General features: G+C 34.6%; 42 protein-coding genes, 2 rRNA genes and 1 riboswitch (2 of these 45 only partly in view). Of the genes, 33 read left to right on the forward strand and 11 right to left on the reverse strand.

Going from position 1 to position 57671, the window contains the following annotated elements:
* The 3 genes from QWY92_RS14500 to QWY92_RS14510 all read left to right on the forward strand — a co-directional run.
* Positions 1-707: ribosomal RNA gene (locus tag QWY92_RS14500) — 23S ribosomal RNA — on the forward strand; it begins 2118 nt to the left of the window's first position.
* A 143-nt stretch (positions 708-850) separates the two neighbouring features.
* Positions 851-958, forward strand: a 5S ribosomal RNA gene (rrf, locus tag QWY92_RS14505).
* An 867-nt stretch (positions 959-1825) separates the two neighbouring features.
* On the forward strand, positions 1826-2272 hold the full coding sequence (locus QWY92_RS14510; RefSeq protein ID WP_290272521.1) for a protein-disulfide reductase DsbD domain-containing protein: 447 nt from the start codon (positions 1826-1828) through the stop codon (positions 2270-2272).
* Positions 2273-2336: 64 nt separating this feature from the next.
* On the opposite strand, the gene metK is transcribed toward QWY92_RS14510, so the two are convergent.
* Positions 2337-3590, reverse strand: a complete 1254-nt coding sequence (gene metK / locus QWY92_RS14515) for a methionine adenosyltransferase (RefSeq protein ID WP_290272523.1) — start codon at positions 3588-3590, stop codon at positions 2337-2339.
* A gap of 684 nt (positions 3591-4274) precedes the next feature.
* Here metK and ilvD point away from each other — a divergent pair.
* The 9 genes from ilvD to QWY92_RS14560 all read left to right on the forward strand — a co-directional run bounded on the left by ilvD (position 4275) and on the right by QWY92_RS14560 (position 17564).
* Positions 4275-5957, forward strand: coding sequence for a dihydroxy-acid dehydratase (gene ilvD, locus QWY92_RS14520; protein WP_290272525.1), 1683 nt, complete (start codon positions 4275-4277; stop codon positions 5955-5957).
* A gap of 94 nt (positions 5958-6051) precedes the next feature.
* Positions 6052-7785 carry a biosynthetic-type acetolactate synthase large subunit gene (ilvB, locus tag QWY92_RS14525; protein WP_290272527.1) on the forward strand — a complete coding sequence of 578 codons (1734 nt, stop codon included), beginning with the start codon at positions 6052-6054 and terminating at the stop codon, positions 7783-7785.
* 21 nt (positions 7786-7806) lie between these two features.
* Complete coding sequence (gene ilvN / locus QWY92_RS14530; RefSeq protein WP_290272528.1) at positions 7807-8343, forward strand: acetolactate synthase small subunit; 537 nt, start codon at positions 7807-7809, stop codon at positions 8341-8343.
* A 12-nt stretch (positions 8344-8355) separates the two neighbouring features.
* Positions 8356-9831, forward strand: coding sequence for a ketol-acid reductoisomerase (gene ilvC, locus QWY92_RS14535; protein WP_290272530.1), 1476 nt, complete (start codon positions 8356-8358; stop codon positions 9829-9831).
* A gap of 109 nt (positions 9832-9940) precedes the next feature.
* The gene (gene ilvA, locus QWY92_RS14540; protein ID WP_290272532.1) at positions 9941-11206 is read left to right on the forward strand and encodes a threonine ammonia-lyase IlvA; all 1266 of its coding nucleotides are present in this window, start codon (positions 9941-9943) and stop codon (positions 11204-11206) included.
* A gap of 194 nt (positions 11207-11400) precedes the next feature.
* The gene (locus QWY92_RS14545; RefSeq protein ID WP_290272534.1) at positions 11401-12993 is read left to right on the forward strand and encodes an NADP-dependent glyceraldehyde-3-phosphate dehydrogenase; all 1593 of its coding nucleotides are present in this window, start codon (positions 11401-11403) and stop codon (positions 12991-12993) included.
* 194 nt (positions 12994-13187) lie between these two features.
* The gene (gene azu, locus QWY92_RS14550; protein WP_290272536.1) at positions 13188-13697 is read left to right on the forward strand and encodes an azurin; all 510 of its coding nucleotides are present in this window, start codon (positions 13188-13190) and stop codon (positions 13695-13697) included.
* A 276-nt stretch (positions 13698-13973) separates the two neighbouring features.
* Complete coding sequence (locus QWY92_RS14555) at positions 13974-16208, forward strand: DUF7133 domain-containing protein (RefSeq protein WP_290272538.1); 2235 nt, start codon at positions 13974-13976, stop codon at positions 16206-16208.
* Between the two features lie 450 nt (positions 16209-16658).
* Positions 16659-17564 carry a hypothetical protein gene (locus QWY92_RS14560; protein WP_290272540.1) on the forward strand — a complete coding sequence of 302 codons (906 nt, stop codon included), beginning with the start codon at positions 16659-16661 and terminating at the stop codon, positions 17562-17564.
* Between the two features lie 348 nt (positions 17565-17912).
* Here QWY92_RS14560 and QWY92_RS14565 read toward each other — a convergent pair whose 3' ends face one another.
* On the reverse strand, positions 17913-20738 hold the full coding sequence (locus tag QWY92_RS14565; RefSeq protein WP_290272542.1) for a TonB-dependent receptor: 2826 nt from the start codon (positions 20736-20738) through the stop codon (positions 17913-17915).
* A gap of 211 nt (positions 20739-20949) precedes the next feature.
* Here QWY92_RS14565 and QWY92_RS14570 point away from each other — a divergent pair, with 211 nt between their 5' ends.
* The 18 genes from QWY92_RS14570 (at position 20950) to QWY92_RS14655 (ending at position 40220) form a co-directional block, all read left to right on the forward strand.
* Positions 20950-21981: a helix-turn-helix transcriptional regulator gene (locus QWY92_RS14570; RefSeq protein WP_290272544.1), complete on the forward strand. Its 1032-nt coding sequence runs from the start codon at positions 20950-20952 to the stop codon at positions 21979-21981.
* A 172-nt stretch (positions 21982-22153) separates the two neighbouring features.
* Positions 22154-23326: an MFS transporter gene (locus QWY92_RS14575; protein ID WP_290272546.1), complete on the forward strand. Its 1173-nt coding sequence runs from the start codon at positions 22154-22156 to the stop codon at positions 23324-23326.
* Between the two features lie 65 nt (positions 23327-23391).
* Positions 23392-24525, forward strand: coding sequence for a Gfo/Idh/MocA family protein (locus QWY92_RS14580; RefSeq protein ID WP_290272548.1), 1134 nt, complete (start codon positions 23392-23394; stop codon positions 24523-24525).
* 14 nt (positions 24526-24539) lie between these two features.
* On the forward strand, positions 24540-25592 hold the full coding sequence (locus tag QWY92_RS14585) for a sugar phosphate isomerase/epimerase family protein (RefSeq protein WP_290272550.1): 1053 nt from the start codon (positions 24540-24542) through the stop codon (positions 25590-25592).
* Positions 25592-26383, forward strand: a complete 792-nt coding sequence (locus tag QWY92_RS14590) for a 3-keto-disaccharide hydrolase (RefSeq protein WP_290272551.1) — start codon at positions 25592-25594, stop codon at positions 26381-26383. The genes QWY92_RS14585 and QWY92_RS14590 overlap by 1 nt, the downstream gene beginning before the upstream one ends.
* Before the next feature lie 14 nt (positions 26384-26397).
* The gene (locus QWY92_RS14595; RefSeq protein ID WP_290272553.1) at positions 26398-27375 is read left to right on the forward strand and encodes a ThuA domain-containing protein; all 978 of its coding nucleotides are present in this window, start codon (positions 26398-26400) and stop codon (positions 27373-27375) included.
* A gap of 474 nt (positions 27376-27849) precedes the next feature.
* Complete coding sequence (locus QWY92_RS14600) at positions 27850-28422, forward strand: GNAT family N-acetyltransferase (RefSeq protein WP_290272555.1); 573 nt, start codon at positions 27850-27852, stop codon at positions 28420-28422.
* Positions 28423-28451: 29 nt separating this feature from the next.
* Complete coding sequence (locus QWY92_RS14605) at positions 28452-29633, forward strand: argininosuccinate synthase (RefSeq protein ID WP_290272557.1); 1182 nt, start codon at positions 28452-28454, stop codon at positions 29631-29633.
* A gap of 54 nt (positions 29634-29687) precedes the next feature.
* Positions 29688-30671 carry an N-acetyl-gamma-glutamyl-phosphate reductase gene (gene argC, locus QWY92_RS14610; protein ID WP_290272559.1) on the forward strand — a complete coding sequence of 328 codons (984 nt, stop codon included), beginning with the start codon at positions 29688-29690 and terminating at the stop codon, positions 30669-30671.
* Between the two features lie 260 nt (positions 30672-30931).
* Positions 30932-31726: a pyrroline-5-carboxylate reductase gene (proC, locus tag QWY92_RS14615; RefSeq protein ID WP_290272560.1), complete on the forward strand. Its 795-nt coding sequence runs from the start codon at positions 30932-30934 to the stop codon at positions 31724-31726.
* A gap of 2 nt (positions 31727-31728) precedes the next feature.
* The gene (locus tag QWY92_RS14620) at positions 31729-32883 is read left to right on the forward strand and encodes an aspartate aminotransferase family protein (protein WP_290272561.1); all 1155 of its coding nucleotides are present in this window, start codon (positions 31729-31731) and stop codon (positions 32881-32883) included.
* A gap of 138 nt (positions 32884-33021) precedes the next feature.
* Complete coding sequence (locus tag QWY92_RS14625) at positions 33022-34215, forward strand: glutamate-5-semialdehyde dehydrogenase (RefSeq protein WP_290274111.1); 1194 nt, start codon at positions 33022-33024, stop codon at positions 34213-34215.
* A gap of 1 nt (position 34216) precedes the next feature.
* Positions 34217-34981, forward strand: a complete 765-nt coding sequence (proB, locus tag QWY92_RS14630; protein WP_290272562.1) for a glutamate 5-kinase — start codon at positions 34217-34219, stop codon at positions 34979-34981.
* A 57-nt stretch (positions 34982-35038) separates the two neighbouring features.
* The gene (locus QWY92_RS14635) at positions 35039-35977 is read left to right on the forward strand and encodes a Rossmann-fold NAD(P)-binding domain-containing protein (RefSeq protein WP_290272564.1); all 939 of its coding nucleotides are present in this window, start codon (positions 35039-35041) and stop codon (positions 35975-35977) included.
* On the forward strand, positions 35978-36757 hold the full coding sequence (gene argB / locus QWY92_RS14640; RefSeq protein ID WP_290272566.1) for an acetylglutamate kinase: 780 nt from the start codon (positions 35978-35980) through the stop codon (positions 36755-36757). It begins immediately after the preceding gene.
* A gap of 1 nt (position 36758) precedes the next feature.
* Complete coding sequence (locus QWY92_RS14645; RefSeq protein WP_290272567.1) at positions 36759-37832, forward strand: M20 family metallo-hydrolase; 1074 nt, start codon at positions 36759-36761, stop codon at positions 37830-37832.
* A 113-nt stretch (positions 37833-37945) separates the two neighbouring features.
* On the forward strand, positions 37946-39220 hold the full coding sequence (gene argH, locus QWY92_RS14650; protein WP_290272568.1) for an argininosuccinate lyase: 1275 nt from the start codon (positions 37946-37948) through the stop codon (positions 39218-39220).
* A 31-nt stretch (positions 39221-39251) separates the two neighbouring features.
* A complete protein-coding gene (locus QWY92_RS14655; protein ID WP_290272570.1) occupies positions 39252-40220 on the forward strand; it encodes a bile acid:sodium symporter family protein in 969 nt (322 codons plus the stop codon).
* A 331-nt stretch (positions 40221-40551) separates the two neighbouring features.
* On the opposite strand, the gene leuB is transcribed toward QWY92_RS14655, so the two are convergent.
* Together leuB and QWY92_RS14665 are read right to left on the reverse strand one after the other, a co-directional pair.
* Positions 40552-41670 carry a 3-isopropylmalate dehydrogenase gene (gene leuB / locus QWY92_RS14660; RefSeq protein WP_290272571.1) on the reverse strand — a complete coding sequence of 373 codons (1119 nt, stop codon included), beginning with the start codon at positions 41668-41670 and terminating at the stop codon, positions 40552-40554.
* A gap of 75 nt (positions 41671-41745) precedes the next feature.
* Complete coding sequence (locus QWY92_RS14665; protein WP_290272573.1) at positions 41746-42921, reverse strand: 2-isopropylmalate synthase; 1176 nt, start codon at positions 42919-42921, stop codon at positions 41746-41748.
* Positions 42922-43069: 148 nt separating this feature from the next.
* Between QWY92_RS14665 and QWY92_RS14670 the strand changes: the two genes are divergently transcribed.
* Positions 43070-44617: a hypothetical protein gene (locus QWY92_RS14670; RefSeq protein WP_290272574.1), complete on the forward strand. Its 1548-nt coding sequence runs from the start codon at positions 43070-43072 to the stop codon at positions 44615-44617.
* A gap of 86 nt (positions 44618-44703) precedes the next feature.
* Here QWY92_RS14670 and QWY92_RS14675 read toward each other — a convergent pair whose 3' ends face one another.
* The 7 genes from QWY92_RS14675 to QWY92_RS14705 all read right to left on the reverse strand — a co-directional run bounded on the left by QWY92_RS14675 (position 44704) and on the right by QWY92_RS14705 (position 55120).
* Positions 44704-45240 carry a hypothetical protein gene (locus tag QWY92_RS14675; RefSeq protein WP_290272575.1) on the reverse strand — a complete coding sequence of 179 codons (537 nt, stop codon included), beginning with the start codon at positions 45238-45240 and terminating at the stop codon, positions 44704-44706.
* 678 nt (positions 45241-45918) lie between these two features.
* Complete coding sequence (locus QWY92_RS14680; protein ID WP_290272576.1) at positions 45919-47397, reverse strand: SusD/RagB family nutrient-binding outer membrane lipoprotein; 1479 nt, start codon at positions 47395-47397, stop codon at positions 45919-45921.
* A 16-nt stretch (positions 47398-47413) separates the two neighbouring features.
* On the reverse strand, positions 47414-50836 hold the full coding sequence (locus QWY92_RS14685) for a SusC/RagA family TonB-linked outer membrane protein (RefSeq protein WP_290272577.1): 3423 nt from the start codon (positions 50834-50836) through the stop codon (positions 47414-47416).
* A gap of 238 nt (positions 50837-51074) precedes the next feature.
* Entirely contained in the window at positions 51075-52196 is a 1122-nt protein-coding gene (locus QWY92_RS14690; RefSeq protein WP_290272579.1) for a FecR family protein, read from the reverse strand.
* A 118-nt stretch (positions 52197-52314) separates the two neighbouring features.
* A complete protein-coding gene (locus tag QWY92_RS14695) occupies positions 52315-52893 on the reverse strand; it encodes an RNA polymerase sigma factor (RefSeq protein ID WP_290272581.1) in 579 nt (192 codons plus the stop codon).
* 139 nt (positions 52894-53032) lie between these two features.
* Positions 53033-53776, reverse strand: coding sequence for a glycerophosphodiester phosphodiesterase (locus QWY92_RS14700; protein WP_290272582.1), 744 nt, complete (start codon positions 53774-53776; stop codon positions 53033-53035).
* Positions 53777-54808: 1032 nt separating this feature from the next.
* Positions 54809-55120: a hypothetical protein gene (locus tag QWY92_RS14705; RefSeq protein ID WP_290272583.1), complete on the reverse strand. Its 312-nt coding sequence runs from the start codon at positions 55118-55120 to the stop codon at positions 54809-54811.
* Between the two features lie 230 nt (positions 55121-55350).
* A riboswitch (SAM riboswitch) is annotated at positions 55351-55475 on the forward strand.
* 128 nt (positions 55476-55603) lie between these two features.
* Here QWY92_RS14705 and QWY92_RS14710 point away from each other — a divergent pair.
* Together QWY92_RS14710 and thrA are read left to right on the forward strand one after the other, a co-directional pair.
* Positions 55604-56878 carry an O-acetylhomoserine aminocarboxypropyltransferase/cysteine synthase family protein gene (locus QWY92_RS14710; protein WP_290272584.1) on the forward strand — a complete coding sequence of 425 codons (1275 nt, stop codon included), beginning with the start codon at positions 55604-55606 and terminating at the stop codon, positions 56876-56878.
* Between the two features lie 124 nt (positions 56879-57002).
* Positions 57003-57671: the start of a bifunctional aspartate kinase/homoserine dehydrogenase I gene (gene thrA / locus QWY92_RS14715; RefSeq protein ID WP_290272585.1), read on the forward strand. It continues 2730 nt past the right edge of the window; the window shows 669 of its 3399 coding nt (coding positions 1-669); its start codon is at positions 57003-57005; its stop codon lies beyond the right edge, outside the window.

Below are 57671 nucleotides of genomic sequence, written 5' to 3' on the forward strand. Positions count from 1 at the left end.
AAATACCACCCTTTGCTTATCTAGAGTCTAACCTTCTTTTGAAGGGACAGTGCTTGGTGGGTAGTTTGACTGGGGTGGTCGCCTCCAAAAGAGTAACGGAGGCTTCTAAAGGTTCCCTCAATACGGTTGGTAATCGTGTGTAGAGTGCAATGGCATAAGGGAGCTTGACTGAGAGACCTACAAGTCGATCAGGTACGAAAGTAGAGCATAGTGATCCGGTGGTTCCGTATGGAAGGGCCATCGCTCAAAGGATAAAAGGTACGCCGGGGATAACAGGCTGATCTCCCCCAAGAGCTCATATCGACGGGGGGGTTTGGCACCTCGATGTCGGCTCGTCACATCCTGGGGCTGGAGAAGGTCCCAAGGGTTGGGCTGTTCGCCCATTAAAGTGGCACGCGAGCTGGGTTCAGAACGTCGTGAGACAGTTCGGTCTCTATCTACAGTGGGCGTTAGAAATTTGAGTGGATCTGACTCTAGTACGAGAGGACCGAGTTGGACTAACCTCTGGTGTATCAGTTGTTCCGCCAGGAGCATTGCTGAGTAGCTACGTTGGGAAGGGATAAGCGCTGAAAGCATATAAGCGCGAAACCCACCACAAGATGAGATTTCTTTAAAGGGTCGTGGAAGATTACCACGTTGATAGGCTATAGGTGTAAAGGCAGTAATGTCATAGCCAAGTAGTACTAATAACCCATAGGCTTATTGTACGCCTGTTTTTTTAAAAGTTATACAATGCATTATATAAATTAAGTTCATGATTTTTGTTTCAATATGTTAAGATATTTGTTTATCCAAAGTGATAAACGCTGTATGCTAAAGGATTAATATCCAATAGCGAGCAGCTATAACTTAAGGTGGTTATAGCGATGGGGCTCACCTCTTACCATTCCGAACAGAGAAGTTAAGCCCATTAGCGCCGATGGTACTGCATTTGTGGGAGAGTAGGTCGTTGCCTTTTTTAATCCTCAACATTTATTTGTTGAGGATTTTTTTTGCCCTAAACTCAAATCTAAGAAGACGAAGGGGGATGTAAAACTATTCTTGCTGTTCGTCTCATCTTGTCTCTCTTTTTTTATGTGTCGAAAGTTATGAGTAGATACTTCTTCTGGATACTTAAGATATAGCTATATATTTAATTATGGACTAAGTCTGCAAGAGGGATAGCAGCGGCATCCTTTTTATGGTGTTGAAAGACTTTAATTTGGTATGGTGCTTTAGATACTATAGATCTACCCGTTCAAAGCTATTAAACAATCAACTAAATAAAAAGATATAGCGGATAGCCCGGTTTTTATGAGAATAAAAACTTGCCATAAGGATGTTTATTATTGACTATTGCTTAGTGAAGTGTCATTATTCGAAAATAAAGTACTCTTTACAAAGCATAATAGCTGTGCTTTTCTACAAAAAATAAAATAGAAATATCTAAAATAGAGTGATTTACGAATGGTTTTAGTTAATTTAATTCAAAAATAAGTAGAACTACGCATTTCTTATTAGTAAGATAAACCCTATATTTGTCTTGCTATTAATTAGTTCTTAGGGAGAATTAAAGAAAACTCTAAATTGTAATGATTTAGAGTTTTCGCTTTTTATAAACTTTCCTTTTGCGTTAAGTATTGTTCTACTTAGGTTAAGCATCTTCTATTAAGTAGATTTACCAGGTTTTTACGGGGGGATTAATGTAAGAATAAGCTTAAAATTTATTTTCTGTAATTAATTTGTGTTTCAAATTTAAGTATTGGCTTAATAATTGCTTATTATATCAAGCAAAATAATTAGTTTTGTTTTAAATTTTAGTTAACCAAATACAGTATTACACCTTATGAAAAAACTTATTTTAATAGTTGCCATTTTTGCCTTAAATATAGTTCAAGCCCAAATACTAGAACCTGTAACATGGAGCACATCGGTAACAAAGATTTCGGATTCGGAATTTGATTTAATCGCCACTGCAACTATTGATTCAGGTTGGCATTTATATTCGCAAACGGTGCCAGAAGATGGACCAATAGCTACAAGTTTTACTTATGAGGGTAATGGGAAGTTCTTAAAAAAAGGAAATACACAAGAAGAAGAGGGACACACTGTAGATGATCCAGTTTTTCAAATGGAAATTACTTACTTTGAAGAGATGGCTACATTTAAACAACGTATTAAATTGAAAACAACGGATGCTTTTACCGTAAATGGAACCGTAGAATTTATGGTTTGCGACGATAGTCGATGCTTACCGCCAACAGAAGTTGAATTGACTTTTGAAGTGAAGTAATAAAATAAAAAAGCGACTAACCAATTTGGGAAGTCGCTTTTTTTATGATTAATACTTATGGATATTACAATCCAAAAGCACTTTTTACTTTATCAACGTAATCTAATTTTTCCCATGTGAACAATTCCACATCAAGTGTAATAGTTTCTCCATTAGGCTGAGTGAAAGTTTTAGTTACTGTTTCAGGAGTACGACCCATGTGTCCGTAAGCTGCAGTTTCACTATATATCGGTGCTCTAAGTTTTAGGCGATCTTCAATAGCAAAAGGACGCATATCAAAAAGTTGCGATACTATTTTAGCAATTTCACCATCGGTCATGTTAAAAGCACAAGTACCGTAAGTATCAATAAAAATTCCCATAGGTTCAACAACGCCAATAGCATAACTTACTTGTACTAAAACTTCATCAGCAACACCGGCAGCAACTAAGTTTTTAGCTATATGTCTAGTTGCGTAAGCTGCACTTCTGTCTACTTTACTTGGGTCTTTTCCTGAGAATGCACCACCACCATGAGCACCTTTTCCGCCGTAAGTATCAACAATAATTTTTCGTCCTGTTAAACCGGTATCTCCGTGTGGACCACCAATAACAAATTTACCTGTTGGGTTAATATGATATTTTATATCGTCGTTAAATAAAGCCTGAATTGCTTCTGGTAAATCGGCTACAACACGAGGAATTAAAATATCAACAATATCTTTTCTAATTTTAGAAAGCATTGCATCATCTTCATCAAAATCATCATGCTGTGTAGATACTACAATTGCATCGATTCGTTGCGGTACATTGGCATCGCTATATTCAATAGTGACCTGACTTTTAGAATCTGGTCTTAAATAGGTAATATCTTTATTTTCGCGACGTAATTCAGCTAAAACTTTTAAAATACGGTGCGATAAATCTAAAGCCAAAGGCATAAAGTTTTCGGTTTCGTTACTTGCATAACCAAACATCATTCCTTGATCTCCAGCACCTTGTTGTTCTTTGCTACCACGGTCTACACCTTGGCTAATATCTTCCGATTGTTCATGAATAGCAGAAAGCACGCCACACGAATTACCATCAAACATATATTCGCCTTTGGTATATCCAATTTTATTAATGGTATCACGGGCAATTTTCTGAACGTCTAAATAGGTTGTCGATTTTACTTCACCAGCAAGAATTACTTGCCCTGTGGTTACTAAGGTTTCGCATGCCACTTTAGATTCTGTATCAAATGCTAAAAAATTATCAATTAATGCATCACTAATTTGGTCTGCGACCTTATCTGGGTGTCCTTCAGAAACACTTTCCGAAGTGAATAAATAAGCCATAATATATTATTTTATTGCAAGATTTGACGAAGCCGTCGAAGGAAGTTTACACTGCCTTTAGCATTTTTATTTATAAAGCCCCATTTTTATCCGTATTCAAGATATAGTTCCTTATAAAGAGGTTGCAATCAGTCAAATCTTTCCTCTGTTATTTTGGCTACAAAAGTATAAAAATAATAAGGAATTGCGAATGCATTTGGTGTTTTTTAACCAAAAATTAGGCTAATAAATTTAATTTATAAATATTTGAAGAAGCAAAGCAAGGGATCGCTAAAAATCGATAGTTTTAAAGCGCCTTGTTTGAAGTATGTTTTATATGAAAAATAGATTTTTTATTTCCATTTTTATTAGTGCCATAGTCATTATTAGGCAGGGCTGATTGGTGGTTTTTTTTAATCTAAATATATGAAAAAGCCTTCCCGTAAATGAAGGCTCTTTTTATATCATATTTTTAATTTTTTGGACATTGTAAAAATATTGATTTAACTATCTGGTTTTTAGGTTTTTAATGGTTTATTTTTGCCGGTGGATTTAACCTATTAATTGATAAAAAAGTACATATAAAACCATAATAAATTAATTTCGAGCATTATTTTAAGTGATGAAGAGTTTTTAACATAATTCATAAATTACTAAATAATCAAAACTGAAACTAGGTAAAAGATAAAATTATCCGCAACAAAAATGAAGGAACTTAATAAATATAGTAGAAGATTAACCCAAGACGAATCTCAACCCGCATCTCAAGCCATGCTATACGCTGTTGGTTTGACTGATGAAGATATGAAAAAGGCTCAGGTAGGTATTGCAAGCACCGGATACGATGGTAATCCTTGTAATATGCATTTGAATAATTTAGCTGCGGAAGTTAAAATTGAGTGTAAAATTGCCGATATGGTAGGTTTAGGGTTTAATACTATTGGTGTTTCTGATGGGATTTCTATGGGAACTTCTGGTATGAATTACTCTTTAGCATCTCGTGATATTATTGCAGATTCTATTGAAACGGTAATGAATGCACAAAGTTACGATGCTTTAGTTTCTGTTGTAGGTTGTGATAAAAATATGCCAGGTGCAGTTATTGCAATGTTACGTTTAAACCGTCCATCAATCATGATGTATGGAGGAACAATAGCTTCAGGAAAATATAAAGGACGAAAATTAAATATTGTTTCTGCTTTTGAAGCCTTAGGTCAAAAAGTGGCTGGTGAAATTGGAGAGGAAGAATATAGAGATATTATAAAAAGTGCTATTCCTGGTGCTGGTGCTTGTGGTGGTATGTACACAGCAAACACCATGGCTTCGGCAATAGAATGTATGGGGTTTGCATTACCTTATAATTCTTCGATTCCTGCGGAAAACCCGAACAAATTATCGGAAAGTGAGCGCACGGCAATCGCTATTAAAAACCTTTTAGAATTAGATTTAAAACCTTTAGATATAATTACTAAAAAATCTATTGAGAATGCTATAGCTCTTGTAAATGCTTTAGGTGGTTCTACCAATGCGGTATTACACTTTTTAGCTATTGCACATGCTGCCGATATCGAATTTACTTTAGAAGATTTTCAACGTGTTAGTGATAATACACCGTTAATTGCCGATTTAAAACCTAGTGGAAAATACTTAATGGAAGATGTTCATGGTGTTGGTGGAACGCCAGCCGTGATGAAATATTTATTAGACAATGGTTATTTACATGGCGATTGTTTAACCGTAACAGGAAAAACTTTAGCTGAAAATTTAGCCGATGTTGAGCCACTTTCTTTTGAAGATGATCAGGATGTGATTTTTCCGAAGGATAAAGCTTTAAAATCTTCAGGAAACTTACAAATTCTTTACGGAAATTTAGCAACAGAAGGTGCAGTAGCAAAAATATCAGGAAACGAAGGTTTATTATTTGAAGGTAAAGCGGTGGTTTACGATGGTGAGCAAGCTGCAAATACTGGAATTTCAAACGGAGAAGTAGAAAGAGGAGATGTAGTCGTCATTAGATATGTGGGGCCAAAAGGAGGTCCGGGTATGCCTGAGATGTTAAAACCAACCTCTTTAATTATGGGTGCTGGTTTAGGGAAATCTGTAGCATTAATTACCGACGGTCGTTTTTCTGGAGGAACACACGGTTTTGTTGTGGGACACATTACACCAGAAGCTCAAGAAGGCGGAACTATTGGAATATTAAAAACGGGTGATAAGATTAGAATTAGCGCCGAAGATAATAGTATTAATGTATTACTTTCTGATGAAGAATTAGCAGAAAGAAAAACACAATGGGTTCAACCTGCATTAAAACACTCAAAAGGAATTTTATATAAATATGCAAAATCAGTAGCATCAGCATCAAAAGGCTGTGTAACCGATTTGTAACAAATAACGACAATTGGAGAAGATTAGAGAAAAAATAAAAATAAGAATGATCTTTATTTTGACCTCTATATTTTTTCATCTAAAAAAATAATATATGGACACACAAACCATAAAAAAGCAAGAAAATAATACGCAAACAACGATGCGTATTACTGGTAGCGAAGCCATTATTCATTGTTTATTAGCCGAAGGGGTAGATATCCTTTATGGTTATCCAGGAGGAGCAATCATGCCTGTTTATGATGAGTTATATAAATTTAAAGACCAAATTCATCACGTATTAACGCGTCATGAACAAGGTGCTGCACATGCCGCTCAAGGGTATGCGCGTATTTCAGGAAAAGTTGGTGTGGCCATGGCGACGTCTGGTCCTGGAGCAACAAATTTAATTACTGGTATTGCTGATGCACAAATAGATTCTACACCGTTAGTATGTATTACAGGGCAAGTTGCTTCTCATTTATTAGGTAGTGATGCGTTTCAGGAAACCGATATTGTTGGTATTTCTACACCAGTTACTAAATGGAATTGTCAAGTCACTAAAGCGTCTCAAATTCCTGAAGCTATAGCAAAGGCATTTTATATTGCTAGAAGTGGTCGTCCGGGACCTGTTTTAGTAGATATTACTAAAGATGCGCAACTAGAAGAATTCGATTTTAAATATGAAAAATGTACAGGGATTAGAAGTTATAATCCTGTACCAGCAACAGATACCGAGGCTGTAAAAGAAGCTGCAAAACTAATTAACGCTGCAAAGAAACCAATGATTGTTTGGGGACAAGGTGTTATTTTAGGGAAAGCAGAAGCTGAATTAAAGGCAGTGATAGAAAAAGCGGGAATTCCTTCGGCTTGGACTATTCTTGGAGCTTCAGCAGTGCCAACATCACATCCTTTAAATGTAGGTATGGTAGGTATGCACGGTAACTACGCTCCAAATGTATTAACCAATCAATGTGATGTTTTAATTGCTATTGGTATGCGTTTTGACGATCGTGTAACGGGAAGTTTAAATACCTATGCGAAACAAGCTAAAGTGATCCATTTTGAAATTGATCCCGCAGAGATTGATAAAAATGTAAAAACTGATGTGGCTGTTTTAGGAAACTCTAAAGATAGTTTAGCACAATTATTACCGCTTTTAGATGCAACATCTCACGATGCTTGGTTACAAGAATTTAAAGATTTGTATGCTGTTGAATATGAAAAAGTAATTAAAGATGATTTAACTCCAACCAAAGAAGGTATTACGATGGGGGAAGTTATTAATCAAATAAATAAGGAAACTAAAGGCGATGCAGCTATTGTTTCTGATGTAGGACAACACCAAATGATTGCTTGTCGTTACGCCGATTTTAACATCACAAAAAGTAATATTACTTCTGGTGGTTTAGGTACTATGGGCTTTGCACTTCCAGCAGCTATTGGAGCAAAAATGGCAGCGCCAGATCGTGAAGTTGTGGCTATTATTGGTGATGGTGGTTACCAAATGAACATACAGGAATTAGGGACTATTTTTCAGCAGAAAACACCAGTGAAAATTGTAGTTTTAAATAACGAGTTTTTAGGAATGGTGCGCCAATGGCAACAACTATTTTTCGATAAACGTTATGCGTCTACCGAAATGACAAACCCAAACTTCGTTGCTATTGCAGAAGGTTATTATATTAAAGCCCGAAAAGTAGTAAAACGTGAAGAGTTAGCCGAAGCGGTTAAAGAAATGATAGCTTCAAAAGAATCTTATTTCTTAGAAGTTTGTGTAGAAAAAGAAGGTAATGTATTCCCGATGATTCCTACAGGAGCTTCGGTTTCAGAAGTTAGATTGAGTTAATAAATTAAGATTTTAATAAAAATGAATCAAAATATAGAATCATTAACGATTTCAATTTACACCGAAAACAATATCGGTTTGTTAAATCGTATTTCAGCTATTTTTCAGCGTAGACATATTAATATTGAAAGTTTAACGACTTCACAATCTGAAATTGATGGTGTTAATCGTTTTGTAATTGTGGTTAATATTTCCGAAGAGCAAGCTGTTAAAATTGTAAAACAAATAGAGAAGCAGGTTGAAACTATTCGTGCATTTTATCACCGAGAAGATGAAACGATTTTTACAGAGTCGAGTATGTTCAAAATAAAATCGGAATTATTATTTGACGAACCTCAAATTCAGAATTTAATAAAAGAAAGTTACGCCAGAATTGTAACGGTAAACAAAGACTTTTTTGTTTTAGAAAAATCGGGACGCCGTAACGAAATTGAAGCCTTGCGCAAAGAATTAAGCGTTTATGGCATTATGCAATTTGTACGTTCTGGACGTATTGCAGTCACTAAAGAAGAAATGAAAGTAACAGAAGTGCTTCAAGCCTTCAATAATAAATACTAATTAAATTAAAAAATGGGAAATTATTTTAACACCTTATCATTAAGAGATAAATTAAATCAGTTATCGAAATGTAGATTTATGGATTCTTCAGAATTTGAAGATGGTGTAAATGCTTTAAAAGGTAAAAAAATTGTGATAGTAGGTTGTGGCGCACAAGGTTTAAATCAAGGATTAAACATGAGAGATTCTGGTTTAGATATTTCTTATGCACTTCGTGATGCGGCTATTGAAGCAAAACGTCAATCTTTTTTAAATGCAAGCGATAATGGTTTTACTGTTGGTACTTACCAAGAGTTAATTCCTACTGCAGATTTAGTATTAAACTTAACGCCAGATAAGCAACATACAAGTGTTGTAAATGCTGTAATGCCTTTAATGAAAAAAGGAGCAACATTATCGTATTCTCACGGTTTCAATATTGTTGAAGAAGGAACTCAGGTTCGTGAAGATTTAACAGTAATCATGGTAGCTCCAAAATGTCCAGGGACAGAAGTAAGAGAAGAATATAAAAGAGGATTTGGTGTACCAACGTTAATTGCGGTTCACGAAGAAAACGATCCAGAAGGAAAAGGTTGGGCACAAGCAAAAGCTTATGCAGCAGCAACTGGAGGTGATAGAGCAGGTGTATTAGCATCTTCTTTTATTGCTGAAGTAAAATCTGATTTAATGGGAGAGCAAACTATTTTATGTGGTTTACTTCAAACAGGTTCTATCCTTTGTTTCGATAAAATGATTGAAAAAGGAATTGATGCAGGTTATGCTTCAAAACTAATTCAATACGGTTGGGAAACTATTACAGAAGGTCTTAAATATGGTGGTATCACTAACATGATGGACCGTTTGTCTAACCCAGCAAAAATTAAAGCTTTTGAACTTTCAGAAGAATTAAAAGATATTATGCGTCCATTATTCCAAAAGCATATGGATGATATTATTGAAGGTCGTTTTTCTGCAGGTATGATGGCAGATTGGGCTAACGATGATAAAGATTTATTAGGATGGAGAGCTGCAACAGCAGAAACTGCATTTGAAAAAACGCCAGCTGGTGATGTTGAAATTTCTGAACAAGAATATTACGATCATGGTGTATTAATGGTTGCTATGGTAAGAGCAGGTGTGGAATTAGCTTTTGAAGCAATGACAGATTCTGGAATTATCGATGCTTCTGCATACTACGAATCTTTACACGAAACGCCACTTATTGCAAACACGATTGCAAGACGTAAATTATACGAAATGAACGCTGTAATTTCGGATACTGCTGAGTACGGATGTTATTTATTCGATCACGCTTGTAAGCCTTTATTAGCCGATTTCATGAAAACTGTAGATACCGATGTTATTGGTAAAGCTTACGCTACAAGTAACGGTGAAGGTGTTGATAATGCAAAATTAATTGAAGTAAATGCAGCTTTAAGAAACCACCAAGTTGAAAAAGTTGGAACGTTCTTAAGAGCATCGATGACGGCAATGAAGCCAATCGTTTAATATTTTAAACAAACGTAAAGCCAGGAAGTTTTTAATAAACTAAGGGGGTTTACATATTAATATAACCTACAAGCCATCAAAGGCTTGTAGGTTTTTAAATTATAAGAAGATGAACAAGGAACACAATACCTACTTTCCGAGTCTTGATAAAATAAAGGAAGCAGCCAATGCTATTAAAAATGTATCGGCAGTGACACCTTTAGGTCAAAGCCTACGTTACTCGGAGTTTTTTGGTGCTAATATTTTATTAAAACGCGAAGATTTACAGCAAGTACGCTCGTATAAAATTCGTGGCGCTTACAATAAAATTAGCTCTTTAACTGCCGAAGAATCTCAAAAAGGTGTGGTATGCGCTAGTGCCGGAAACCATGCGCAAGGTGTGGCTTTGTCTTGTAAATTACTAAAAATAAAAGGCACTATTTATATGCCGTCTCCAACTCCAAACCAGAAAATAGAGCAGGTTAAAATGTTTGGTGGCGACTATATAGATATTAAAATTGAAGGTGATACATTCGACGATGCGAACCATGCAGCCGTGCAAGAATGTGATGCTTTAGGAAAAATATTTATCCATCCATTTAATGATGAAAAAGTTATTGAAGGGCAAGGTACAGTAGGTTTAGAAATTTTAGAACAAACCACAGTGCCTATAGATTATGTGTTTATTGCTGTTGGTGGTGGCGGATTGGCATCTGGATTATCCACTGTATTTTCCGAGTTATCTCCAAATACTAAAGTGATTGGTGTTGAGCCAGAAGGCGCTCCATCGATGTCTACGTCTATTAAAAATAATAAAAACACAGAGATAGAACATATTGAAAAGTTTATTGACGGTGCCGCTGTAAAACGGGTGGGCGATTTAACATTCCCAATATGCAAAGCCAATTTACACGCCATGATTACGGTTCCGGAGGGGAAAGTATGTCAAACCATTTTAGAGCTTTATAATAAGGATGCTATTGTGGTAGAACCGGCTGGAGCTTTAAGTATTTCTGCGTTAGATTTTTATGCTGAAGAAATAAAAGGAAAAAATGTAGTCTGTGTTGTTTCAGGAAGTAATAATGATATTACCCGAACAGCAGAAATTAAAGAGCGCGCCTTACTTTATGCGAATTTAAAACACTATTTTATTGTGAAATTTCCACAAAGAGCGGGAGCCTTAAAACAATTTGTAGCCGAAATTTTAGGTCCAAACGATGATATCACGCATTTTGAATATACCAAAAAAACCAACCGCGAAAACGGGGCAGCCGTTGTAGGTATTCAGTTAAAATCGGCAGACGATTTAGCACCACTCATAGCAAAAATGAAAGCCAATAATTTCTTTGGCGATTATTTGAATGATAAGCCTGAATTGTTTCAGTTTTTGGTGTAAACTGTCTTGTTTTAGCTTAAAGTTGGGTATGTTTAGTGTATTTCTTTGCGAAAACGTTTTAGTTATATACATATTAAACTGTTGTAATTGAAGTGTTAAGAATTTGATATTTCTTCGTACAATAGCTATGTTTAATGTTGTTTCATCGGGAATATTGATATCTTTACTAGACTAGAAATTCAATAATTTTTAATATGAAAACAACTTTTAAAGATATTCCAGAAGCGTATAAAATAGATTCATTATTACATCAATCTACCTATCTTGTCAATGGCGAGCTAAAGCAATGGGAAGGTGAAACAGCTGAAGTGTATTCTACCATTTCATCTACAGCGGATTATAAGCATACCATTTTAGGAACCATTCCGCAGTTAGGCGAAGCCGAAGCGTTAGAAGCTTTAGATTCCGCAACAAACGCCTATAATAAAGGGCAAGGTTTATGGCCAACCATGAAAGTAATCGATCGAATTGCTTGCATGGAAAAGTTTGTTGAAGAAATGAAAACCAAACGTGAAGAAGTTGTAAAACTACTCATGTGGGAAATAGGTAAAAACCTTCCAGATTCAGAAAAAGAATTCGATAGAACTGTCGATTATATTTACGATACCATCGAAGCTTATAAACAAATTGATAGAGACTCTGCAAAGTTTGAAAAAAACTCTGGGGTTTATGCACATATTCGTCGTGGGCCACTTGGTGTTGTACTTTGTTTAGGACCTTATAATTATCCTTTAAACGAAACTTTTACTTTATTAATTCCAGCATTAATCATGGGTAATCCTGTGGTTTTTAAACCTGCTAAAATTGGAGTATTATTAATTTCTCCTTTATTAGAAGCTTTTCAAAAGAGTTTCCCAAAAGGTGTGGTTAATATTGTTTATGGTCGAGGTCGTGTTTTGGCAACACCAATAATGCAATCGGGTAAAGTTGATGTTTTAGCATTAATTGGTAACAGTAAATCGGCAAATGCATTGCAAGCACAACACCCAAAGGGAAACAGATTACGTATGGTTTTAGGTTTAGAAGCTAAAAATCCAGCCATTATTTTACCAGATGCCGACTTAGATTTGGCAGTAGAGGAGTGTATTGCAGGAACACTATCTTTTAACGGACAACGCTGTACAGCTTTAAAAGTAATATATGTACATGAATCTGTAGTCGAGGAGTTTAATAGATTATTCGCCTTCAAAGTCGATCAACTTAAATTTGGAAACCCGTGGGAAGCAGGTTCAAAATTAACGCCACTTCCAGAAGTAGAAAAGCCAGCTTATATTCAAGAATTAATTGATGATGCTAAGGAAAAAGGAGCGGAAATTTTAAATAAAAAAGGAGGAGAAACTACCGAAAACTTTATTTTTCCAGCAGTACTTTATCCAGTAACAAAAGATATGCGTGTATTTAAAGAAGAACAATTTGGACCAGTGGTTCCTGTAGTTTCTTTTTCAGATATTGAAGAACCTCTTCATGATATGGCAGAATCTGATTACGGACAACAGGTGAGTTTGTTTGGTCAAAATGTCCATACATTATCACCGTTAATTGATACTTTGGTTAACTTGGTTTGTCGTGTAAATTTAAATAGTTCCTGTCAACGTGGACCAGATGTATACCCTTTTACAGGAAGAAAAGATTCTGCTTACGGTACATTAAGTGTGCACGATGCCTTGCGATCGTTTTCTATTAGAACCTTTGTGGCATCTAAAGACAATGCTTATAATAATGCCATTTTAAAAGAATTATTAGAAAAGAAAACCTCTAATTTTATTAGTACAGATTATATTTTGTAAACCTTAAAACAGAAGGTAATATACTTGTTTTAAAGGGATAAACTTTTTTAGGAATCACTAAAGAAGTCCTTAGTAATTAGGCTTATTTTAGTGCATAATTTTTCAGTGAAAAATATTGCACTAAAATAAGCCTTTATATGTTTATATTTGGTACACTATATTTAAATTAAACTAAATTTTTAAAACCAAATTAAATGAAAATAGCAAAGTATGTATTAGTTGCTGCTTGTTCAGCAGTTGTATTAATCGGATGTGGAGGAAAAGAAGAGAAAAAGAAAGAAGGTTTTTCTTATGATAAAAAAACAGAGGTTGTTAAGGCTGTAGAAACCAATCCAAACGATGTGGTTATTACGGGTAATGATGCTATGCAATTTAATAAGAAAGAAATTCGAGTTAAAGCAGGCCAGAAAGTAAAAATCACATTAAAACATATTGGTAAAATGGACAAAAATGTCATGGGACATAATTTTGTTTTATTAAAACAAGGTGTAAATGTAGCTACTTTCGGAAATAGTGCTGCTGTAGCTAAAGCAACAGATTATATTCCTGCAGATTCTCAGGATGTTATCGCACATACAGGCATTGTTGGTGCTGGCGAAACAGTAACTGTAGAATTTGACGCACCAGCTGTAGGAACTTACGATTTTTTATGTAGTTTCCCTGGTCATTATGCTATGATGAAAGGTAAATTTATTGTAGAATAAATTCAAAATAATTTATGCGTTAAATCCTTGTCTTGTTATGGTCTACAAAGATATAACAACACAAGGATTTTTTTTGTAGAACTAGAACCGTTGTCCCTAACGTCTGGTTTCGATTTAATTTCTCTAAAGATTAAGTAAGCTGCCTTTTTTGATGCAATAGTTATAGTGCTAGAGTTTTAATTTATCATAAAGAATTCGTTTTATGGTGAAATAAAAGCCTTACTTACCAAATTAGTATCGTGTTTTTAACATATAAATAATATAAATTAAGCTAATATGAAAATTAAAAATATCAGTGTTTTATCGCTGGTTTTATTAACGTTTTTCAACTGTGAGAAGAAAGAGTATGTTGATAAAATTTATGAAAAACCAGAAATAGTAAAAGACCCATCTTCAGCATTTCTTTCACCAGAAGAAAGCATGAAAACATTTTATTTACCAGAAGGTTATAGAGTAGAACTTGTTGCAAGTGAGCCTATGATTGATGAGCCTGTAACTATTGCTTGGGATGGAAACGGGCGTATGTATGTAGCAGAAATGAATACCTACATGCAAGATGTTAATGGTAGTGGTACTAATAGAAATATTAGTAGAATTAAAATGCTTGAAGATTTAGATGGTGATGGTAAAATGGATAAAAGCACTGTTTTTATTGATAGCTTATTGTTGCCAAGAATGATTTTACCTCTTGAAAATGAATTAATTGTTAATGAAACATTTTCATATGATTTGTGGAGTTATAAAGATACTGATGGAGATGGCGTAGCTGATAAAAAAGAACGTGTTTACTACAATCCAAACCGTCGTGGAGGAAATTTAGAACACCAACAAAGTGGACTTATTTGGAATTTAGATAACTGGGCATATACAACATACAATCCCGTTAGGTTTAAGTTTAAAAGTAATGGTAAGGTAGAAGTAGACTCTTTAGAAAACATGCCAAATAGAGGGCAATGGGGACTTACCCAAGATGATTTAGGAAATATGTACTACTCTTCTGCAGGAAGTGAAAATCCAGCTTACGGATTTCAACAACCACCAGTATATGGCGAGTTTAATGCAAAAGGTAGACTTGCTGAAGGTTTTGTACAACCTTGGCCAGTAGTTGGAACTCCAGATGTTCAAGGAGGAACAAAAAGACTACGAGAAGATGGTACACTTAACCATTTTACAGGAACTGCTGGACAAGAAATTTATAGAGGACATAAATTGCCTTCCGATTTATATGGTGATCTTTTTATTCCAGAACCTGTAGGAAGATTGATTCGTAGAGCGAAAATAAAAAATGAAAATGGTAAAAAGGTGGTATATAACGCTTACGATAAAGCTGAGTTTATGGCCTCAACAGATTTAAATTTTAGACCGTTACAAGCAAAAACAGGTCCAGATGGAGCTCTTTATATTGTGGATATGTATCGTGGTATTATTCAAGAAAGTAACTGGACCAAAAAAGGAAGTTTCTTAAGACCAGTTATTGAGCGTAAAGGCTTAGATAAAAACATTGGAAAAGGTAGAATTTATAGAATTGTACATGAAGATATTGCCTTAGATAAAAAACCGAACTTAATCGGAAAGAAAGCTTCAGAATTAATTGAATATTTAGGACATCGTAATGGATGGTACAGAAATACAGCCCAAAAGTTAATTGTTTTAAGAGGTGATACATCTGTTATTCCAGAATTACAAGCTTTAGCTAGAGATAATACTTCTTTTATGGATGGCTTATTTAATAGTGATAAAGACTTCGGTTTAGAACGAGTAACAGCACTTTGGACGCTTGAAGGTATGGATAATATTGATAAAACCTTAATAACTGAAAAATTACAAGACGAAGATTATCGTGTTAGACTTACTGCAATAAGGTTAAGTGAGAATTTCTTAAAAGCAGGAGATACAGATATTCTTCAAGATTTAGAAAAAGTAATTTCTGATGTTGATGTAAATGTGGTAAATCAATTGGCTTTAAGTTTACGTTACAGTAAAGATAAAAAAGCAACAGAATTGCTTCACGTTATTAATGAAAAATATGAAGGTCACGAAATTATCTCACATGCCGTTGTTGAAAGTTTAAAGAAAGATGATTCTCAACTAGCGCAACTTAAAAAGAAAATTTCAGGAAGAGGTTTGGGATCAAGATTAAGTATTGTTAACGGTTACGATTCTTATAAACAACTATGTATCACCTGTCATGGTGCCGATTTAAAAGGTATACCAACAGAAGACGGTGGTCTTATTGCGCCATCTTTAATTGGTAGCGCAAGGGTTACCGGAGACAAGGGGATACTAAGTAAAATTTTATTAAACGGTCTTATTGGTCCTATTGAAGGTAAAGAGTATGGTATAATGATGCCTTTAAAAGATAATAGCGATCAATGGATTGCAGATGTGCTTAGTTATGTTAGAGCAATGAATGATGCTGATAATGTAGACCGAAAAGTGGTTAGAAATGCTAGAGCAGAATCTAAAGACAGAGAAGATTACTGGACTTTAGAAGAGCTTTATAAAAATTAAAAGTATTTAATTTAGTAACAAAAAAAGTTGGATGTAAATCCAACTTTTTTTTTGTTTTAAAACGTTCTAGCTAAAAATTAAATAGCCATCCAAAATGGAGATTCCCTCTAGATTTATCCCCCGAAGTCCATACCTAAGTTTCATAAAGTCTGAGTCTTCCATCGCTTTCGTTTTTATTTGTTGGGTGGCAAGTGTCCGTTATTAGTTTGCTTCTTTTTTAATTCTAAAAACTCTTCTTTTTGGTTTTAAGTTATTCATTGTTAGTTTTTTAAGTAATGTAAAATGCCTAATCTTGGGTATTGATAGCGTGTTATATAAACAATATATTTAAGTATTGATTCTGAGATTTTCTAGAGTGTCTCAATTCAATCTTATATAAAGGTTTGTACAAAGCTGTCAGGGATGCCGAAAACTGGATAGAGTAGGTGAGAAAACTTAAAAAACAATATTATGGATAATTTAAGAGCATTGCAATTGGCTATGCATAGCGAAATTGCAAACGAGAGAAATGCAGAGATGGAAGCCATTCAAACAGCAGAAAAGGAAGCTTCAAAAAGTTGTGAGAAAAAGGTGAAAATGTATAATGACCATTTTAAGGGACTTGAAATGGATGTTGAAAAAAATGAAGCATATAATAGAGCGTTAACCGATTTAAGCGATACTGAAATAAAAAAAATACAGGAGAAACTAGGTGGCGGTAATGCGCCAGATTTCATGATTTCTCCTGAAGAAATGGAAGCAGAATCTATTGATAGTTCTTTAATTGGAGGCGGAAATCATATCGTATATCCATCTTCCGTTCAGGCATTTTCAACACAGGAAGATAGTCCAGATGCTGTTGCGGCACGAACTGTTGTTAATAATGGATCTACACAAAACCGATGGAATTGGGCTAAAGGAGCCGGCTCTGGAATTTCAGGAACAGGTGCTGCGTCTAACACGCAATGGGTAGAATTCGGATTTTGGTTTAAGCCAACTTCTTCAAGGGTTTATAGTATAGTACCTCGAAATGTTTTTAGAGGCTATTATATTGTTAAGGCAGACGATGAATGGTTTAATTCTAAATATGCTAAGGCAAGCGTAGATGTTTGGATTAATGTAAAACAGTACAACTGGAAAGGTTGGTCTAAACACAACGTAATGACTACAGCAAATGATAACATAAATAAAAATAGCCGATTAGATACTAATAGAAGTCATTACCATTCTGCGTTGTTAGGTGGAGGCGATTGGGCTTTTATACGTGTAGCTGTGCGAATGTATGTCTACGCAAGAGGTGGCGGATCTTATGCCGAATTAAATTTTGCAACCGGAAATGCAAATTATTTAAAAACACCATATTGCATTATTAATTAGATATTACGGCTTGTTTTATTACACATGTTTTATTGAAATATAAAATGTTGAAAAAAATAAGTGCATGACGTTGCTTTAAAAGTGTAACAAATATCAAGTAATATGTATTATAAAACCCCTCAGAATAATGTTCAATTCTAAGGGGTTTATACATTTTATATTTCGTGGGCGGGTTTTTAAGAAAAATAAAAACCGCGCTATCCACTATATCTTTTTGTAAAGCAGTAGCGTATTAATATCAATATGTGGCATTTCAAATAGAAAACTGCTCGTTAAACTAAAGTTCAGTCTATTTAAAGCTTTACAAAAAGGATGCCGCTGCTATCGCTCCCGCACTTATCTGCCAAGTTAAAACATATAATTTAAGGTTAGCATAGTACTTCTAGGTAAAATAGGTACAACAACAAAACTGGCATCAGGGTTATTCTTAATGTATTCTTGGGTAGAACCATTAGCATTTGCTCCAAAACTATTGGCACCTAAAAAATTGGCTAATCCATCAGAGTTAAATAGGTTACTCGCTATTAATCTAGCACTTAAATTTTTATTTATTTGATACCCTAAACCGGCATCAAAAACACTGTATGCTGCCAGTTGGAACGCATTGGCTACGTTACCTTCGCGTTTTCCGGTATATTTCCATTTAATGAAAGACGATACTTTGTCTTTTTGAAATTCAGCAGAAAGGTTGAAAAGTAGTTTAGGATTAAAAGGTAATCGGTTTCCAGAGAAATCTATAATGCTATCATCAGCAACATCAACAGAGCCAGCTGCATCATACACTTGCCATTCGGTGGCTTTAGGGTTTTGTATAACACCATTAAAACGAAATGTGAAATATTGAAACGGATTGTAAATAGTTTCCCATTCTAAACCTAAGGTTTGAGAGCTATTAAACTGAATAGGTGTGTAAAAAATACTGCTTGTATCACCATCAAATTCAAAGTTAGAAATGCCAATATTTTTTAGTTCACTCCAAAATAAGGTGCTTGTAAACGAGAAGTCTTTAAGTGTCGATTTTAACCCCAATTCAACTTGATTTATTTCTTGAACTTCGCCAGCTTGATTAATAGGTACATTAGCGAAATTATTGAAGTAATAATTCATTTCTGGAGCTTTATTTCCTTTTGAATAGCGTCCGAAAAGCGACGTGTCATCAGTTAATTTATAATTTAATCCGGCTGAGTACGATAAGTAATTATAATTAAAGTTGAATTCGTCTTGTTCACCAGTAGGCGCTAATATATTATTATCATAAATGGTGTTTTCGTTACCATCTAAACCGCCATCTTGAGTAAATGGAGTACTACGGTCGTTGCTTCCTTTATGGTAAATCGATTCATAACGCAGTCCTAAATCTAGCTGTAACTTATCAGTAATGCTCCAAATATCATTAACAAACGTTGCTATTTGTGCAATTTCAGCACGGCTATTTGTAAAAAATAAACCACCATAATTACTAACGCCTTGCTCATCCGATAGGTAAACTACAGGGCTACTCGGGTTTTCTAAGGTTACTTGTAGCATGGTTGGATTATTATCATAAGTAGAAAAGGCAAAACTACCTTGTGTAAATACCGAGGTATTCGATAAACCAGTGGCAAACCCGAAACTTAAATTGTGTTTATCCCATTTTTTATTAAGGGTTAACTGTTGCATAAACTCGTCTGCATCATTGTCTTTATACCATGTTGACGTACCCATAACGGCATCATTAGGTAATCGGCCATCGGATAAATATTCAAAAGAATTACCAGCAAAAATTGGGCTATTATCAATTCTAGCCATTTCGGTTCCTGTTTGTGCGTTCCTGAAAATAATTTGACCTGCAGGAAACGGATTGCCGTTACTTGGTAAATAATATGTTGTGAAATCGCTAAGCGATAAAAAGGCGTTACTTATAGAAGTTTGCCAATTCGCATTTTTAGTCGAAAACTTCATGTTATTTCTAATAGACCAATTGTTGTCTAAATTTTGAAACAAATCTAAACCTACAGCAAAATCTTTGGCATGTACACCATTAGCAGGGTTAAAAGCATTCGTTTTTCCTTCATCTAAATAACGTCCGTCAGGAATTGAAGCATCATAAGATGGCATTAATAAAGCGGTCGAGTTAAAATCTTGACCAAAAGCAGCTTCAGGATCTTCCCAATTTGTGGCGGCAACACCATTATATCGGTTGGTGTAATCGTTTAAATATTTTCCGTAAAGTTTAAAATAGCCTCGAGAATTTACTTTTGTTAAGTTGAACTTAAACTGCCCACCCTTACTGAAAGTGAAATCGGTATTTCTAGCACCATCATCATGTCGGTAATGTCCGCCAGCGTTAAAAAACCAATGGTTACCTAAACTGCCACCTAAAACAGCGTCGGCTCTGTAATATGCGTTTCCTTCACCTTGAATACCTGTTTGAAGTTGCACTTCTCCGGTTAATACTTCCGATGTACGATGTTTGGAAATAAAATTATAAACGCCACCCGGCGCATTCATAGCGGTAACCGATGCGCTTCCGCCACGTAAAGCTTCAACACTAGAGGTCATTAAATCCACACGATGAAACAAATCAGGACCATAATAGGAATGTTGTACTAAGCTCACAGGTAGGTCGTCTTCCTGTAAAGATACGTAGTACCAACCGGTATCATCTTCAGCAGCAGCCGAAACACCACGTGTATAAATTTTAGTAAATACCTCACCAGCCGATGCGTCGATAAATGTACCTGGAATATTTTGCAATAAACTCGCTGTACCTTGAGGAATAGTTTGTTTTATAGCTTGCGTATTTAATGTACTTACAGAAGTACTAGATTCTAACTGCGTTTTTGGACTGAAACTTCCAGTAAGAACAACGGTGTGTAAATTAAGTAAGTCGGTATTTAAAACAGAATTAAAAACGGTGCTGTTTTTATTAACTGTAATCTGGTTTGTAATAGTTTTAAAACCTAAATGCGAAATGGTTAAATTGTATATTCCGTTAGGTACCTTTGAAAAATTGAAATTCCCATCAGAGTTTGTTGCGGTGTATTGCTTCGTGCTTGTGTCTAATTCAATATAAGCACCAGTTATTGGCGCATTGCTAACGTCTGTAATAGTTCCACTAATTGATGTTTGGGCGTGGCCTAAATAAGCGCAAGCTGTTATAAAAAAATAAGTGAATAGCTTTAGTCTAGTCATAAGTTTAAGGAGAATAATAGTTGGTTTATATTATTAGGTTGCAAATTTATAAAATATATCCGCATTTCTGTCTATATTAAACCAATGAAAGCATTCAAACAAAAGTCGTTTTTTTAAGGTTTATAAGTGTATTTATGTTAAAAAAATAAAGCCTTTTAATTATTGAAAATAAATGTGTAATTTGCAAGGTGCAAATGTTTAAATAATTTCAGTGAAAATAAACAAAGTAAATATTGAGCCTTATCAAGCTGATGGTATTGTTTACCATGCCGATACATGTTTGCCGTTAATTGATGCTTTTGATAGAAAGAAAATTAAGTTTAAAGCATTAGCTAGACATACTTATCCGGGCGATCGTTTGGATGAAAATACCATTGGACTTAATAGTATTGGGTACTGGGATGCTAATGAACCACAAGATTGGGGGTTAGATTGGCATAGAAATGAAGGTATCGAATTTCATTTTTTAGAATCCGGAACCATGCCTTATGGACAGGAAAATAAAGAAGTTTTACTCACACCAAACCATATAACTATTACTCGACCTTGGGAAGCGCATCGCGTAGGAAACCCAGCAGTAGGTATGGGGAAAATCTATTGGGTTATTTTAGATTTAGGTGTTCGTAGACCGCATCAAGATTGGGTTTGGCCCGAATGGATTACTTTAACACCTCAAGATTTAGGGAGGTTAACCACGATTTTACGTCAGAATGAAAAGTTTGTTTGGAAAACCGATCAAAAGGTGCGCGATTGTTTTCTTCGGATTTATAAAGCCATTAATTCAGATGTTGCAGGAAGTAGCGCATCACGAATACGGTTGCTCGTAAATTATTTGCTAATTCTGTTACTAGATTTGTTGAATACAGAAGATATTGTTTTAAATGAATCATTAACCGATAGTTCTCGAAGTGTAAAATTCTTTTTAGATGAATTAGGAAATACGCTTTCAGAAAACTGGACGGTAGAACTTATGGCCGAGTCTGCTGGTGTTGGTGTTACACGTTTTACCCATCATTGTAAACGTTTAACAAACGTAACGCCTATGCGTTATTTAACCATGAAACGTTTAGATTTATCCAAAAAATTACTTCAAGAAAACGCCGACTTAACTATCGCAGAAGTCGCTTATATGTCTGGTTTTGCAACAAGTCAGTACTTTGCAACCGTGTTTAAAAAACACGAAAAATGTTCTCCTAATAGTTATAGGCTACAACATGCTGTAGCAGATTTAACTAGTGTATAAATTCTTTCATTGAATAATTATACACATTGTTATCAATTCAATGTTCTATTTTCACTAAGTAAAAATTACAGCTATTGTTTTTGCTGAAATTCGCTTGAATTTTAATTTCAGGAATATCATTGATTTCAGTGATGTAATTTGAACACCAACTAAACCAACTAAATATTTTAAAATGGAAAACATTAATACGAAACGACTTTTTCTAGGAAGTTGTTTAGCTTTGATTACAACAGCAATGACTTTTGCTATTCGCGCAAGATTAGAAACCGTTTTCGGACCCGAAGGCGTTGGGTTAACCTTAGAGCAAATAGGCTACGCCTTTACACCCGCTTTTTTCGGATTTACAATTGCCATGATTTTTGGAGGTCCTATGGTTGATTTTCTCGGCATTAAAAAAATTACATGGATTGCCTTTATCATGCATGCCGTTGGTATTGTTTGGACTATTATGGCAGATTCTATGTCGTCCTTATTTTTAGCTACCTTATTTGTAGGTATTGGTAATGGTATGGTAGAAGCGGCTTTAAACCCGATGATAGCTTCCATGTATACCAACGAAAAAACAAAAATGTTAAACCGATTTCACGTATGGTTTCCAGGCGGTATCGTAATTGGGTCCATTGTAGGTTGGCTTATTATGGATGTTATGGGCTTAAGCTGGCAAATTATGGTGGCTACTTTATTTGTGCCTTTAATAGCGTATGGCGTTTTGTTTTTCGGACAAGTTTTTCCGCTTACCGAGCGTGTGCAAATGGGCGTTAGTAATAAAAAAATGTTCTCAAGCGTCGGGAAACCTTTATTCTTATTTATGGTGTTTTGCATGCTCTTAACAGCAGCTTCAGAATTAGGAACCACGCAACGTATAGAATCTTTGTTAAAAGAATCGGTAGCAGTACCCCTTTTAGTATTAGCATTTATTAACGGAATTATGGCTTTAGGACGTTTATTTGCAGGGCAAGTGGTTCATAAATTAAAGCCTTCCGGAATGCTTTTATATTCAGCAATTTTTACCTTTATAGGACTTTGGTTATTAACCGTTACTAGTGGTGGAATGACCTTTGTTGCAGCAGCAGTTTTTGCAATTGGAGTTACTTTCTTTTGGCCAACTATGTTAGGTTTTGTTGCAGAATATTTACCAGAAACAGGAGCGCTTGGATTATCCATTATGGGGGGCGCAGGAATGTTTTCAGTATCATTAGTATTACCTATTATGGGTAAATTAATGGACGATGCAAATGCTTCTGAAGCGTTAAGAACCATGTCTATTTTACCGGCAATCCTTATTGTAGCATTTATCGGTTTAAATATTTACATGAAAAAAAGAGACAAAGCGGCAAAGGCATAATAAATTTATTATTGAATTTATAAGAAAGCTGCGTTTTATCATATAAAATAATAACGAAAATAATAATGGCAAAAAAAATTAAACTAGGCATTTTAGGTGGAGGCGGCGACTCGTTAATTGGCGTACTTCATAGAGTGGCTTCGGCTATGCATGATCAATTTGAAATTGTTGGTGGTGTTTTTAATCCAGATATTGATAAAAGTATCGCTTTCGCGGAAGAAATAGGGCTTCCAACCAATCGTATTTATAAAGATTTAGATGCTTTTGTAGCTGGAGAGGCTAAGCTTTCAGAAGATGAAAGAATTCAGGTTGTTTCAGTATTAACTCCTAATTTTTTACATTTTCCTATGGCGAAAAAATTAGTAGATAATGGCTTCCATGTTATTTGTGAAAAGCCATTAACAACGTCGCTTGAAGAAGCAGTGATACTCGAAGAGGCTGTTAAAAAAGCACAAACAGTTTTTGCAGTAACTTATACATATACAGGATATCCAATAGTTAGGCAAATGCGCGAAATGATTCAATCTGGCGTAATTGGTGAAGTCCATAAAGTAGATATTCAATATTATCAAGGTTGGATAAATCCAATACTTCATGACAAAAAAGTGCGTGAAACCATTTGGCGATTAGATCCTACAAAAGCAGGAATTAGTAGTTGTATTGGAGATATTGGCACTCATGCTTTTAATATGGCGGAATACTTAACAGGCAAGGAAGTGAAAACTATTTTAGCGGACCTTAACACACGTTACGAAGATGTACAACTCGATGTTGATGGTACGGTGTTAATCCGTTTTTCCGATTATTCAAAAGGTGTTATTCGAGCAAGTCAAATTGCAACAGGTGAAGAAAATGGACTTACAGTGAAAATTTATGGCTCTAAAGGTGGATTTAATTGGGAGCAAGAAAATCCAAATTTCTTATACCATTTAACCGATGATAAACCAGTTCAAATATTAAAACCGGGGCATGCCTATAATGGAGAGGTGTCTTTAGATGGAACAAAATTACCTCCAGGGCATCCAGAAGGAATTTTCGATTCTATGGGTAATATTTATTACGGAGTTGCAAAAGCAATTCGTGGTTTAGACTATGATAACGGGGAATTTATAAATGTTTATGATGGTGTTCGTGGAATGAAGTTTATTGAAAAATGTGTAGAATCTCACCAATCTGGTAATGTGTGGCTAGATTTATAAAATAATATTAAAGTATGAAAACAATAAAAGGACCAGCAATATTTTTAGCGCAATTCGCAGGAAGCGAAGCGCCATTCGACACTTTAGATAATTTGTGTAAATGGGCGGCCGATTTAGGTTATAAAGGAATTCAAATTCCAACTTGGGAAACCGGATTAATTGATATAGAAACAGCTGCGGGAAGTCAAACCTATTGCGATGAGTTAAAAGGAAAAGTGAATTCGTATGGTTTAGAAATCACCGAATTGTCAACACATTTACAAGGGCAATTAGTTGCAGTAAACCCAGCTTATGATACCTTATTTGATGGTTTTGCTCCAGATGCAGTTAAAGGTAATCCTAAAGCGAGAACAGAATGGGCTATCGATTTTGTTAAAAAATCAGGAACCGCAAGTGGTAGATTGGGCTTAAAATCTCACGCTTCCTTTTCGGGGGCTTTATTATGGCACACCATGTATCCATGGCCACAACGTCCGCAAGGTTTGGTGGAAATGGGTTTTGAAGAATTAGCAAAACGTTGGTTGCCAATTTTAAATCACTTTGATGAACATAATGTGGATATCTGTTATGAACTTCACCCAGGTGAAGATTTACATGATGGTGTGTCTTTCGAACGTTTTTTAGAAGCTACAGGAAATCATAAACGAGCCAATATTCTTTACGATCCAAGTCATTTTGTACTTCAACAGTTAGATTATTTAAAGTTTATCGATTATTACCACGAACGTATTAAAGCCTTTCACGTGAAGGATGCTGAATTCAATATGTCTGGAAAACAAGGTGTTTACGGAGGTTATTCGGATTGGCAAGATCGTGCAGGTCGTTTCAGATCTTTGGGTGATGGTCAAGTTGATTTCAAAAGTATTTTCACTAAACTAACCAAATACGATTGCGATGTTTGGGCGGTTATGGAATGGGAATGTTGTATAAAATCTTCAGCTCAAGGAGCAAGAGAAGGTGCGCCATTTATTCAGAAACATATAATTGAAGCTGCCGAACGTAGTTTTGACGATTTTGCAGGTGCGAAACCAGATCAAGAATTTTTGAAAAGTATACTTGGAATTTAATGAATAAAAGTTTAGTCATTTTAATAGTCTTCGTTGTTGCATCTTGTAGTAAAAAGGTTGTAAGTGTTGTTTCAAACGAAAAGGTTGAAATGAATAAAGGCTTAATTGAACCCAAAAAGCCAAAAGAAACTGAAGTTTGGGGGCCCAAGCCTAAAGTTGTTACAGTAGACGAGGAAACTAAAATTCCGTCGGATGCGATTGTATTATTTAACGGTTCTAATTTTGAGGAATGGGTGTCTTCCACCGATTCTTCAAATGTGAATTGGGTTTTAAACCCAGATAAGAGTATGACTGTTAAAAACAAGGCAGGCGATATTCAAACCAAACGTAATTTTGGCGATATGCAACTGCATATAGAGTGGAAATCTTCCAAAGAAATAAGAGGAGATGGCCAACATCGATCTAATAGTGGTGTGTTTATTCAAAACAGGTATGAAGTACAGGTTTTAGATAATAATGATAACGAAACCTATGTTAATGGTCAAGTGGGGTCTATCTACAAGCAAGGTACGCCATTGGCTAAAGCATCTTCAAAAACGGGAGATTGGAATGTTTATGATATTATTTATCACGCACCCAAATTTAATGATGCCGGAGAAAAAACAGAATCTGGTACCATAACGGTACTTCACAATGGTGTATTAATCCAAGATCATTACAAAATTAAAGGAACAACTCAGTTTATTGGGTGGCCCAAAAACAAACCACATGGAAAAGCGCCAATTAAATTACAAGATCATCGCGATAATAGCGGCGTTAGCTATAGAAATATTTGGGTTAGAGAATTATAAAAAAAATATAAATTATGATAAATCGTATTGTTGTTTTACTAATAAGTCTTTGTTTTATTAGTAATAGCTATTCATCTAATCCAATTAAGGGTAAAATAAAAGTGCTTATTGTTGACGGACAAAATAACCATACGGTTTGGCCAAAATCAACGATTATGATGAAACAATATCTTGAAGAAACAGGCATGTTTACGGTTGATATTGCGCGAACTAAATATTTAAATAATAGTGAAGAACATAAAGATTGGTTAGGTTTTGCGAATGTTGCTGAAGGTGTTGAAGGGAAGCCGAAAACAGATCCCGATTTTAATCCTAAATTTTCAAAGTACGATGTGGTAATTTCTAATTTTGGATACAAAGCAGCGTCTTGGCCAGAGAAAGTTCAGAAGAACTTTGAAAAATATATTAAAAAAGGAGGAGGCTTTGTGAGTGTGCATGCAGCCGATAATAGTTTCCCGGAATGGACAGCCTATAATGAAATGATTGCTATAGGTGGTTGGGGCGGACGAACTGAAAAGCATGGACCTTATTTATATATTGACAAAGACAATAAGCCCAAAAAAGATTACAGCCCTGGCAAAGGAGGAACTCATGGTAAAAGAGAGGCTTTTGCCGTAACAAATTATAATACCGAGCACCCAATTACAAAAGGAATGCCAAAGGTTTGGATGCATGCACCAGACGAGTGTTACGCTTTTATGAGAGGGCCTGCAGAAAATGTAACCATTTTAGCAACGGCAGTATCTACAAAGAAAAAGCCTGAATTAGAGCAAAAAGAACCTGTGGCTATGGTTATCGATTATGGTAAAGGCAGAATATTTCACACCACTTTGGGGCACGATACACAGTCGTTTGAATGTGTAGGTTTTATAACCTTATTAAAACGTGGGGTAGAGTGGGCTGCAACAAATAAAGTAACTCAGACAGAATTACCTGACGATTTTCCGTCAGAAGATAAAGTCTCTTCAAGAAATTTCAATTTCGCAAAATAAATGATATTCAAAAGCATTAATAAATAGTAGCTTATTTATGCTTTTTGATAACAAAAATATCAGATTAATATAATTGCACAATATTAAATGTAAATCACCTCTATTTTTTATGTTTAATGTTGTGTAATTCATAATTAATTGTAATTTTGCTGCTTATATTAACGAAAGGGGCTCACGCCGACGATTTAGAGTTAATAGTTAAGGTAGTTATTCAGTGAAAACAGGAAACAACATATCTCTTATCTCTTCTGTTTTAGTAGCAAATACTAAAGCAACTGTTGTGCGTATTCCTAGTATTCGCCCCTTGGGGCTTTTCAATTAAGAGAGCTATTCGCTTTCGAATTTTCGTTATTTTTTAGAGTAAATTTTTTTCATGTGTTATTATAGCTCTGTCTATTTGCATATGGTTAGTTTTAAAACCAATTATTTGTACTTGGTTTTATATAAATTTAAGCCTTTAAGGGTATAATAAAAATGAATACGACATTGGAAATAGATATTTTAAGTGTTATAGAAAAAGCTGAGGCCTATTGTTCTAATGAAGACATAGAAATAAAGCTAGTTTATAAACTTTCAAATAAAACTTTAGAATTAATTTCAGAACGGTCAAAAGAACTTTCTACATTGTACTATGTTGATGTTGACATGTTAAGAATTCGTGCTGAAAACGGCTGTTTTATATTGAAAAAAAATGATAGAATTTATGGGCATATTTTTGTTCATGAGCATCATGTAAAAGGACATTCGGTTTATGAACGTACGTCGTTATGGGTCGATCGCGAATGCCGTAATAGTAACTTGGGGTTGTTGTTAATGTCCAGAATGACCGAGTTGTTTTCCGATACGTTTCTTATTTCAGTGGCGCAAACACCCAAAGTGCATTATTATAACGAATTGCTTGGGATGACCCACGTTACCTTAGCTAAAATGTCTGTTGGACTAGTTGAGGAACTTGAGAAATTAGGGAAATTACGTGATGAGTTGAATTTCAAATATTACGTTAATGAATGTTTCAAGTCTGAAATAGGTCAGTTAAAACAAATTTAAATTATAGAATAAGTTATACAAATTATAAAATGAAAAAATTAGTCATAGCATACAGTGGAGGGTTAGATACATCATACTGTGCCGTTAGTTTATCAAAAGAATACGATGTACACGCCGTAAGTGTAAATACAGGTGGTTTTACCGAAGAAGAAATTAAGCATATTGAAAGTAATGCCTATAAAATGGGCGTTTCAACTTATAAAAATATTGATGCCGTAGCAACCTTTTACAAAAAAGTAGTGAAGTATTTAATTTTTGGAAACGTTTTAAAAAATAGTACATACCCTCTTTCAGTAAGTGCAGAACGTATTATTCAAGCTATTGAAATTATAGAATATGCTAAAAGTATTGATGCCGAATACATTGCGCATGGTAGTACTGGAGCCGGAAACGATCAAGTACGTTTTGATATGATTTTTCAAACATTGGCGCCAAATATTAAAATTATTACGCCAATTAGAGATAAGAAATTAGCCAGACAAGAAGAAATAGACTATTTAAAAGCTGAAGGTATTGATATGCCTTGGGAAAAATCTAAATACTCTGTAAATAAAGGACTTTGGGGAACAAGTGTTGGAGGTGTTGAAACATTAAAGTCTGAAAAGCCTTTACCAAGTGAAGCATACCCGTCGCAATTAGAAAAAGAAGGTGAAGAAAAAGTAACTTTAACTTTTAAAAATGGTGAATTTGTAGCGTTAAATGGAGAAGAAAATGCTCCGGAAGTTAATATTGAAAACTTAAATGATATCGCTTCGGCTTACGCTATTGGTAGAGATATTCACGTGGGAGATACCATTGTTGGTACTAAAGGACGTGTTGGTTTTGAAGCTGCAGCATCTTTAATTACCGTAAAAGCACACCATTTATTAGAGAAACACACTTTAACAAAATGGCAATTACAACACAAAGAATATTTATCTAGTTTTTATGGTATGCATTTACATGAAGGACAATATTTAGATCCTGTAATGCGAGATACGGAAGCGTTTTTACAAAGTTCTCAAAAAATGGTTTCTGGTGATGTTGTTGTGACTTTAAAGCCTTATCATTTTTCTTTGGATGGTATTGTTTCTGCGCATGATTTAATGTCGAGTAAATTCAGTACTTACGGAGAAGAAAATAAAGCTTGGACAGCAGATGATGCTAAAGGGTTTATTAAGATTTTTGGAAATCAAAATAAAATATACAGACAAGTAAATTCTGAAGAGTAAAAGTATCTGGAGCTGTTATTTTTTTTAATTTAACAGCTCTATAAAATATATAGAATGAAAAATATTGAAGTTGGAATTATTGGAGGTGCGGGCTATACGGCTGGTGAGTTAATTCGTTTATTAATCCATCACCCAAATACAAATATAAATTTTGTGTTTAGCACATCGAATGCCGGAAATAAAATAAGTAAAATACATCAGGATTTAGTGGGGTCATTAGATCAAGAATTTACCGATACTGTAAATCCAGAGGTTGATGTTTTGTTTTTATGTTTAGGACACGGAAATTCGGTGAAGTTTTTATCGGCTAACAAATTTTCTGATAATACCAAAATTATCGATTTAGGAAATGATTTTAGACTAGAAGCCGATAAGGTTTTTGAAGGTAAAACATTTGTTTACGGTTTACCAGAATTACAGAGACCAACCATTGAAACGGCAAATTATATTGCCAATCCTGGTTGTTTTGCAACGGCCATTCAACTCGCCTTATTGCCATTGGCAAACGAGGGTGTATTAAGTAAAGATGTGCATATTAATGCGGTAACTGGCGCTACTGGAGCAGGAACTTCGTTATCTGCAACTACGCATTATACGTGGCGTGATAATAATTTTTCGTACTATAAACCTTTCACGCATCAGCATTTAGGAGAAATTAATCAATCGGTTAAGCAATTACAAAACAATTTTTCTTCGGAAATTTTATTTATGCCAAATCGCGGAAATTTTTCTAGAGGTATTTTTGCAACACTTTACACCGATTATTCAGGAACGCTTGAAGGCGCTAAGGCATTATACAAAGCATTTTATGAAGATGCAGCGTTTACTTTTGTGTCCGATGAAGAATTACATTTAAAACAAGTGGTAAATACCAATAAATGTTTAATACATTTACATATGCATAATGGTAAATTATTAGTTACAAGTGTAATTGATAATTTATTAAAAGGTGCTTCGGGACAAGCAGTTCAAAATATGAACTTAATGTTTGGTTTAGAGGAAACTACGGGCTTGGGTTTAAAGGCTACGTATTTTTAGAATATGGTTTTTTATTTCCGTGAAGACGGAAATTTATAGAAGTTGTTTCCTTTTTTTTACTGAATTGTTTTAACATTTGAGTAAACACAGAACAGTGGTGCGTTAGGGATTGAACGGTATGTTTGAGCTCCCTGACCTTTTGGGAAGGAGCGAGTAGTAAAAGCCCGACCCTTTTTCGGGAAACGCCCAAAAATAACACTTGAAAAAGAGGTTTTTTATTGTTGCAGAAATGTGATGACAAAGACATAAAATTTAGCATTATGAAGGTAGCCATTATTGGTGCGGGAAGTTTAGGCCAGTCCATTGCGAAGGGTTTGTTAACTTCGGAAGCGTTGACGAGTTTGTATTTAACAAAACGAAACTTAAGCGCTTTAAAAGAATTTGATCATTCGGAAAAAGTAACGTTAACTACAGATAATGTTGAGGCGGTAAAACATGCAGATATTGTTATTTTTGCTATTCAACCGAGACATTTTGAAGGGATATTAAACGACCTGAAACCACATTTAAGTAAGGATCATATTTTAATTTCGGTAATTACCGGTTTTGCTATAGCCAGAATTGAGGCTATTGTTGGTGAAGATAGTTACGTGGTGCGTGCTATGCCAAATACTGCGGCGTCTGTGGGACAATCAATGACTTGTATTTCGACCAACAAAAAAGGAAAGGAAAAAATTGACTTAGCAATTACTATTTTTAATAGTATGGGAACGTCATTAGAAATTCCGGAGGAACAATTGCAAGCAGCTACAGTAATTTGTGCTAGTGGTATTGCCTTTTGGATGCGCTTAATTCGTGCAACTACGCAAGGTGCTGTTCAGTTAGGTTTTGAGGCGCACGAAGCACATCAACTAGCCATGCAAACCTGTTTTGGTGCTGCTAGTTTATTGAAACAATCGGGGAAACACCCAGAAGAAGAAATAGACCGTGTTACAACGCCTAGTGGTTGTACTATTGAAGGTTTGAATGAAATGGAACACCGCGGTTTAAGTTCGTCGCTTATAAAAGGAATAAATGCATCTTTCGAGAAAATTAACCAGATAAAAAATAATTAGCTATGCCACTATTTAATGTATATCCGTTGTATAATGTTACACCTGTTTCAGGCAAAGGCATTTATGTTTATGATGAAAAAGGAACCGAATATTTAGACCTTTATGGTGGTCATGCCGTAATTTCAATTGGGCATGCACATCCTGAATATGTTGATGCTATATCGGAACAAGTGGCTACGTTAGGTTTTTATTCGAATGCGATTCAAAATCCGTTACAGGTAGAATTAGCCGACAGACTTGAAGCGCTTTCTGGTTGTGAAGGGTATGAGTTGTTTTTATGTAATTCGGGAGCAGAAGCTAATGAGAACGCTTTAAAATTAGCCTCTTTTAAAACAGATAAAAAACGTGTTATTGCCTTTAGTAATGGGTTTCACGGAAGAACGTCGGCAGCTGTTGCAGCAACCGATAATAAAAACATTATAGCGCCAATTAACGCGCAACAAGCTGTAACTATTTTGCCTTTAAATGATATTGAAGGGGTGAAACGTGAGTTAGAAAAGGGCGATGTTTGTGCTGTTATTGTCGAGTTTATTCAGGGCGTTGGTGGATTGGATCAAGGTACTGCTGAATTTTTCGAAACCGTTGATCAGCTTTGTAAAGCAAACAATACATTTTTTATTGCCGATGAGGTACAATCGGGTTATGGCCGTTCGGGAAAATTCTTTGCTTTTCAACATTATAATGTAACGCCAGATGTTATTTCGATAGCAAAGGGTATGGGGAATGGTTTTCCAATAGGAGGCATTTTAATTCACCCGATCATTGAAGCTAAATTTGGGATGTTAGGTACCACGTTTGGTGGAAATCACTTGGCTTGTGCTGCAGGTTTATCGGTTTTAAATGTGATTGAGAAACAAGACCTTATGAGTAACGTCAATGTCATGTCTGAGTATTTCATAAAAATAGCTAAAACCATCCCGCAGATAAAAAATATTAAAGGAAAAGGACTTATGCTTGGTTTAGAATTTGATTTCGAAGTAGGCGAGTTACGCAAAGAATTAATATATAACCACCATATCTTTACTGGTGGTGCTTCCAATAAAAAGTTACTGAGAATTTTACCTCCATTAACCATTAGAAAAGAGCATATTAATATGTTTTTTGAAGCTTTAGTTGAAGTTTTAAGTGAGGTTGAAGAATTGGAAGTGGAAAATTAAAATATAGAATAAAGAGAAAAGGAAATAGAACAAATATTGATGAAATAGGAGAATGGCTTAATTTATACTTTTCAAAATCTTTGTACGGATTACGGTAGACGGCATATTGTTTACTAATAAAAAATGAACACTAAAAAAATGAACACCTTATTATCCATAGAAACAAGAAATGCGGTTTTGCTTAAAATGGCTGTGCTATTAGAGCAAGAACGTGAGGCTATTATTAACATTAACAAAACAGATTTAGAAGCGTATAAAGGTGAGGATATTTCGATGTTCGACCGTTTAAAAGTTGACGATTTTAAGGTTGATGAAATGATTAAATCCGTTAAGCATTTAGCATCGCAAGATGATCCTGTAGGTGTAGAGCGTTTCAGTTTTAAGCATGATAACGGGATGCAGGTTTATAATAAAACAGCATCGTTTGGTACGGTTTTAATTATATATGAATCGCGCCCAGATGTTACTGTTGAAGCGGCTGGTATTGCTTTTAAATCGGGTAATAAAATTTTATTAAAAGGCGGAAAAGAATCTTTAAAATCAAACTTAAAAATTGTAGAACTCTGGCACCAAGCTTTAAAAGAGGAAGGCGCATCAGCTGATTGGGTAGAATATTTACAATTCAACAGAACAGAAACACAAGCTTTTTTAGAGAAACCAACACAAAAAGTCGATTTAATTGTGCCACGTGGAGGTGAGCGTTTAATTGCTTTTGTAAAGGAACACGCTACTTGTCCGGTGATTATTTCTGGACGTGGTAATAATTTTGTTTATGTGCATAAAGATGCCGATTTAGATATTGCTATTGATCTTATCATGAATGGGAAATCTAAAATTTCGGCTTGTAATGCGGTTGATAAGATTTTAATTGACCAAAATCTAGCAGATAAAGATGCCTTTGTAAATCGATTAATTACAAAATTAAAAGAGACTAATATTGAAGTTTTAGGAGATGCTAACATTTCTAAAAATCATGAAGTGGAAGCCATTACTTCAGACGATATTTGGTATAAAGAATTTTTAGATTATAAAATTCTTATTGGAGAAATAGCATCCAATCAAGATACTATTGGCATGATTAATAAATATTCTGGTGGGCATTCATCTGTTATTGTAACTACAAATAACGAGGAAGCTAAAGTGTTTATGGAAAATGTAGATACAGCGGCAGTTTATCATAATGCATCCACACGTTTTACTGATGGTGGTCAACTTGGTTTAGGAGGCGAATTGGCCATAAGTACCGATAAATTACACCAACGCGGACCTATTGGTTTACAGCATTTGGTAACAAACAAATGGTATGTTCACGGAAACGGGCAAATAAGATAAGATGCAGAAGAAAAAACGAATTTTACTAAAAGTGGGCTCCAACACGCTCACCAAAGAAACCAATTATATTTCGAGAGGTAAAATTGAAGATATGGCAAGTCAAATTGCAAAACTTCAAGATACTTGCGAGTTTGTTATTGTTAGTTCTGGCGCCATTGCTGCAGCAAAACAGTTTGTAAAATTGGAAAGTAAGCAAGAGGAGGTATTTGTAAAACAAGCCTTAGCGTCTATCGGGCAGCCACATTTAATTCGTATTTATCAAGAAATTTTTAGAGATTACGGGTTGTTAACATCGCAGTGTTTACTGTCTTATTCCGATTTTGAAAAACAGGAAAGTAAAACCAATATTGTGAACACCATAAATGTGTTGGTTCAAAATAATTACATTCCTATTATTAATGAGAATGATACGGTAGCAACCGATGAAATTAAGTTTGGAGATAACGATAAATTAGCGGCATTAACGGCTTCGCTTTTAGAAGTCGATTTATTAATTATAGCCACAAATACTCATGGTATTTATACCAAGGAATCGATAAAAAGCAATACGCCAGAAACCATTAGAGAGGTTTTAGATTTTGATGATTTGAGACGTCAAGTAGTCGATTCAAAATCGTCTCACGGTACAGGTGGCATGCAATCTAAAATTGAAGCTGCAGAAGTAGCTAAAAATTCAAATATTGAAACATGGATTGTAAACGGTTTAGAAGACCATTTTATAGTCAATGCTTTTGATGATAAAGTGCCGTTTACCAAAATAAAATAAGTACACATTTACAACGTTAATTTAGCGTGTAAATAAAATAATAAAGACATTCAGAAAATGAAACATTACACATCCATAAACGATATCGATAACATCAATTCTTGGATAGAAGAAGCGAAAGGTTTAAAGAAAAATCCATTACAAAACATTGAATTAGGAAAAAATAAAACCATTGGGTTGTTATTTTTTAATTCGAGTTTGCGTACGCGTTTAAGCACGCAAAAAGCAGCTTTGAATTTGGGTATGAACCCGATTGTAATGAATGTTTCTGGCGATGCTTGGGGAATCGAATTTGGAGATGGCACAGTAATGAATGGTAGCACGGCTGAACATATTAAAGAAGCTGCAGCTGTAGTGTCTCAATATTGCGATATTATTGCAGTGCGTGCATTTCCTAGTCTAACCGATAGAGAATTGGATGAAAGTGAATATGTTTTAGAGTCTTTTAAAAAGTTTGCTTCCGTTCCTGTGGTAAGTATGGAAAGCGCTACAGGCCACCCGTTGCAAGGTTTAACCGATGCGATTACAATTTCAGAACACGCTAAGGTATCTAAACCAAAAGTGGTTTTAAGTTGGGCGCCACACATAAAAGCGTTGCCACACGCTGTTGCAAATAGTTTTACACAAGCCATGAGAAAAATGGATGTAGAGTTTGTAATAGCAAACCCGGAAGGTTATAATTTAAATCCGGAAATTACTGGAGATACGCCAATTTATCACAATCAAGAAGAGGCCTTTAAAGACGCCGATTTTATATATACAAAAAACTGGAGTTCTTATGAAGATTACGGTTTAGTGGATAATATTGATCCTGAATGGATGATTACTAAAGATAAAATAGGTGATGCTAAATTTATGCACTGTTTACCGGTGAGACGAAATTTAGTTGTAGAAGACGCTGTTTTAGATAGTGATAGCTCTTTAGTTATTCAGCAAGCCAATAACCGAACGTATGCCGCGCAATTAGTGCTAAAGAAGATCTTAGAAGACTTATAGATGAAAGAAAAATTATCGATAGTAAAAATAGGAGGAAATATCATTGAAGATGAAACGGCTTTAAATGCTTTTCTCAAATTGTTTTCTAATTTAGAAGGCAAGAAAATTTTGGTGCATGGCGGCGGAAAACGGGCTACACATATCGCGTCAAAACTGGGTATAGAATCGCAAATGGTTAACGGGCGTCGTATTACCGATGCTGAAACTTTAGAGGTGATTACCATGGTTTATGGTGGTTTAGTAAATAAAAATGTAGTCGCAAAATTACAAGCTTTAAACACCGACGCAATTGGCTTAACAGGCGCAGATATTAATGCCATTAAGTCCGTAAAACGTCCGGTAAAAGATATCGATTTTGGTTTTGTAGGCGATGTAAAACAGGTAGCTCATCAATCTATAGATAAATTAATTCAAGCCGATTTCACACCTGTTTTCTGTGCAATTACGCACGATGGAAACGGACAATTATTAAATACCAATGCGGATACTATTACTTCGCAAGTTGCGGTTGGTATGAGTGCCTTGTATGAGACTTCAATTTATTACTGTTTTGAATTGAATGGTGTTTTAGAAGATATTAACGATAAAAATTCAGTAATAAAACACATCGATTCTAATACTTATAAAGATTTGTTAGATCGTGGTATTATTGCTGATGGCATGCTTCCGAAGTTAGAAAATTGCTTCGATGCTTTACGTAACGGTGTCAAAAATATAAACATGGGAAACACAGCGATGTTAACCCAAGAAAATAATAATTTCACAACAATAACCTTATAAAATGGGACTAGAGAAATTAACGAGTGATGCTATTGCGCTTTTAAAAAAACTGATAGAAACGCAATCTTTTTCTTCGGAAGAAGATGTTACAGCAGCACATATAGAAGATTGGTTTAAACGCTACGAAATTGATTTTAAACGCACAAAAAATAACGTTTGGGCAGTTAATAAACACTTCGATGAAAGTAAACCAACACTGTTGTTAAATTCGCACCACGATACTGTAAAACCAAATTCGGCTTACACTAAAGATCCTTTAAAAGCTATTGTAGAAGATGGTAAGTTATTTGGTTTAGGTAGTAATGATGCAGGCGGTTGTTTGGTGTCGTTAATTGCAACATTTACACATTTTTACAATCACGAAAATTTAAAATATAACCTAGTTGTTGTCGCTTCCGCGGAAGAAGAGAGCAGCGGGCCAAACGGGCTAAATAGTATGTTGGCGGTTATTCCTAAGGTAGATGTTGCCATTGTTGGCGAACCTACTTTAATGAATTTGGCTGTCGCCGAAAAAGGACTTGTAGTTTTCGATGCGGTTGTAGAAGGTACGCCAAGTCACGCCGCACATCCAAACGATAATAACGCCATTTATAACACGATAGAAGCCTTACAATGGTTTAAAGATTTGAAGTTTGAAAAAGGCTCAGAAGCTTTAGGAGATGTTAAATTGACAGTGACTCAAATAAAAGCAGGATCACAACATAATGTGGTGCCAGCGCACGTCGATTTAGTTATTGATGTTCGTGTAAACGATGCTTACAGCAATAAAGAAGTTGCTGAAATTTTAGAACAAAGCGCACCGGTAACAAGTATTAAGGCGCGCAGTTTACGTTTGAATTCATCATCTATTCCAATCGATCATGCCTTAGTTAAGGCAGGTATTGCTATGGGACGCACAACCTATGGCTCACCAACATTATCCGATCAAGCCGTGCTTACGTGTCCGAGTTTAAAATTAGGGCCAGGAGATAGCACCCGCTCGCATTCGGCGGACGAATTTATTTATGTCAACGAAATAGAAGAAGGCGTACAGATTTATGTTGAATTGTTAAATCGGGTTTTACTTCCTGCGTAAGCTGAACCCTTTTTTAAGTAGTGGTATTAACTAAAATTGAAAGTAGAAATTTCTGCTTTCATAAACATATAAAAAGATTCCTGCTTTTATGGGAATAACAAAAAAATAATAGAATGAAACTCTGGGACAAAGGTATATCGATAGATAAAAAAATAGAACAATTTACTGTTGGAAACGATAGAGAAATTGATATTCATATTGCGAAATACGATGTTATAGCATCGCGAGCACATGCCAAAATGCTTCAAAAAATCGGGATTATTACGGTTGAAGAATTGGTAGATTTATTGGGTGGTTTGCAAGTTTTAGAAAAGCAAATTGAAAACGGCACTTTTGTTATCGATGCTCAATTTGAGGATGTTCACTCTAAAATTGAGTTTGAGTTGACGAAGTCGTTAGGTGAAGTTGGAAAAAAAATACATACAGCACGTTCTAGAAATGATCAAGTTTTAGTGGCTTGCCATTTATATTACAAAGACAATTTAAGTGTTATAAAAGATAAAACACAAACACTTTTTAATACGCTTTTGGATTTAGCAGATACGTATAAAGATAAAGTTTTACCTGGTTATACGCACTTGCAAGTAGCTATGCCATCATCTTTTGGATTGTGGTTTTCTGCTTATGCAGAATTAATGATAGACGACGTGTTTTTACTAGATGCTGCTATAAAAACGGTAGATCAAAATCCGTTAGGTTCGGCTGCTGGTTACGGAAGTTCTTTCCCTATCGATAGAGAGTTAACAACCAAAGAAATGGGCTTTGCAACACTTAAATATAATGTGGTTGCGGCACAAATGGGACGTGGTAAAAACGAGCGTACTATTGCTATGGCTTTAGGAAGTTTGTGTAATACATTGTCTCGTTTTGCGATGGACACCTGTTTATACATGAGTCAGAATTTTGGATTTGTTTCTTTTCCAGATGAATTAACAACGGGAAGTAGCATTATGCCACACAAGAAAAATCCTGATGTTTTTGAATTAATTCGAGGAAAATGTAATAAAATTCAAGCCTTACAAGGTGAAATGGTTTTAATAACCAATAATTTACCAAGTGGATACCACAGAGATTACCAATTATTAAAAGAAAACATGATTGCTGCTTTTGAGGAATTAAAAGACATTTTAGACATTTTTAATTATTCTATTCAGCAAATTATTGTAAAAGATATTGATGTAAATAGCGATTTGTATAAATACTTATTTACGGTTGATAACATCAATACATTGGTGGTAGAAGGACAAAGTTTTAGAGAAGCTTACCAAAAAATTGGTGGGCAAGTTCAAGACGGAACTTATGTGCCAGATACTTCTAAAAAACACACGCATGCAGGAAGTATCCATAACTTATGTTTGGATAAAATTAGAGCGAAGTTTCCGGTATAGTTTGTTTTAAAACACGTCTAAACGCATAAAAATGCAGAACATAAAGATTGATAAGTTTGTATTATCGATTATAGGTATTATTATAATAGCCTACTTTTTACCCGAATGGGGAACTAGTGAAAGCAAAATTCCTATCGACACGATTAGTGCGGTAGGAATTTCGCTTATATTCTTTTTTTACGGATTAAAATTAAGTCCGGAGAAGCTAAAAGCAGGACTTAAAAACTGGAAATTACATGTTTTGGTTCAGGCTTCTACATTTTTCATTTTTCCTATTTTGGTTTTAGCTTGTCGTCCATTAATTCAGGATGAAGCGCAAGAAACCATTTGGTTAGCTTTCTTTTTTTTAGCCGCATTACCGTCCACAGTATCATCGTCGGTTGTTATGGTGTCTATGGCGAAAGGAAATGTGCCGGCGGCTATTTTTAACGCCAGTATTTCTGGAATTATTGGCATTGCTATTACGCCGCTCTGGATGGGGCTTTTTGTTAATGATGCTCAAACCGATTTTGACTTTACCGCGATTTACATTAAACTGATTGTTCAAATCATTTTACCTGTGGTCTTAGGACTTCTGTTACAGCGTTATTTGGGCGGTTTTGTACAGAAACATAGTAGTAAACTGACGCTTTTTGATAAATCTATTATTCTTCTAATTATCTATAAAAGTTTTGCTGAATCGTTTACTGAAAACATTTTTAGTTCGGTATCGGTAGTGGATTTATTTTGGCTTTTTGCTGGGGTTGTTGTGTTGTTTTTGGTAGCATTTAACCTGACTGGTTTTATGGCTAAAAAAATGAACTTTACCAAAGAAGATCAAATCACGGCGCAGTTTTGTGGGACTAAAAAATCGTTAGTACACGGTACGGTGTTTTCTAAAATTATATTTGGAAATATGGCGACTATTGGCATTATTTTATTGCCACTGATGTTGTTTCATGCGGCACAAATATTAATTATTAGTATGGTAGCCGCTAGATTAGCTAGAAAGACGGATTAAGCTTTTTAATTTAACGTATTAAATTTGTTTTAATTTAATGATGAATCTTGACGGATAGCTGCGTTAGGGATTGATGCGGCATCCTTTTTTTTCTGATGAAATACTTATTTATAGGATAGTACATTTTTTTATAACACAGACTTTATTTGCTAATACACCGAAAAAAAAGATATAGCGGAAAGCCCGACCGTTTGTAGTTTTTACGGAAAAGGGTAACGCCAAAAATGAAATTAAAAAAGTTACTTAACGATTATAAAAAAAGCGCATTTAAAAAAATGCGCTTTAGAAGGGATCCAAGATTTTAATGTACAGCGTGACTAACTCAAAATAATTAAATAATAGTGGATTGCCCTAAGTGTATGTTGGTAAAATTCAGATTGGTTTCATCGGGATGGTTTATAAAATCTTCAATGAAATCGCCAACCTTGGTGGTGGAAATATTATCGTACTTGGTGTTTAAATCGGGTGTGGTAATGTGTAATTTTAATGATTTATCGACACCTTCGCGCACACGGCTTGCCTCTTCATCTAATCCGAAATGATCTAACAGCATAGCTGCGGATAAAATGGACGCGATAGGGTTTGCTATGCCTTTGTTGGCTGCCTTGGTGTAAGCCCCGTGAATGGGCTCGAACATGGCGTATTTGTCGCCTATAGAAGTGGATGCCAACAGGCCGATAGAACCTACGATAACGCTGGCTTCTTCGGAAAGGATGTCGCCAAACATATTTTCGGTTAAAATAACGTCGAATTGACGTGGGTTGATAATAAGCTCCATGGCTGCATTATCAATATACATGTACCTTAGTTTTACGTTTGGGTATTGCGGTGCAATTTCTTGCACAATGCGTCTCCAAAGGCGTGAGCTTTCTAAAACGTTGGCTTTATCAACTAAAGTGATTTTGTTTTTTCTTGATTGTGCGGCTTTAAAAGCGGCGTGAGCAATGCGCTCTATTTCGAATCTGTTGTATGTACAGGTATCGGTAGCGGTATTGCCGTCTTCGCTTAGTGTATGGTCACCAAAATAGATGCCACCAGTAAGTTCGCGATAGATAAGTATGTTGACGTCTTTGATCTGTTTGACTTTTAGTGAGGATTTGGTAAGTAAATCATCATAAGCAATTACAGGACGTATGTTGGTGTGTAAACCGAGTTCTTTTCTAATACCTAAAAGACCTTGTTCTGGACGTATTTTTGCATTAGGATCAAGATCAAAAGAGGTGCGCCCAATGGCTCCAAAAAGCACCGCATCGGCATTTTTACAAATAGCAATGGTTTCGTCGGGTAGTGCGTTACCTGTTTTGTCGATAGCACAAGCACCTACAAGTGCATGATTGAAAGTAAATATGTGGTTAAAATCCATGGCAATGGCTTTTAACACCTTTACGGCTTGCGCGGTGACCTCGGGACCAATGCCATCACCTGGTAATACGGCTATATTTAATTTCATCTGTTCGTGTTTTTATTAAGGTTTACAACATCCAAAATAATACATTTTATTTTGAATGTTGTATCCTTTTAAGTATTAAGACGAAATAATTTCGCTATACATTTTACTGTTTTCTATAATTTGATGAATATCGCTATCGATAACTTCTTTTTTCTTATCAGCGTATTCAAGGAAACTTGTGTAAACCTCGTCTAATTGAAGTTTAGTTAACTCGTAACCAATGTTTTTTGCTCTATATGCTAAAGCGGCACGACCACTACGGGCTGTTAATACAATGGCAGATTCAGTTACACCAACATCTTTAGGATCGATAATTTCGTAAGTTTCACGATTTTTTATCACACCATCTTGGTGAATTCCTGAGCTGTGTGCAAATGCATTTGCGCCAACAATAGCTTTGTTTGGTTGGGTGTAAATCCCCATACTATCCGATACTAATTGACTTAAGCCGTAAAGCATTTCGGTTTTAATGTTGGTATCTAAGTTGAGGTAAGGATGTTGTTTTAAAATCATCACCACTTCTTCTAAAGCGGTGTTACCAGCACGCTCGCCAATACCATTAATAGTACATTCTATTTGGCGTGCACCGTTTATAACACCTTCGATAGAGTTAGCCGTAGCTAATCCTAAATCGTTATGGCAATGGCAAGATAAAATGGCTTTATCTATCCCTTTTACGTTCTCTTTTAAGTATTTTATTTTTGCTCCGTATTCACTCGGTAAACAGTATCCTGTTGTATCTGGAATGTTTAAAACCGTGGCACCAGCTTTAATAACAGCCTCGCAAACACGCGCTAAATATTCGTTATCTGTTCTACCAGCATCTTCAGCATAAAACTCAACATCTTCAACAAAAGACTTGGCATAAGTAACGGCTCTAACGGCACGTTCTATGATGGCATCTTGTGTTGATTTAAATTTAAATTTTATATGTGAATCCGATGTGCCAATACCAGTATGTATTCTTGGTAATTTAGCATATTTTAAGGCTTCGGCAGCAACTTTTATATCATTTTCTACCGAGCGTGTTAAACCACAAACGGTCGCGTTTTTTACAATTTTAGAAATTTCTTCAACCGATCTAAAATCGCCAGGGCTAGATACAGGAAAACCTGCTTCAATAACATCTACACCTAAAAAATCTAGCTGTTCGGCTATAATTAGTTTTTGCTCTGTATTTAGCTTACATCCAGGGACTTGCTCGCCATCTCTAAGCGTTGTATCGAAAATTTGTACTTTATTATCAGACATTTATTGAAATATATTTTCTTATTGTTCTACGAAGTTATATTTTGGTTTAATAATATGAGAATACATAAAGTTATTATTACGATGTTTAAAACAAGAACATCAGTCTTAATGTATTGGTAATTAGCACTTTAATAGATACTTTGTAACTATGACGAAAGAACAAAAAGATAATTTGTTTGTACTGGTAAAATCACTTTCTAAATCCGAAAAGCGGCAATTTAAGCTTTATGTGGGGAGATTGGGGGTGAATGAAGATTCTAAATTTTTAATGCTGTTTAATATTTTAGAAAAATTATCAGTTTACGACGAAGCTACCATATTAAAAAAGGGGATTGTTAAAAAACAACAGCTTTCTAACCTAAAAGCACATCTTTACAAGCAAATTTTAATTAGTTTACGTTTAAACCCGTCTCATAAGGATATTCGTTTGCAAATTCGCGAACAACTAGATTTCGCAACTATTTTATACCATAAAGGACTTTACAAACAAAGTCTTAAAATTCTAGAAAAAGCTAAAAGTTTAGCCATTGTAAACGAAGAAAAAAATGTAGCTTATGAGGTTGTGGAGCTCGAAAAATTAATAGAATCGCAATACATAACTCGAAGTTTAAGTAATCGAGCCGATGAGTTAACTATTCAGGCTAAAGAGCTCAGTTTACATAATGTTTTAGCTAGTAAATTATCTAATTTATCATTGCAATTATATGGACTGTTTTTAAAAATAGGTTACATTAAAAACGATGAAGATTATAAGCAAGTTACCAAATACTTTAACGATAGACTCCCGAAATACGATATCAACCAATTAGGATTTCGTGAAAAACTGTGGCTTTACAAGTCGTATTTGTGGTATAGTTTTTTAACTGTCGATTTTTTATCTTGTTATAAATATTCATCTAAATGGGTGGATTTATTTTATGAAAAAGAAGACATGATTGCCTTAAATCCAGTGTTTTTTTTAAGAGGAAATAATTATTTATTAGAATCGCTGTATTTTCTTGGGAAATACAATAAATTCAAAGAAAGCCTTATTAAGTTTGAAATTGTAATTAACGAAAAATGGTTTCCAAAAGATGACAATCTCGACGGACTAGCTTTTCTGTTTAAATACAATAACAAATTCAATTTGCATTTTATAGAAGGTAGCTTTGAAGAAGGCTTACCGCTAGTAGATACCGTTTTGTTAGAGCTAAAAAGTTATAGAAACCGTATAGATGAACATCATGTTATGGTGTTTTATTACAAAATGGCAAGTATGTATTTTGGCGCTGGCGAAAACAAAAAATGCATTCAGTTTTTAGATAAAATTATAAGTAACAAGTCGTTACAGATGCGTGAAGATTTACTTTGTTTTTCAAGAATTTTAAATCTAGTTGCGCATTACGAAGCCGGTTTAGATTATAATCTTGATGTGCTTATTAAATCGACCTATAAGTTTTTAATTAAAATGGAAGATTTGTACGAAGTGCAACGTGAATTTATAAAATTCTTACGTGGTTTAGGAGATATTTATCCGCACGAAGTAAAGAACGAATTTATTAAATTACATAAGAAACTAAAAGAGTACGAAAACGATCCGTATCAAAGTCGCGCATTCCTATACCTCGATATTATTTCATGGCTCGAATCTAAAATTCAAAACCGCCCAATTGGGTTAGTGATCCGAAACAAATTTCACGATATGCGAGCAAAATAATTGGAGGTAGAAAAAACGATTAGCTCTTGAGGTTAACTAGTTTAAAACATTGTATTTAATATGTATAATGTTATCTAACGTGTTCCTTAAATTTGAAATCGTTTATTATACCATTTTTTATATTTTCTATTCTTTATAGATTTCGGACTTGGGAAATTTATAAACGCTTTACAGTATCCCGAATTGGCGTTGTTTTCTCCGTAAATATCATAGGGGATAATGGTGTATATCGGAGCTGCCTTGACTTCATGTTTGTTATATATCCATGTGTAATTCATGGTTATTAGAAGTTCTTCTTTTGATTTGTATCGAAAGGCCGAATTAATATCTGGGCCTTCTTTTATATATGGAATTTCTGCCAAAACATGCATGTCTGCTATTACGCTATAGTATTCTGGGTTCCAATCACAAGTAATAATTTTTGTCGACTTTACTTTCATTAAGTAAACTTTTGTGGCATATTCACCTTCATAGTCACAACAATCGCAGTAGTCTAAAATATAGGGATCTGTATTTAAAAATTCACAAACTTGCTCAGCTTGCTGCAAGGTCAAATTATCCCATGCATCAGCCCATAAAAATATAGGGCATAAAAGCAAAAATGTTAGTAAGGCGTTTTTCATATTTTGTTTTACTGAAGGGGGAGATTGTTGTTAGTTTCTCTTATTTACTTAAAGCTTTTAGTATGCGCTCTTCGTTTATAACGATATCTCGAAATAGTAGTTGATAATCAGACCAAAAACGAAGTTATTATTTTTTATGAAAAAGCAGTATATTTCTATTTACAAAAATCATACATTTTATATATATTGCTACGCTTGATTATAGGGCTTCAACTGGTGTAGTTATAAATAATGTTGATGAAATTGGTGTTGGTTTGAATATTTTTTGACCTGTACTATATTGTTGAATAAAGGGAGGTGTATTACTGTGTTTTTTTTTTTTTTTTTTGAATTTTCTATGTTGAGTTCATTAGTTTTTATTTAAATAATTGAAAAATATTAACGCTATGTATAAAATTGGATTATAAGATTTCTATTTTGGTGATTATCCTATCTTGCGAATTATTAAGCACATTATTTGAAATTAAAAAGAACGCTAAGCACTACAGTAGTTCTAAATAATATAAAATTCTTTTTCATTTTTATAATTAGTTATATACATAAACTTGTATGAGGTGTTAAATATATGTTCTATGTCGATACCTATACCGATATACTTATATATAATTAAATTTATCTTCTTTTCAATAAAATAAGGCTCTTGAAAAAATCAAGAGCCTTTAATTAAATTCTTGTTGGTTATTTATCCCACCAGACCTTAATATCGCTGTTATCTCCACCCATATTATTTACGGCAGTCTCTAAATTATCAGGATTTAAGGACTGTAAATAAGTAGGGTAGGGGATTCTAGAAGGGAAGTTGTTTTCTGAAGGTATACCTTCTCCTCTAGGGAGTGTAGGGTAACCAGTTCTACGTTTTTCAAACCAAGATTGAAAATCTACAAAAAAATAGGCGTAGTATTTTTGTAACATAATTTGTGACATCTGGCCTTCAGTTGTACCTGAAGTATCATATTTAATATTTTGTTGTTCTAAAAAATCCATGGACATAGAAGCTCCCCATTGCGACATAGAGGCCTTTATACCTGATTCATAATGGTCTTTTGCTTGAAATCCAGTTGTGAAATTTTTTAATGCAAGTTCGGCTTTAATGAATTCTACTTCAGCATAGGTCATCATAATCCCAAGTTGAGGAAATGTTTTAAGGTTATCGTGGTAACTAGAGTTTTGTCCCACAACATGTTGGGTGGTTACAGAGTAACCGCTTTCAGCTCCCCTGTAAATATCTTGGTTATTTTGTTCAACTGTGGTAGCCCATTTATGGAGTCTAGGGTCTTCGGAGTTATTAAGTCCATCGATAAAAAATTTTGCAAAACAAACGTTTTCTCTCCAATCTACTGTACGTGCATTGTAATAAGGATTAAAGTATGGAAATGAACCCGTATAATTAAAAATGGCATTATCATCAATACTAGTAAAAACAGGGTAAGTTTCCGGGTTACTCAAAATAACATTAATTTGAGACGTTATATCCATTTCGCTATCACGTTTAGAAATTCTAAGTAAAAGTCTTAATCGTAGAGAGTTAGCGAATTTCTTCCATTTGGTTATACCTAGGTTGCTATCGCTTGCTAATTCGTTTGCGTTGTAAACTAAATCTCCACCATAAGTGAGTGGTTTAGAATCGTCAAATAAAGAATTTGCGGTTTCCAAATCACGCAATAGTTGTACATAAATATCTTCTTGTTTGTCGAATTTAGGTTGAAAAACACCATCACTTGCAGAAGTTGCTTCAAAATAAGGTATATCTCCATATAAATCTGTTAAGATGGAAAAAGCCCATGATTTATAGACTAAGGCAATGCCTTTATAGTTATCCTCACCTAATTCTTCTGAAATTGTTTGTAAATCTTTAATATCTGTAAGATAACTATAAAAAGAATTCCAAACGCCTTCTCCTGGGGTTATAAAGTAACGGTGTTGACCACCACCACTAGAACTTTCTCTTGGTACATCTATTTGCATTAATTCATGAGTAAACGATCTAGATGATTGAATTGCTGAATTTACCATGCGGTACTGCAACTGCCCTAGTAATACTCCAGGGGTGATTTCTTCGGGTCTGTTGGGATCGGTATTTATTTCTTCAAAATCTTTAGAACAACTAGTCAATAAAATGGTGAAGATTAGTACGGTATTTATAAGGTTTTTGAACATGTTGATTTAGATAAAATTAAAATTTTAAAGTGAGATTAGTTCCGATAGAACGTGTGGAGGGAAACTGAGCTAATTCTACCCCTGGAGTTAATGTGCCATTATTTAGATTTCCACCTTCTGGATCGAAAGCAGGAAACTTTGTGAAGTTGAACAGCTCCCTTCCGAATAATGCGATACTAGCTCCTTGTAATTGAAGTTTATCGAGGAAATGTTTAGGGAGTCTATATTCTAGTCTAACTTCACGGATTTTAAGAAAATCAGTGCTAAAAATGTTTGTTTCGGCATTACTACTCTTGTAATAATTATTGTAATAAGAATCTGCAGCAATGTTTACGGTGTTAGGCGTATACGAGCCATCCGCTTGCAGTACTACTCCGTCTCCTATAATACCTGTTTCGCGGCCAGGTAAGGTGACTTTTGTTTTTCCTAAGGTGTTACTCTTATGGTTGGTGTGAGAATAGATACTTCCACCCGTTTGACCATCTAAAAGCATGCTGAATTTGAATTGACCAAATGAAATTTCATTCATGATGCTACCTTTCCAATCTGGAAAAGCATTACCTAATTTCTTTGCTTTTGGATCTAATGCAGCAGGAAGGCCAGCAGATGAGTAAATAATCTGCCCATCGGGAGAGCGCTGGAAGCCTCTGCCGTATAGATCTCCCATAAGCCCACCTACCCGAGCTTCTATGGACACGTTACTGCCACGTGCATATATTACTTGAGTTTCAATTCCATCTGAAAGCTCTTTAACATAGCTACGATTTGTTGACCATATTAAAGTTGTATTCCATTTGAAATTTTCATTATTAATAGGTTTGGCTGTTAATTTAAGTTCTACCCCTTGGCTATTAATTAAACCCGCATTAATTAATGCGTTAGAATAACCCGATACCGGATCTAGGGGAGTAGCTAAAATTTGGTTACGACTATCATTGGTGTAATAGGTTGCATCTAGCCCTAATCGATTATTTAATAATCGTAAATCGACTCCTATCTCATAACTTGTTGTAATTTCAGGTTTTAATTCGTTATTGAAAAGGGTACTAGGGTTTGTGAAACTGTTACTTAAAACTCTGTTATAATATTTTTCGGTTTGATAAGGACGGGTATCATTACCTACTTGTGCCCAAGATAGGCGAAGTTTTGCAAAAGAGACGGCTTGAGGAAGTGTTATTAAATCACTAACTATAAAACTAGTGCTTACCGATGGATAGAAAAATGAATTGTTTTTTAAGGGTAAAGTACTTGACCAATCATTGCGCCCAGTAAGATCTAAAAAAATACGGTCGTCTAAAAATGAAAGTTGTGAGATTGCATAAAGGCTATTCGTGGCTTTTTCTGTTTGTACAGGATCTAATACAGCCTGATCTAAACTATTAGAAATTTGATAAATACCAGGTTGCGCTAATTGATCTGCGTATTTACCAGTAAAATTATAGTTTTGTCGCATAGCATTACCTCCTCCAGATACTGTAAAACCAATTTTATTACTTAGATTTCCTGTGTAAGTTAATAGAAAGTCGGTATTAGATTCATAACTAAAAACATCCTGTTCGCGATAAGATCCAGTAGGGAATTTAGTCATACTAAATGGTCTTTGTTGGGTTCGAAACTCATACGCCATGTCAAGACCAGAACGCACTTTAAGGTTCAAGTTCTTGGAAAACTCATAATCTAATGAAATATTAGCTATAACTCCATGTTTATCTATTGTGTTTAACATTTCGTACATGCCTAAATATGGATTATCTGGCCCTGGGTTAAAAGGTTTTTTTTGTTCAACATCTTCTAGCCCGGGCTGCCAATAAGGCTTAAACCATTCGGGGTTTATACTAGGGGCCGTTCCAAGAATTAAAAAGTACATTAGAGATTGATTATTGTAACCGGCAACTGGAAGATTGTCGCTAGTTTTATTTGTGTAGTTAGCTTTACCACTAATTTTTAATTTGTTTGAAATATTCTGGTTAACAGACAGAGAAGCGTTAATGCGTTCAAAGCCGGTATTAGGAATAATCCATTTGTTCTTTAAATGTGTCACTGAAAACCTTGCAGATCCGTTGTCTCCTCCTCCTTCCAAGGAAATACTGTTAGAGGTAGTTGTTCCCGTTCTAAAGAATCCAGAAACATAATTATCGTAGGGTTTCCATAGGGTTCGTTCTGTAGGTTCACCGTCGAGGGAATTGGGATTATATTGAAAGTAGGATTGCCCTGAAAACTTTGGCCCCCATGCGCGGCCTGCTCCCACATTAGTGCTGGTGTTTAAACCATCTGGACTATCTAAATATGAATAATATTCAGAAGTGCGTCCTTCACCATATTCAAATTGATAGTCGGGATAGCGGTTAACCGCTTCAGTATTAAAATTAGAATTTATAGTAATACCAATACCATTTTTTTGTTTTGAACCCGATTTGGTGGTAATAATTATAGCTCCATTACCAGCTCTACTACCATATAATGCTGTAGCTCCTGGCCCCTTTAAGACGGTTAATTCTTCAATGTCGTCCGGGTTAATATCAGACAAGGTTGAGCCATAGTCTACAGGGCTATCAGAAGATAGGTAAGATGAAAAACCTGTGCCTGTAATTTTACTACTGATAGGGACACCATCAACAACTATTAGAGCTTGATTGTTTTCTAAATTTAAGGAAGATTCTCCACGAAGGGTTATACGAGTAGATCCCATAGGACCCGCCCCAGCTCCTTGAATATTTAGACCGGCAACTTTTCCAGAAAGAGCATTTGCCCAGTTGTTGGTCTTGGCATCCTTTACAGATTTTTCATTCATTGTCTGTGCCGCATACCCTAGCGATTTTTCTTCTCGTTTAATACCAAGGGCTGTTATCACAACACTGGATAGTTCCATGGCACCGGGTTCAAGCTGTATATTGATTTCTGTTCTTTTACCAACTATAATCTCTTTAGTTGTGTAACCAATATAGGAGATGATAAGTGCGTTATTATTGTTGGTTGTCTTAATTGAATAGTTGCCATCAAAATCAGAGGTTGTGCCGTTTGTTGTTCCTTTTTCAACAATACTAGCGCCGGGTAATGGAACCTTGTTTTCATCGGTAATAGTTCCGTGTATTAATTTTTGTAAATCTGATTTTTGATTTGTGGTTTTACCTGTTACATTGTTTTTTAATTCGGATCTGGTAAGGAATATACGAGTTTTGATAACTTTATAATTGGTGTTTGTTTGTGAGAAAACCAAATCGAGTAAAATATCAATAGATGTATTTTCAACATTTATAGCTATTGATCGTTCTAAGTCGACTGCCTGGATTTTATATACAAAACGAAAATCTGTGGAGTTCTCAATAGTGTCAATGAGGTTGGCTACAGATATGCTATCAAAATTAAGTGTAAGTTTGGTTTGTAATGAAAAGTTTTCATTTGCGTTAATTTTTAAAAAGGAAACTAAAAAGAATAGCATACAAAGTTTCATTTTGTAAGTCTGCTTTTGTAATGGGGAATTTTTTTTTGTAAGATTAAGTAGTTTTTTCATACTTTTATAGTGTTATATTGTGGTAATTCTTTTAGAAAAATCACTTTAGTCTAATCGGGGAATGTTGACGCATTTCTCGATTTTTTTTCAGTTTTTTTGTATTGAAACTAGAGTGTTTTTAGGATTTATTTTAGATAAGTTGTTTATTTCATAGGTATTAGGTTTTTTATTCGGTTATAGTTATTTGATCGCCATTAATGGTGTAATTAATGTTATAAGTTGTTTTTAAATCTTTAAGCACTGCTTCTATGGCAGGTTGGGTACCTAAATTGGCATTGAATTTTTCTTTAGATAGCTTTAAATTATTATTAGAGATTTTAACATTATAGTGCCTTTCTAATTTTTTTAAGATATTCTCGAAAGTCATTTTTCTAAAAATAAGTTCATTTCGTATCCATGAAATATATTGGTCGGTTAAAACCTTCTCTTTAGAAACCGTTTTATGTTTTTTGTTGAAACTTGCTTTATGCCCCGGAGAAAGTAAAGTACCTTGCTTTATAAAATTCTCTTCATCATGATACAGACTAACAGAACCTTCCACTAGAACAACTTCTGCAACATCATCTTCTGGGTAGGCATTGATGTTAAATTGAGTGCCTAGAACTCTAATGTTTAGCTCGTCAGCATTTACTATAAATGGACGCTGAGAATCTTTCTTTACATTTAAATAAGCCTCGCCTGAAAGAAATATTTTTCTTTCTTGCCCTTTTAAAAATTTGACGGGGTATGTTAAAGATGAACCAGCATTGAGGTGTACCCCAGTGCTATCGGACAAAAGGAGGTTAAAGGTTTTTCCATAAGGCACTGTTAGTGTGTTGTAAGTCAGTTTCGTTGTCGAGTATCTAGAATAGTAAGCAAGTTCTTTTTTCTTTTGATTTCCAAGAAAGTTACCATGTTTATCAAATAGTTTAGTTGTTGCAGATTCATCTAAGACTTTCAATGTGCCATCTTGGAGCTCTAATGTAATTGTGTTACCTGGTATCTTATCATTTTTTTGGAATAGATAGACTAAGGTAATTAAACCAATAAATGTTGCTGCAATGGCCCCAAGGTATCTCCAAGATATTTTCTCAGCATTAACAGTTTTAGTTTCGCTGATTTTTAAAGAATTAGTGATGTTCTTTAGTAATCGAATTCTGGTTTGTTCTTTTTCCAATAAGTTCCAGAGATTCATTTTATTTTTCCCTTGAGCTTTATTGCAGAAGTAAAGTAAAAGTTCATTTTCTTTTTCGGAACAAATACCTTTTTCATGTTTGTCTAGTAAACTGAAGAATTCTTTTTTTGTCACAATTATCTTTTTATATTATCAAGACACAAAAAGGTAGGGAGGACTCACGTCTCAAATTCAGAAAAAAGGTTGAATTAACCTATTGGTAACATTAAATATAGAAGCTGTTAACTTTTAACTAAATATTCCAAAAAATTACTAAGAAATTTAAGGACTTTCGTAGTACACTTCTAAGTTCTTTCGAGGCTAGATATAATTGATTCTCTACACTTCGGTGGGAAATATTAAAAAAGTCAGCAATTTCAGTTATAGAATAATTTTGTAGCCTACTCATTATAAAAATTACTCTTCTTTTTTCGGGTAGGTGTGAAGCAGCATCTTCTATAAGAAAAGTTAAATCCTCTAGGTTTAACTTTTGTTCGCCTTCGGGTGTTAAACTCAATGTGCTTACAATTTGTTCATTTAGGGCTGAAAATTTATTATCTCTTATTTTAAGAAGTGCATTATTTCTAACAGCATTAAAAAGGTAATTTTTTAATCGTTCTATTTGAGTGGTTTCTCTATTTGTCCAAATTTTAATAAAAACTTCTTGTATGGTATCTTCGGTAAGTCCTTTGTCTTCTAGAATGTTTAATGCGTAATTGTAAAGCGGATGCCAGTATCTATTATATATCTGACGAAAAGCTAATTCGTTTCCTTCTTTTACAAGTATGAGAAGACTTGTGTCTGATATTTTTTCAAGATTTTTTGGTATCATTTAATTTTTGAGGGCGATGAGGTAATTACCCATATATCAGTTAAAATGATGAGAAAAGTTTGGTAATTGTTAACCATATGGGGGACTATCAAAATCATAGAGGGAATAAACCATTGGTGTTTTTAGTAAGACTCAGGCTTTAATGACAGGGTTCAATTCCTATGGTTTGTGCGGCGTCAAGCATTTCAGATAAGTTATCGGTTAAGACGAAGTCTACCCCTTTGTTGAGTAGTGCTAGGCCTTCTTTAGGGGTGTTACTGTAAAAATAGTTGATTTTTATTTTATTAGCTTTTAGTAGTTCAATATCCTTTAGCATATTTGTGTTGTCTCTCTTTTTCAAGAATTGCAGGGCTGTAAACTCATTTTGAATTGTAGTTTGAATATAGTTATTCCTGGAATGGGACCTCTCCATATTACAAATCATAATATTATTATTCAATTTTTTAACACCTTTAGCGATTTCGGTATTACATGCTATAATTGATTGATGCGTTCTACCCTTGTCTAAAATAATTTGGGCTACAGCTGTACCTAATTTCTTACCGCCTTTTAAATGAATGTTTAACCAGATGTTTTTTGGAAAAACATCAAGAACTTCTTCCAGTAAAGGGACTCTTTCTCCTTTGAATTTTTTAGATTTCCAGGTTCCTGCGTCAAGTTTTTTTATTTCATTCCATGTTAGATTTTCTACCAAGCCCGAACCATTTGTAGTTCGATCTACAGTTGCGTCGTGCATGATAATTAGTTTGTTGTCAATAGTCATTCTAACATCAAATTCAATCATATGGGCTCCTAAATGAACTGCTTCTTCAAATGCCGAGATGGTGTTTTCAGGATATAATTTGTTGGCTCCTCTGTGGGCACAAATACCTCTTTCGGGCATTATATAATCGTTTTTTTGTAAGGTGGTAGTTGTTGAGGAAATGTTTGAAATATGAGTACATAGAAAGCTAATAAGCGTAATTTTTAAGAAATGGATCATGAGCTTGTGTTAAATTTTTTTAGTGGTTGTATTAATTTATTTAATGAGGGGGGTAGCTAATATTGAAATTGTGTATACAATTATCTAATTCATAACGTTAGGTTCGAGTACATGTTTAAGGTCTCGAATGTACATCTTCTAATTGTTTATGAGAAAGCAGTATTGTTATTTATTTGTAAAATTTAAGTAAAGAATTTTGATGCGATAAATAATCATAATAGAATATGCCATTTTTTTAATGTTAAGACCTTTTAGGAAGAATCGTTGATGCATACTTTTAGTGGTAAGCAAGTTGTCGATTACGAATGATAATTTAGGGTGTGAAAATTATATTTCTGTTATTATAACAGGGGGGAGAGATAAGGCATTTCTAAGATTACGGCAGCTGTTAATTTGAATTAAATATCATAAAACTTAAGATATATCTTTAAGTGTTTTATAATAGCAGGATTTTCAGAAGAAAATATGAACAGGCAAAGTTGCGACGGTATCTCCTGAAAAATAAAATATAGTGTTCAAGCTATTTATTAACAGGGAGATGTTGTTTTTTTATTTTTTCGGTGGAGTTAGATGGTTAAGTTTAGTGATAGTTTATTTTAATAGGACTTTCATTAAATCGCGCTTTTTGTAATTCAAATGCGGCGGTTTCTCCAATGAGTTGGAAAATATGGCAGTGTTCTTTGAGATTGTCTTACCGTTTTTTATTCATTTTTATACTGTGTTGTCACCGTTTTTATTCCGATTATTAATTTTAAATATTTTCAATGATTTTATCAATCCACTTTTTTATTCTTTCAGCATTTACTAGTGCCGTTATTATTAGTAATGAAATCCCAAAAAACCATGGGTCTGAATATATTCTTTTAAATAGAGATTTCTTTTCGGGATTGTTATTAGGTGCTGGATTAGTTTTTTGTTTTATGGGACTTTTATCTAAAAAGAATATTGAATTAAAATACCGTTATTAGTTATGCTTTTATTTCCGTTTTCAATTTCGTTCAGATGTTTAATTCCGCTAAATTCAATTTTCGCAAGAGTGCATTCTCTTTTAAAATTATTACCATCTCCAAAACGAATATCAGTTCCACCGTTAAATGTGATATATTTTTCAGGTTTTTTCGATAATGAAGATAGTTTTATTCTTAATAGTTTTAAGTCAGAAATAAATTCAGATAAATCAATATATTCTCCATTATCATTATCTTTTAAATGTTTAAGTATTTTATATTCTAAAGTGTCTTTCATTTTTCAGAGTGTGATTGGTAAATGAGTTACAACTCCTCCCTATAATCAAACAGAAAAAGCCACTCCGAAAGCAAGATTCAAATTTAATAAATTTTAACTCACAAAATAGAAGGTATTAATTAACATAAAGTGTTTATAAACAGAAAACTTCAAAATTTCCTACTAAAAATTTGGATATTAGTGATACTAAAGTAATCTTTGCATTCACAAAGTTCAATAAACTTACTGAAATGTTATCAAGAAAGGTGGAGGGATAGACCCGCTGAAACCTTAGCAACCCTTTACACTTAGTAATGAAGGTGCTAAATTCTACTTAAATACCCGATTCATTTATCGGTGTTTGGATAGATAACGAACAAGAATTGCTTTCTGCAATTTTGAATCTTCTTATAACATTTTTCTATTAAGTACACTTTTTTAAAGTGAATTTGACTTTTTATTTAATCGCAAAAGCGGCAACCAATTAACTAAAAAATAAGAAAAATGAGCGATCACAAATTATCAACAAACGCATTACACGCAGGACACGACGTAAAAGCAAACGGCGGAACGCAAGCCGTGCCAATTTATCAAACATCATCGTATGTTTTTAACGATTCAGATCATGCAGCAAACCTGTTTTCATTAAAAGAACTAGGTTTTATTTATACCCGTTTAAACAATCCAACCAATCAAATTTTACAAGATCGTTTAGCGGCTGTAGAAGGTGGTGTTGGCGCTGTTGTTTTTGCATCGGGAACGGCAGCAATTGCAACCGGTTTATTAACACTTTTAAAAGCAGGAGACCATGTTGTGGCATCGAGTAGTTTATATGGCGGAACGTATAATTTACTGAATGTAACTTTACCTCGTTTAGGTATTACAACTACGTTTGTAGATGCTTCTAACCCAGAGAATTTTAAAACAGCAGTACAAGATAATACAAGAGCATTTTTTGTAGAATCTTTAGGAAATCCGAAATTGGATGTGTTAGATCTTGAAGCTATTGCAGTACATTCTAAAGCGGCAGGAGTGCCTTTTATTGTTGATAATACAGTAGCTACGCCAGTATTATTAAATCCTTTAAAGCATGGAGCCGATATTGTTATTCATTCTTTAACTAAATATATTGGCGGACAAGGAACTTCTTTAGGAGGTGCTATTGTTGACGGTGGAACGTTTAATTGGGCCAACGGAAAATTCCCAGAATTTACGGAACCTTCAGCAGGTTACCACGGATTAAAATACTACGAAACTTTAGGTGCGGCTTCTTATGTTTTTAAATTAATATTAGAAGGCTTACGTGATTTTGGTGGTGCTTTAAGTCCGTTTAATGCGTTTCAAATTATTCAAGGTTTAGAAACTTTACCAGTAAGAATAAAACAACACAGTGCAAATGCATTAGAGATTGCTAAATGGTTAGAATCTCAAGAGGAGATTGCTTGGGTAAACTATCCTGGTTTAGAAAGCAGTAAGTACAAAACTTTAGCAGATAAATATTTGCCTAAAGGACAAAGTGGTTTAGTCACTTTTGGGCATAAAGGTGGTTTTGAAGCGGCTAAGAAAATTGCCGATAACACCAAATTATTTTCATTACTTGCTAATATTGGAGATACCAAATCTTTAATTATTCATCCAGCAAGTACAACGCACCAACAATTGGATGAAGCGGCACAAGAATCTGCTGGAGTATCTAGTGATTTAGTACGTTTATCTATTGGTCTTGAAGATATCGAAGATTTAAAAGCAGATTTAACAGCGGCTTTTGCAACGATATAATTAGTAAAAGTGAAATAATATCCTGCAAGGTTTTGCGATCTTTCAGGAAACAAAATAAACAGACACGATTTTAAAAATGGTGTTGGTTAAATAAAAACTTAGTCGGTTTTAAAAACATAAAGAATTGAAGCACCCATTGCAACATATTACCATTAAAAATTATCGCACGGAAAGCGATGTGCTTAATGCGGAACTTAATTTAAGTTATCAAGTGTTTGGAAAACCACTCGGTAGCGCACCTATTGTGCTAATAAATCATGCCTTAACCGGAAACAGTGATGTGGCTGGCGAAAATGGTTGGTGGTTAGATTTAGTTGGTGATGATAAAGTAATCGACACAAAACTATACAGCGTTTTAGCATTCAATATTCCTGGAAATAGTTACGACGGCTTTGTTGTTGAAAATTACAAAGATTTTATAGCACGCGATGTCGCAAAAATATTTTTACTAGGATTAAAAGAACTTAATACCGGAAAACTTTTTGCAGCCGTTGGTGGTTCTTTAGGTGGTGGAATTGCTTGGGAAATGGCAGTTTTACAACCCGATTTCACCGAAAATTTGGTGGTTATCGCAACCGATTGGAAATCGACAGATTGGCTGATAGCAAATTGCCAGATTCAAGAACAGTTTTTAATCAATTCAAAAAATCCGGTGCACGATGCGCGAATGCACGCCATGTTATGTTACCGAACTCCGGAATCTTTTAAAGAGCGTTTTCATCGTTCTAAAAATGTAGATTTAGAGATATTTAATGTAGAAAGTTGGTTGTTGCATCACGGTAAGAAGTTGCAA

Source organism: Algibacter miyuki, assembly GCF_030409805.1.
Lineage (GTDB): Bacteria > Bacteroidota > Bacteroidia > Flavobacteriales > Flavobacteriaceae > Algibacter > Algibacter miyuki.

What these genes read in the sequence shown, in the direction of transcription:
- QWY92_RS14510 (WP_290272521.1), top strand. Translation starts at nt 1,826, where the DNA reads ATGAAAAAACTTATTTTAATAGTTGCCATTTTTGCCTTAAATATAGTT.
- metK (WP_290272523.1), bottom strand. Translation starts at nt 3,590, where the DNA reads ATGGCTTATTTATTCACTTCGGAAAGTGTTTCTGAAGGACACCCAGAT.
- ilvD (WP_290272525.1), top strand. Translation starts at nt 4,275, where the DNA reads ATGAAGGAACTTAATAAATATAGTAGAAGATTAACCCAAGACGAATCT.
- ilvB (WP_290272527.1), top strand. Translation starts at nt 6,052, where the DNA reads ATGGACACACAAACCATAAAAAAGCAAGAAAATAATACGCAAACAACG.
- ilvN (WP_290272528.1), top strand. Translation starts at nt 7,807, where the DNA reads ATGAATCAAAATATAGAATCATTAACGATTTCAATTTACACCGAAAAC.
- ilvC (WP_290272530.1), top strand. Translation starts at nt 8,356, where the DNA reads ATGGGAAATTATTTTAACACCTTATCATTAAGAGATAAATTAAATCAG.
- ilvA (WP_290272532.1), top strand. Translation starts at nt 9,941, where the DNA reads ATGAACAAGGAACACAATACCTACTTTCCGAGTCTTGATAAAATAAAG.
- QWY92_RS14545 (WP_290272534.1), top strand. Translation starts at nt 11,401, where the DNA reads ATGAAAACAACTTTTAAAGATATTCCAGAAGCGTATAAAATAGATTCA.
- azu (WP_290272536.1), top strand. Translation starts at nt 13,188, where the DNA reads ATGAAAATAGCAAAGTATGTATTAGTTGCTGCTTGTTCAGCAGTTGTA.
- QWY92_RS14555 (WP_290272538.1), top strand. Translation starts at nt 13,974, where the DNA reads ATGAAAATTAAAAATATCAGTGTTTTATCGCTGGTTTTATTAACGTTT.
- QWY92_RS14560 (WP_290272540.1), top strand. Translation starts at nt 16,659, where the DNA reads ATGGATAATTTAAGAGCATTGCAATTGGCTATGCATAGCGAAATTGCA.
- QWY92_RS14565 (WP_290272542.1), bottom strand. Translation starts at nt 20,738, where the DNA reads ATGACTAGACTAAAGCTATTCACTTATTTTTTTATAACAGCTTGCGCT.
- QWY92_RS14575 (WP_290272546.1), top strand. Translation starts at nt 22,154, where the DNA reads ATGGAAAACATTAATACGAAACGACTTTTTCTAGGAAGTTGTTTAGCT.
- QWY92_RS14580 (WP_290272548.1), top strand. Translation starts at nt 23,392, where the DNA reads ATGGCAAAAAAAATTAAACTAGGCATTTTAGGTGGAGGCGGCGACTCG.
- QWY92_RS14585 (WP_290272550.1), top strand. Translation starts at nt 24,540, where the DNA reads ATGAAAACAATAAAAGGACCAGCAATATTTTTAGCGCAATTCGCAGGA.
- QWY92_RS14590 (WP_290272551.1), top strand. Translation starts at nt 25,592, where the DNA reads ATGAATAAAAGTTTAGTCATTTTAATAGTCTTCGTTGTTGCATCTTGT.
- QWY92_RS14595 (WP_290272553.1), top strand. Translation starts at nt 26,398, where the DNA reads ATGATAAATCGTATTGTTGTTTTACTAATAAGTCTTTGTTTTATTAGT.
- QWY92_RS14600 (WP_290272555.1), top strand. Translation starts at nt 27,850, where the DNA reads ATGAATACGACATTGGAAATAGATATTTTAAGTGTTATAGAAAAAGCT.
- QWY92_RS14605 (WP_290272557.1), top strand. Translation starts at nt 28,452, where the DNA reads ATGAAAAAATTAGTCATAGCATACAGTGGAGGGTTAGATACATCATAC.
- argC (WP_290272559.1), top strand. Translation starts at nt 29,688, where the DNA reads ATGAAAAATATTGAAGTTGGAATTATTGGAGGTGCGGGCTATACGGCT.
- proC (WP_290272560.1), top strand. Translation starts at nt 30,932, where the DNA reads ATGAAGGTAGCCATTATTGGTGCGGGAAGTTTAGGCCAGTCCATTGCG.
- QWY92_RS14620 (WP_290272561.1), top strand. Translation starts at nt 31,729, where the DNA reads ATGCCACTATTTAATGTATATCCGTTGTATAATGTTACACCTGTTTCA.
- QWY92_RS14625 (WP_290274111.1), top strand. Translation starts at nt 33,022, where the DNA reads ATGAACACCTTATTATCCATAGAAACAAGAAATGCGGTTTTGCTTAAA.
- proB (WP_290272562.1), top strand. Translation starts at nt 34,217, where the DNA reads ATGCAGAAGAAAAAACGAATTTTACTAAAAGTGGGCTCCAACACGCTC.
- QWY92_RS14635 (WP_290272564.1), top strand. Translation starts at nt 35,039, where the DNA reads ATGAAACATTACACATCCATAAACGATATCGATAACATCAATTCTTGG.
- argB (WP_290272566.1), top strand. Translation starts at nt 35,978, where the DNA reads ATGAAAGAAAAATTATCGATAGTAAAAATAGGAGGAAATATCATTGAA.
- QWY92_RS14645 (WP_290272567.1), top strand. Translation starts at nt 36,759, where the DNA reads ATGGGACTAGAGAAATTAACGAGTGATGCTATTGCGCTTTTAAAAAAA.
- argH (WP_290272568.1), top strand. Translation starts at nt 37,946, where the DNA reads ATGAAACTCTGGGACAAAGGTATATCGATAGATAAAAAAATAGAACAA.
- QWY92_RS14655 (WP_290272570.1), top strand. Translation starts at nt 39,252, where the DNA reads ATGCAGAACATAAAGATTGATAAGTTTGTATTATCGATTATAGGTATT.
- leuB (WP_290272571.1), bottom strand. Translation starts at nt 41,670, where the DNA reads ATGAAATTAAATATAGCCGTATTACCAGGTGATGGCATTGGTCCCGAG.
- QWY92_RS14665 (WP_290272573.1), bottom strand. Translation starts at nt 42,921, where the DNA reads ATGTCTGATAATAAAGTACAAATTTTCGATACAACGCTTAGAGATGGC.
- QWY92_RS14670 (WP_290272574.1), top strand. Translation starts at nt 43,070, where the DNA reads ATGACGAAAGAACAAAAAGATAATTTGTTTGTACTGGTAAAATCACTT.
- QWY92_RS14675 (WP_290272575.1), bottom strand. Translation starts at nt 45,240, where the DNA reads ATGAAAAACGCCTTACTAACATTTTTGCTTTTATGCCCTATATTTTTA.
- QWY92_RS14680 (WP_290272576.1), bottom strand. Translation starts at nt 47,397, where the DNA reads ATGTTCAAAAACCTTATAAATACCGTACTAATCTTCACCATTTTATTG.
- QWY92_RS14685 (WP_290272577.1), bottom strand. Translation starts at nt 50,836, where the DNA reads ATGCTATTCTTTTTAGTTTCCTTTTTAAAAATTAACGCAAATGAAAAC.
- QWY92_RS14695 (WP_290272581.1), bottom strand. Translation starts at nt 52,893, where the DNA reads ATGATACCAAAAAATCTTGAAAAAATATCAGACACAAGTCTTCTCATA.
- QWY92_RS14700 (WP_290272582.1), bottom strand. Translation starts at nt 53,776, where the DNA reads ATGCCCGAAAGAGGTATTTGTGCCCACAGAGGAGCCAACAAATTATAT.
- QWY92_RS14705 (WP_290272583.1), bottom strand. Translation starts at nt 55,120, where the DNA reads ATGAAAGACACTTTAGAATATAAAATACTTAAACATTTAAAAGATAAT.
- QWY92_RS14710 (WP_290272584.1), top strand. Translation starts at nt 55,604, where the DNA reads ATGAGCGATCACAAATTATCAACAAACGCATTACACGCAGGACACGAC.